53 protein-coding genes and 1 pseudogene (2 of these 54 running past the window's edge) are annotated in these 55,514 nt (G+C 70.2%); 29 read left to right on the plus strand and 25 right to left on the minus strand.

The features are described 5' to 3' along the window. Both AB5J55_RS26680 and AB5J55_RS26685 read left to right on the plus strand, forming a co-directional pair. A protein-coding gene (locus tag AB5J55_RS26680) for an NAD(P)H-quinone dehydrogenase (RefSeq protein ID WP_328879679.1) crosses the window boundary here: on the plus strand, positions 1-1,076 show its 3' portion. 373 nt of this gene lie to the left of the window's left edge; the window shows 1,076 of its 1,449 coding nt (coding positions 374-1,449); its start codon lies off the left edge, out of view; its stop codon occupies positions 1,074-1,076. Between the two features lie 175 nt (positions 1,077-1,251). Then, entirely contained in the window at positions 1,252-2,208 is a 957-nt protein-coding gene (locus AB5J55_RS26685; protein ID WP_369273057.1) for a DeoR/GlpR family DNA-binding transcription regulator, read from the plus strand. Positions 2,209-2,304: 96 nt separating this feature from the next. On the opposite strand, the gene AB5J55_RS26690 is transcribed toward AB5J55_RS26685, so the two are convergent. Both AB5J55_RS26690 and AB5J55_RS26695 read right to left on the minus strand, forming a co-directional pair. Then, on the minus strand, positions 2,305-2,853 hold the full coding sequence (locus tag AB5J55_RS26690) for a TetR/AcrR family transcriptional regulator (protein ID WP_369276308.1): 549 nt from the start codon (positions 2,851-2,853) through the stop codon (positions 2,305-2,307). A 212-nt stretch (positions 2,854-3,065) separates the two neighbouring features. Next, complete coding sequence (locus AB5J55_RS26695) at positions 3,066-4,838, minus strand: biotin carboxylase N-terminal domain-containing protein (protein WP_369273058.1); 1,773 nt, start codon at positions 4,836-4,838, stop codon at positions 3,066-3,068. Positions 4,839-5,202: 364 nt separating this feature from the next. Here AB5J55_RS26695 and AB5J55_RS26700 point away from each other — a divergent pair, with 364 nt between their 5' ends. Then, positions 5,203-5,718, plus strand: a complete 516-nt coding sequence (locus AB5J55_RS26700; RefSeq protein ID WP_369273059.1) for a hypothetical protein — start codon at positions 5,203-5,205, stop codon at positions 5,716-5,718. On the opposite strand, the gene AB5J55_RS26705 is transcribed toward AB5J55_RS26700, so the two are convergent. Then, complete coding sequence (locus AB5J55_RS26705; RefSeq protein ID WP_369273060.1) at positions 5,687-6,307, minus strand: nucleoside triphosphate pyrophosphatase; 621 nt, start codon at positions 6,305-6,307, stop codon at positions 5,687-5,689. The two genes, AB5J55_RS26700 and AB5J55_RS26705, sit on opposite strands and share 32 nt — an antisense overlap. Positions 6,308-6,338: 31 nt before the next feature. Continuing rightward, complete coding sequence (gene mmpB / locus AB5J55_RS26710; protein ID WP_328424162.1) at positions 6,339-6,467, minus strand: morphogenic membrane protein MmpB; 129 nt, start codon at positions 6,465-6,467, stop codon at positions 6,339-6,341. 121 nt (positions 6,468-6,588) lie between these two features. On the opposite strand from mmpB, the gene AB5J55_RS26715 reads away from it, so the two are divergent. After that, positions 6,589-7,719 (plus strand): SGNH/GDSL hydrolase family protein, encoded by a 1,131-nt coding sequence (locus AB5J55_RS26715; protein ID WP_369273061.1) that lies wholly within the window; start codon positions 6,589-6,591, stop codon positions 7,717-7,719. Here AB5J55_RS26715 and AB5J55_RS26720 read toward each other — a convergent pair. Together AB5J55_RS26720 and AB5J55_RS26725 are read right to left on the minus strand one after the other, a co-directional pair. Beyond that, entirely contained in the window at positions 7,716-7,925 is a 210-nt protein-coding gene (locus tag AB5J55_RS26720) for an acyl-CoA carboxylase epsilon subunit (RefSeq protein WP_369273062.1), read from the minus strand. The genes AB5J55_RS26715 and AB5J55_RS26720 overlap by 4 nt on opposite strands. A gap of 17 nt (positions 7,926-7,942) precedes the next feature. Beyond that, on the minus strand, positions 7,943-9,565 hold the full coding sequence (locus AB5J55_RS26725; RefSeq protein WP_369273063.1) for an acyl-CoA carboxylase subunit beta: 1,623 nt from the start codon (positions 9,563-9,565) through the stop codon (positions 7,943-7,945). Positions 9,566-9,675: 110 nt separating this feature from the next. On the opposite strand from AB5J55_RS26725, the gene AB5J55_RS26730 reads away from it, so the two are divergent. Together AB5J55_RS26730 and AB5J55_RS26735 are read left to right on the plus strand one after the other, a co-directional pair. After that, positions 9,676-10,536: a biotin--[acetyl-CoA-carboxylase] ligase gene (locus AB5J55_RS26730; RefSeq protein ID WP_369273064.1), complete on the plus strand. Its 861-nt coding sequence runs from the start codon at positions 9,676-9,678 to the stop codon at positions 10,534-10,536. A 97-nt stretch (positions 10,537-10,633) separates the two neighbouring features. Next, positions 10,634-11,761 (plus strand): adenylate/guanylate cyclase domain-containing protein, encoded by a 1,128-nt coding sequence (locus AB5J55_RS26735; protein WP_369273065.1) that lies wholly within the window; start codon positions 10,634-10,636, stop codon positions 11,759-11,761. A 7-nt stretch (positions 11,762-11,768) separates the two neighbouring features. Here the strand turns inward: AB5J55_RS26735 and AB5J55_RS26740 are convergent, their stop codons facing one another. Next, positions 11,769-12,419 (minus strand): hypothetical protein, encoded by a 651-nt coding sequence (locus AB5J55_RS26740; protein ID WP_369276309.1) that lies wholly within the window; start codon positions 12,417-12,419, stop codon positions 11,769-11,771. Positions 12,420-12,633: 214 nt separating this feature from the next. On the opposite strand from AB5J55_RS26740, the gene AB5J55_RS26745 reads away from it, so the two are divergent. From AB5J55_RS26745 to hutH, 3 genes are all read left to right on the plus strand, one after another. Beyond that, positions 12,634-13,428, plus strand: a complete 795-nt coding sequence (locus AB5J55_RS26745) for an enoyl-CoA hydratase/isomerase family protein (protein ID WP_369273066.1) — start codon at positions 12,634-12,636, stop codon at positions 13,426-13,428. An 87-nt stretch (positions 13,429-13,515) separates the two neighbouring features. Continuing rightward, positions 13,516-14,664 (plus strand): diguanylate cyclase, encoded by a 1,149-nt coding sequence (locus tag AB5J55_RS26750; protein WP_369273067.1) that lies wholly within the window; start codon positions 13,516-13,518, stop codon positions 14,662-14,664. Positions 14,665-14,753: 89 nt separating this feature from the next. Next, positions 14,754-16,292 (plus strand): histidine ammonia-lyase, encoded by a 1,539-nt coding sequence (hutH, locus tag AB5J55_RS26755; RefSeq protein ID WP_369276310.1) that lies wholly within the window; start codon positions 14,754-14,756, stop codon positions 16,290-16,292. 70 nt (positions 16,293-16,362) lie between these two features. On the opposite strand, the gene AB5J55_RS26760 is transcribed toward hutH, so the two are convergent. Together AB5J55_RS26760 and AB5J55_RS26765 are read right to left on the minus strand one after the other, a co-directional pair. After that, the gene (locus AB5J55_RS26760) at positions 16,363-17,142 is read right to left on the minus strand and encodes a hypothetical protein (RefSeq protein ID WP_369273068.1); all 780 of its coding nucleotides are present in this window, start codon (positions 17,140-17,142) and stop codon (positions 16,363-16,365) included. 42 nt (positions 17,143-17,184) lie between these two features. After that, on the minus strand, positions 17,185-17,523 hold the full coding sequence (locus AB5J55_RS26765) for an LAETG motif-containing sortase-dependent surface protein (protein WP_369273069.1): 339 nt from the start codon (positions 17,521-17,523) through the stop codon (positions 17,185-17,187). A gap of 109 nt (positions 17,524-17,632) precedes the next feature. Here AB5J55_RS26765 and AB5J55_RS26770 point away from each other — a divergent pair, with 109 nt between their 5' ends. The 6 genes from AB5J55_RS26770 (at position 17,633) to AB5J55_RS26795 (ending at position 26,553) form a co-directional block, all read left to right on the plus strand. Beyond that, the gene (locus tag AB5J55_RS26770) at positions 17,633-17,986 is read left to right on the plus strand and encodes a hypothetical protein (RefSeq protein ID WP_369273070.1); all 354 of its coding nucleotides are present in this window, start codon (positions 17,633-17,635) and stop codon (positions 17,984-17,986) included. 219 nt (positions 17,987-18,205) lie between these two features. Further along, positions 18,206-19,453, plus strand: a complete 1,248-nt coding sequence (locus AB5J55_RS26775) for an Ig-like domain-containing protein (protein ID WP_369273071.1) — start codon at positions 18,206-18,208, stop codon at positions 19,451-19,453. A 158-nt stretch (positions 19,454-19,611) separates the two neighbouring features. Then, positions 19,612-21,099, plus strand: a complete 1,488-nt coding sequence (locus AB5J55_RS26780) for an ABC transporter permease (protein ID WP_369273072.1) — start codon at positions 19,612-19,614, stop codon at positions 21,097-21,099. 408 nt (positions 21,100-21,507) lie between these two features. Next, the gene (locus tag AB5J55_RS26785; RefSeq protein ID WP_369273073.1) at positions 21,508-22,191 is read left to right on the plus strand and encodes an ABC transporter ATP-binding protein; all 684 of its coding nucleotides are present in this window, start codon (positions 21,508-21,510) and stop codon (positions 22,189-22,191) included. Between the two features lie 268 nt (positions 22,192-22,459). Then, on the plus strand, positions 22,460-25,699 hold the full coding sequence (locus tag AB5J55_RS26790) for a S8 family serine peptidase (protein WP_369273074.1): 3,240 nt from the start codon (positions 22,460-22,462) through the stop codon (positions 25,697-25,699). An 83-nt stretch (positions 25,700-25,782) separates the two neighbouring features. After that, positions 25,783-26,553 (plus strand): group II truncated hemoglobin, encoded by a 771-nt coding sequence (locus AB5J55_RS26795; RefSeq protein WP_369273075.1) that lies wholly within the window; start codon positions 25,783-25,785, stop codon positions 26,551-26,553. A gap of 16 nt (positions 26,554-26,569) precedes the next feature. Here the strand turns inward: AB5J55_RS26795 and AB5J55_RS26800 are convergent, their stop codons facing one another. Both AB5J55_RS26800 and AB5J55_RS26805 read right to left on the minus strand, forming a co-directional pair. Next, complete coding sequence (locus tag AB5J55_RS26800; protein WP_369273076.1) at positions 26,570-26,953, minus strand: VOC family protein; 384 nt, start codon at positions 26,951-26,953, stop codon at positions 26,570-26,572. A 235-nt stretch (positions 26,954-27,188) separates the two neighbouring features. Continuing rightward, positions 27,189-28,229 carry an NAD(P)-dependent alcohol dehydrogenase gene (locus AB5J55_RS26805; RefSeq protein WP_369273077.1) on the minus strand — a complete coding sequence of 347 codons (1,041 nt, stop codon included), beginning with the start codon at positions 28,227-28,229 and terminating at the stop codon, positions 27,189-27,191. A 186-nt stretch (positions 28,230-28,415) separates the two neighbouring features. Between AB5J55_RS26805 and AB5J55_RS26810 the strand changes: the two genes are divergently transcribed. Beyond that, positions 28,416-29,354 carry a helix-turn-helix domain-containing protein gene (locus AB5J55_RS26810; RefSeq protein ID WP_369273078.1) on the plus strand — a complete coding sequence of 313 codons (939 nt, stop codon included), beginning with the start codon at positions 28,416-28,418 and terminating at the stop codon, positions 29,352-29,354. Positions 29,355-29,418: 64 nt separating this feature from the next. On the opposite strand, the gene AB5J55_RS26815 is transcribed toward AB5J55_RS26810, so the two are convergent. After that, complete coding sequence (locus AB5J55_RS26815; RefSeq protein ID WP_369273079.1) at positions 29,419-29,892, minus strand: SRPBCC family protein; 474 nt, start codon at positions 29,890-29,892, stop codon at positions 29,419-29,421. A gap of 93 nt (positions 29,893-29,985) precedes the next feature. Here AB5J55_RS26815 and AB5J55_RS26820 point away from each other — a divergent pair. Beyond that, positions 29,986-30,781, plus strand: a pseudogene (locus AB5J55_RS26820) (nitrilase-related carbon-nitrogen hydrolase). A gap of 62 nt (positions 30,782-30,843) precedes the next feature. Here AB5J55_RS26820 and AB5J55_RS26825 read toward each other — a convergent pair. The 3 genes from AB5J55_RS26825 to AB5J55_RS26835 are packed head-to-tail and all read right to left on the minus strand — an operon-like array spanning position 30,844 to position 33,310. Then, entirely contained in the window at positions 30,844-31,635 is a 792-nt protein-coding gene (locus AB5J55_RS26825; protein WP_369273080.1) for an ABC transporter permease, read from the minus strand. After that, positions 31,632-32,606 carry an ATP-binding cassette domain-containing protein gene (locus tag AB5J55_RS26830; RefSeq protein WP_369273081.1) on the minus strand — a complete coding sequence of 325 codons (975 nt, stop codon included), beginning with the start codon at positions 32,604-32,606 and terminating at the stop codon, positions 31,632-31,634. The genes AB5J55_RS26825 and AB5J55_RS26830 overlap by 4 nt, the downstream gene beginning before the upstream one ends. A 32-nt stretch (positions 32,607-32,638) precedes the next feature. After that, complete coding sequence (locus AB5J55_RS26835; protein ID WP_369273082.1) at positions 32,639-33,310, minus strand: DUF4097 family beta strand repeat-containing protein; 672 nt, start codon at positions 33,308-33,310, stop codon at positions 32,639-32,641. A gap of 222 nt (positions 33,311-33,532) precedes the next feature. Here AB5J55_RS26835 and AB5J55_RS26840 point away from each other — a divergent pair, with 222 nt between their 5' ends. Both AB5J55_RS26840 and msrA read left to right on the plus strand, forming a co-directional pair. Next, complete coding sequence (locus AB5J55_RS26840; protein WP_369273083.1) at positions 33,533-34,273, plus strand: helix-turn-helix domain-containing protein; 741 nt, start codon at positions 33,533-33,535, stop codon at positions 34,271-34,273. A gap of 78 nt (positions 34,274-34,351) precedes the next feature. Next, the gene (gene msrA / locus AB5J55_RS26845; protein ID WP_369273084.1) at positions 34,352-34,864 is read left to right on the plus strand and encodes a peptide-methionine (S)-S-oxide reductase MsrA; all 513 of its coding nucleotides are present in this window, start codon (positions 34,352-34,354) and stop codon (positions 34,862-34,864) included. Positions 34,865-34,946: 82 nt separating this feature from the next. Here msrA and AB5J55_RS26850 read toward each other — a convergent pair whose 3' ends face one another. The 4 genes from AB5J55_RS26850 to AB5J55_RS26865 all read right to left on the minus strand — a co-directional run bounded on the left by AB5J55_RS26850 (position 34,947) and on the right by AB5J55_RS26865 (position 38,468). Next, entirely contained in the window at positions 34,947-36,041 is a 1,095-nt protein-coding gene (locus tag AB5J55_RS26850; RefSeq protein WP_369273085.1) for a MerR family transcriptional regulator, read from the minus strand. A 3-nt stretch (positions 36,042-36,044) separates the two neighbouring features. Continuing rightward, positions 36,045-36,716, minus strand: coding sequence for a HEAT repeat domain-containing protein (locus AB5J55_RS26855; RefSeq protein ID WP_369273086.1), 672 nt, complete (start codon positions 36,714-36,716; stop codon positions 36,045-36,047). Between the two features lie 49 nt (positions 36,717-36,765). Then, positions 36,766-37,050 carry a hypothetical protein gene (locus AB5J55_RS26860; protein WP_369273087.1) on the minus strand — a complete coding sequence of 95 codons (285 nt, stop codon included), beginning with the start codon at positions 37,048-37,050 and terminating at the stop codon, positions 36,766-36,768. A 299-nt stretch (positions 37,051-37,349) separates the two neighbouring features. After that, positions 37,350-38,468, minus strand: coding sequence for a hypothetical protein (locus AB5J55_RS26865; RefSeq protein WP_369273088.1), 1,119 nt, complete (start codon positions 38,466-38,468; stop codon positions 37,350-37,352). A gap of 184 nt (positions 38,469-38,652) precedes the next feature. Between AB5J55_RS26865 and AB5J55_RS26870 the strand changes: the two genes are divergently transcribed. Next, the gene (locus AB5J55_RS26870; protein WP_369273089.1) at positions 38,653-39,807 is read left to right on the plus strand and encodes a cystathionine gamma-synthase; all 1,155 of its coding nucleotides are present in this window, start codon (positions 38,653-38,655) and stop codon (positions 39,805-39,807) included. Between the two features lie 39 nt (positions 39,808-39,846). On the opposite strand, the gene AB5J55_RS26875 is transcribed toward AB5J55_RS26870, so the two are convergent. From AB5J55_RS26875 to AB5J55_RS26885, 3 genes are all read right to left on the minus strand, one after another. Beyond that, on the minus strand, positions 39,847-40,095 hold the full coding sequence (locus tag AB5J55_RS26875) for a hypothetical protein (RefSeq protein ID WP_369273090.1): 249 nt from the start codon (positions 40,093-40,095) through the stop codon (positions 39,847-39,849). Further along, positions 40,092-40,604, minus strand: coding sequence for a sigma factor-like helix-turn-helix DNA-binding protein (locus tag AB5J55_RS26880; RefSeq protein ID WP_369273091.1), 513 nt, complete (start codon positions 40,602-40,604; stop codon positions 40,092-40,094). The genes AB5J55_RS26875 and AB5J55_RS26880 overlap by 4 nt, the downstream gene beginning before the upstream one ends. A 206-nt stretch (positions 40,605-40,810) precedes the next feature. Continuing rightward, complete coding sequence (locus tag AB5J55_RS26885) at positions 40,811-41,317, minus strand: MarR family winged helix-turn-helix transcriptional regulator (RefSeq protein WP_369276311.1); 507 nt, start codon at positions 41,315-41,317, stop codon at positions 40,811-40,813. 163 nt (positions 41,318-41,480) lie between these two features. On the opposite strand from AB5J55_RS26885, the gene ilvA reads away from it, so the two are divergent. The 3 genes from ilvA to AB5J55_RS26900 all read left to right on the plus strand — a co-directional run bounded on the left by ilvA (position 41,481) and on the right by AB5J55_RS26900 (position 44,747). Next, entirely contained in the window at positions 41,481-42,710 is a 1,230-nt protein-coding gene (ilvA, locus tag AB5J55_RS26890) for a threonine ammonia-lyase (RefSeq protein WP_369273092.1), read from the plus strand. A 208-nt stretch (positions 42,711-42,918) separates the two neighbouring features. Beyond that, complete coding sequence (locus AB5J55_RS26895; RefSeq protein ID WP_369273093.1) at positions 42,919-43,896, plus strand: ATP-binding cassette domain-containing protein; 978 nt, start codon at positions 42,919-42,921, stop codon at positions 43,894-43,896. Next, positions 43,893-44,747 (plus strand): ABC transporter permease, encoded by an 855-nt coding sequence (locus AB5J55_RS26900; RefSeq protein ID WP_369273094.1) that lies wholly within the window; start codon positions 43,893-43,895, stop codon positions 44,745-44,747. The genes AB5J55_RS26895 and AB5J55_RS26900 overlap by 4 nt, the downstream gene beginning before the upstream one ends. A 77-nt stretch (positions 44,748-44,824) precedes the next feature. On the opposite strand, the gene greA is transcribed toward AB5J55_RS26900, so the two are convergent. Together greA and AB5J55_RS26910 are read right to left on the minus strand one after the other, a co-directional pair. Continuing rightward, the gene (gene greA / locus AB5J55_RS26905; protein WP_369273095.1) at positions 44,825-45,325 is read right to left on the minus strand and encodes a transcription elongation factor GreA; all 501 of its coding nucleotides are present in this window, start codon (positions 45,323-45,325) and stop codon (positions 44,825-44,827) included. Between the two features lie 211 nt (positions 45,326-45,536). Continuing rightward, complete coding sequence (locus AB5J55_RS26910; protein WP_369273096.1) at positions 45,537-45,935, minus strand: DUF4307 domain-containing protein; 399 nt, start codon at positions 45,933-45,935, stop codon at positions 45,537-45,539. Between the two features lie 168 nt (positions 45,936-46,103). On the opposite strand from AB5J55_RS26910, the gene mca reads away from it, so the two are divergent. Continuing rightward, positions 46,104-46,964, plus strand: a complete 861-nt coding sequence (gene mca, locus AB5J55_RS26915) for a mycothiol conjugate amidase Mca (protein WP_328884334.1) — start codon at positions 46,104-46,106, stop codon at positions 46,962-46,964. Continuing rightward, positions 46,957-47,217 (plus strand): hypothetical protein, encoded by a 261-nt coding sequence (locus AB5J55_RS26920; protein WP_369273097.1) that lies wholly within the window; start codon positions 46,957-46,959, stop codon positions 47,215-47,217. Before mca ends, AB5J55_RS26920 begins: the two co-directional genes overlap by 8 nt. A gap of 71 nt (positions 47,218-47,288) precedes the next feature. Here AB5J55_RS26920 and AB5J55_RS26925 read toward each other — a convergent pair whose 3' ends face one another. Further along, positions 47,289-50,489: a tetratricopeptide repeat protein gene (locus AB5J55_RS26925; protein WP_369273098.1), complete on the minus strand. Its 3,201-nt coding sequence runs from the start codon at positions 50,487-50,489 to the stop codon at positions 47,289-47,291. A gap of 202 nt (positions 50,490-50,691) precedes the next feature. On the opposite strand from AB5J55_RS26925, the gene AB5J55_RS26930 reads away from it, so the two are divergent. From AB5J55_RS26930 to AB5J55_RS26945, 4 genes are all read left to right on the plus strand, one after another. Next, on the plus strand, positions 50,692-51,249 hold the full coding sequence (locus AB5J55_RS26930; protein ID WP_369276312.1) for a recombinase family protein: 558 nt from the start codon (positions 50,692-50,694) through the stop codon (positions 51,247-51,249). A gap of 72 nt (positions 51,250-51,321) precedes the next feature. After that, positions 51,322-53,355, plus strand: coding sequence for a thioredoxin domain-containing protein (locus AB5J55_RS26935; protein ID WP_369273099.1), 2,034 nt, complete (start codon positions 51,322-51,324; stop codon positions 53,353-53,355). A 191-nt stretch (positions 53,356-53,546) separates the two neighbouring features. Continuing rightward, positions 53,547-54,809: a glycosyltransferase gene (locus tag AB5J55_RS26940; protein ID WP_369273100.1), complete on the plus strand. Its 1,263-nt coding sequence runs from the start codon at positions 53,547-53,549 to the stop codon at positions 54,807-54,809. Continuing rightward, positions 54,806-55,514, plus strand: partial view of an ArnT family glycosyltransferase gene (locus AB5J55_RS26945; RefSeq protein WP_369273101.1) — the beginning only. It continues 941 nt past the right edge of the window; 709 of the gene's 1,650 nt are visible here — the first part of the coding sequence; its start codon is at positions 54,806-54,808; its stop codon lies off the right edge, out of view. The genes AB5J55_RS26940 and AB5J55_RS26945 overlap by 4 nt, the downstream gene beginning before the upstream one ends.

The raw sequence follows: 55,514 nt of genomic DNA on the forward strand, positions 1-55,514 counted from the left end.
GCGGCCGGCTGGAGGGCATGCAGGGCCTCGACGGCTCGCGCAAGGTCGTCGTCCGTGCCGCCGACGGCACCGAGGAGACCCTCACCGCGGACGCCGTCCTCATCGCCACCGGCGGTCACCCGCGCGAGCTGCCCGACGCCCAGCCCGACGGCGAGCGCATCCTCAACTGGACCCAGGTCTACGACCTCACCGAGCTGCCCGAGGAACTCATCGTGGTCGGCTCCGGTGTCACCGGCGCCGAGTTCGCCGGCGCCTACCAGGCGCTCGGATCGCGGGTCACCCTCGTGTCGTCCCGGGACCGCGTGCTGCCGGGTGAGGACCCGGACGCCGCCGCCGTCCTGGAGGACGTCTTCCGGCGCCGCGGCATGAACGTCATGGCGCGCTCACGCGCGGCCGCCGCCAAGCGGGTCGGCGACCGCGTCGAGGTCACCCTCGCCGACGGCCGCGTCATCAGCGGCAGCCACTGCCTCATGGCCGTCGGTGCCATCCCGAACTCCGAGGGCATGGGCCTGGAGGAGGCCGGCGTCAAGCTGCGCGAGTCCGGGCACATCTGGACCGACAAGGTGTCCAGGACGACGGCCCCCGGCGTGTACGCGGCCGGTGACGTCACCGGAGTCTTCGCTCTCGCGTCGGTCGCGGCGATGCAGGGACGTATCGCCATGTACCACTTCCTCGGCGACGCGGTGGCCCCGCTGAACCTGAAGACGGTCTCGTCCAACGTCTTCACCGACCCCGAGATCGCCACCGTCGGCTACACACAGGCGGACGTCGACGGGGGCAAGATCGACGCCCGGGTCGTCAAGCTCCCCCTCCTGCGCAACCCGCGCGCGAAGATGCAGGGCATCCGGGACGGCTTCGTCAAGATCTTCTGCCGCCCGGGCACCGGCATCGTGGTCGGCGGCGTGGTCGTCTCCCCGCGCGCCTCGGAACTGATCCACCCGATCTCGATCGCGGTCGACAACAATCTGACGGTCGAACAGATCGCGAACGCCTTCACCGTGTACCCCTCCCTTTCGGGGTCGATCGCCGAGGTTGCACGGCAGCTGCACACGCGGAAGTCCGGCGGCGAACTCTAGGCACCCCGGCGGCCGGAAGTGACTCCCCGCTGGTCACGGGGAGTTGTCGAGCATGCGTACGGCATAGGCGGCGGGACTAGGCCCTATACCACTCCTTGCCCTGGCGTGCGAACAACTTCTGTTATTCGGCGCAAACTGCTGAAACCAGACGGTCGTTGGGGTTACTGTCAGTTTCGTGTTCGCTGCAGAACGTCGCCAATTGATCCTCGAAATGGTGCGAGCGAACGGGGCCGTGTCGCTCCGTGAGCTCGCCCGCGTCGTCCAGACCTCCGAAGTGACCGTACGGCGGGACGTGCGCGCACTGGAGGCAGAAGGACTCCTCGACCGCCGGCACGGCGGTGCGGTATTGCCGGGCGGGTTCACGCGGGAGTCCGGCTTTCCGCAGAAGTCACATCTCGCGACCGCCGAGAAGACGGCCATCGCCGACCTCGCCGCGAATTTCGTGGAAGAGGGCGAGGCAATCGTCGTCGGGGCGGGGACCACCACCCAGGAGCTGGCCCGCCGGCTCGCCCGGGTGCCCGGACTGACCGTCGTCACCAACTCCCTGCTGGTGGCGCAGGCGTTGGCCCACGCCAACCGGGTCGAGGTCGTGATGACCGGCGGGACGCTCCGCGGGTCGAACTACGCGCTGGTGGGCAGTGGCGCCGAGCAGTCCCTGCAGGGGCTGCGGGTGTCGCGGGCCTTCCTCTCCGGGAGCGGCCTGACCGCCGAGCGCGGTCTGTCCACGTCCAACATGCTCTCGGCCTCCGTCGACCGGGCCCTCGTCCAGGCGGCCGCGGAGGTCGTCGTCCTCGCCGACCACACCAAGCTCGGTACGGACACGATGTTCCAGACGGTGCCCACGGATGTCATCACCCGGCTGGTCACCGACGAGCCGCCGGCCCATGACGACCGCGCCCACACCGAACTCCAGGCCCTGGCCGATCAGGGGGTGCAGATCGCCGTGGCCGGGGCGACCGGGAACCCGGGGGGTGACGAGGTCCCGGCGCGGCGGCGCGCCTTGCCGGGGCCGCGGCGGGGTCAGGTGCCGGGCGGTGCGCCGGGGTTGCGGTCGGCCGCGGCGGTGCTGGGGGAACAGGGCGCGGAGCGGGAACGTGAGAGGGCGCGCGTCGCGGATCTGCGCAGGCGTTAGTTTCGCCTGTTCGCCGTAGGGGTTCGTGTAGTTGCGCGAGTGCCGGTTGTGTGTGGCTGGTCGCGCAGTTCCCCGCGCCCCTTGGGTTGGCTGCCCTCAGGCGGCTTTCAAGCCGCGCAGCGTCAGACGTAGCAATCTGTCCGCCAACTCCGGGTCTCCCGGTGCCTCCTCCGCCGCAAGTGCGATTGCGTGCGTGAGCTGGAGCAGGTCGTCGATCGCCACGTCCGGGCGAACGGAGCCGGCCTGCTGGGCCCGCACCAGCAGCGCGCCCCCCGCCTCCCTGATCGGGCCGCTGCATCGGGCCAGGGCCGAGGTGTTGTCGTACGAGACGGACATCAGGGACCTGGCCAGGCCGCGGTACTCGCCCGCATGGGTGACCATCTCGCGCAGCCAGGTCACCAGGGCCGCGCAGGGCTCCGGGGCGTGCAGGAGTTCGCGGGAGCGGGTCAGCAGGTCGCCGACGGCGTCCTCGAAGACCGCGCTCAACAGGGCGTCGCGGTTGGGGAAGTGGCGGTACAGCGTGCCGATCCCGACGCCCGCGCGGCGGGCCACGTCCTCCAAGGACGCGTCCGTGCCGTGGGCGGCGAAGGCGGACCGGGCCTCGGCCAGCAGGCGCTCATGGTTGCGGCGGGCATCAGCGCGCATGGCACGCGGCTGGGCCGTCGGCGTCGCCGCCGCGCCTGAGTTCCCCGCACTCTCGCGCGAGGTCGCGCCCACCATGACTCTCACCTGCCCTCTCACGCGCCCTCGGCGTGCCTCCAGGATGCCATCGCGTCCGGTTGCAACGAGGCGCCCGGCGGACTGTCCGTTCCAGTCCGCCGGGCGCCTCGGATGCCGTAAGGCGTGTGCCGTGCGCGTCAGTCCTTGATCTCGCAGATGGCCGCGCCGGACGTGAGCGACGCGCCGACCTCGGCGGACAGGCCCTTGATGGTGCCCGACCTGTGGGCGTTGAGGGGCTGTTCCATCTTCATCGCTTCGAGTACGACGATGAGGTCGCCTTCCTTGACCTCCTGGCCCTCCTCGACGGCGACCTTGACGATCGTGCCCTGCATCGGGGAGGCGAGGGTGTCGCCGGAGGCAGCGGGGCCGGACTTCTTGGCCGCGCGGCGCTTCGGCTTGGCGCCGGCGGCCAGGCCGGTGCGGGCCAGGCTCATGCCGAGCGAGGACGGGAGGGAGACCTCCAGGCGCTTGCCGCCGACCTCCACCACGACCGTCTCGCGGCCGGCTTCCTCGTCCGCCTCCGTGTCGGCGGGGGCGGCGAAGGGCTTGATCTCGTTGACGAACTCGGTCTCGATCCAGCGGGTGTGGACCGTGAACGGGCCGTCCTGACCATGGACTTCGGGCGCGAAGGCCGGGTCGTTGACGACCGCGCGGTGGAACGGGATGGCGGTGGCCATGCCCTCGACCTGGAACTCGGCGAGGGCGCGGGCGGCGCGTTGGAGGGCCTGCTGGCGGGTGGCGCCGGTGACGATCAGCTTGGCCAGCAGGGAGTCCCACGCCGGGCCGATCACGCTGCCGGACTCCACGCCCGCGTCCAGGCGGACGCCCGGGCCGGTCGGCGGGGCGAACGTGGTGACCGTGCCGGGGGCGGGCAGGAAGTTGCGGCCCGGGTCCTCGCCGTTGATGCGGAACTCGAAGGAGTGGCCGCGCAGCTGCGGGTCGTCGTAGCCGAGTTCCTCGCCGTCGGCGATGCGGAACATCTCGCGCACGAGGTCGATGCCGGCGACCTCCTCGGTGACCGGGTGCTCGACCTGGAGGCGGGTGTTGACCTCCAGGAAGGAGATCGTGCCGTCCATGCCGACGAGGAACTCCACCGTGCCGGCGCCGACGTAGCCGGCTTCCTTGAGGATGGCCTTGGAAGAGGAGTACAGCTCAGCGACCTGGGCGTCGGACAGGAACGGGGCCGGCGCCTCCTCGACGAGCTTCTGGTGGCGGCGCTGCAGCGAGCAGTCACGGGTGGACACGACCACGACGTTGCCGTGCTGGTCGGCCAGGCACTGCGTCTCGACGTGGCGGGGCTTGTCGAGGTAGCGCTCGACGAAGCACTCGCCGCGCCCGAACGCGGCGACGGCCTCACGGACCGCCGACTCGTACAGCTCGGGCACCTCTTCGAGGGTCCGCGCGACCTTCAGACCGCGTCCGCCGCCACCGAAGGCGGCCTTGATCGCGATCGGCAGGCCGTGCTCCTCGGCGAAGGCGACGACCTCGTCGGCGCCGGAGACCGGGTCGGGCGTGCCCGCGACGAGCGGGGCACCCGCCCGCTGGGCGATGTGGCGGGCGGCGACCTTGTCGCCGAGGTCGCGGATGGCCTGCGGGGGCGGGCCGATCCAGATCAGACCGGCGTCCAGGACGGCCTGGGCGAAGTCGGCGTTCTCCGACAGGAATCCGTAGCCGGGGTGGATGGCGTCCGCGCCGGACTCGCGTGCCGCGTTCAGGACCTTGTCGATGTCCAGATAGCTGCTTGCCGGGGTGTCACCGCCCAGGGCGAACGCCTCATCCGCGGCGCGGACATGCAGAGCGTCACGGTCCGGATCCGCGTAGACGGCCACGCTCGCGATCCCGGCGTCCCGGCAGGCCCGGGCCACGCGGACAGCGATTTCGCCACGGTTGGCGATGAGCACCTTGCGCACGATTGAGGCTCCCTCCTTGAAACAAGCCGAGTTTAGGGACTGCCGACACGCCACATCGACCCGTCCCCAGTGGTGAGCTTGCCCACACGGAGCGTGATTCCAGGCTCGCTCGACCTGCGAAATCCCATGTCGCGCCTCGGCACGCAGGTCTCTCCCGGAAAACCCTAGCCCTCCTCTGTGGTCAAGGTCTCTGTCATCACGTGCTGCGGGCCACTCGGTTTCTTTGTGGAATCCCTACGAATGGCCCAATGATTCTTTGCCCTCGACCGAACCCTTGTCCCGGGGTTTACCCGTTAGTAGCGTTCGCGATGTAGTTGAACGTACTTGGGGTAACAGCGCGGAGCTCGGAAGTGGGTGGGGGCCGGTGGTGCGCAGGCCGGTGGCGTGGGTGGTGGCGGTCGTGCTCTTCGCGGAGGCGCTCGGCATCGCCGCGGTGAACTGGTTCCTCGGGGTCGTCGTCGACCGTCAGGACATGTCCTTGGCGGGGCTCGACCCGAACGTGATGTCGGTGTCCTCGAAGGTCGGCGGCCTGGTCTTCGGCGCGTACTTCGCGCTGTGCGGCCTCGTCGCCCTGCTCGTGGCCGTGCGCGACCGCGCCCCGGCCGGCTTGGGCCGCATCCTGCTGATCAGCGCGGCCGTGGTGCACGCACTGCTGGGCGCGCTTGCCTGGGGTCTGGTGGGCTGGACGGCGTTCCTGTTCATGGTCGTCGTGCTCGGTCTGATAGTGCTGCTGCTCATGACGTACGACGCCCAGGCCACGCCCGCGGAGCCCGCCGACGCCGCTCCCGACGGGGGCAAGGGCGCCGACGGCTCCCCGGCAGGAGGCTCCGCGGCCGGAGGCTCTCCTGTCACGCCTCCGCCGGCGCCCACAACTCCGTGATGCCGATGCCCAGTTGCGCCAGCAGCCGGCGCACCAGCGGCAGGCTGATGCCGATCACATTGCCGTGGTCGCCGTCGATGCCGTCGATGAACGGGGCCGAGCGGCCGTCGAGGGTGAACGCCCCGGCGACGTAGAGGGGTTCGCCGGAGGCGACGTACGCGGCGATCTCCTCGTCGGTCGGCTCGCCGAAGCGGACGACGGTGGAGGCGGTGGCCGAGGTGTACCGGCCGGTCGCGGTGTCGTAGACGCAGTGGCCGGTCTGCAGCGTGCCCGCCCGGCCGCGCATCGACTTCCAGCGCGCCGTGGCCTCCTCGGCGTCGGCCGGCTTGCCCAGGGCCTGGCCGTCCAGGTCCAGGACCGAGTCGCAGCCGATCACGATCGCGCCCATGACCTCGGGTTTCGCCGCCACGACGGAGGCCTTCGCCTCGGCCAGGGCCAGGGCCAGCTCGGCGGGGGTGGGCGCGGTGACGGCGTCCTCGTCGACGCCGCTGACGATGACCTCCGGGGCCAGGCCTGCCTGGCGGAGGAGATTCAGCCGGGCGGGGGACTGGGAGGCCAGGACGAGCCGGCGGCGGGGCTGATCAGTCATGCGGTCAGCGTATCGGCGCGCCCGGCCGGACTCACCTCAGACCGAGCACGATCATCGTGAGCACCATGGCCAGCGCCATGAGAACGCCCAGCCGCCGCAACATCTCCTGCGTCTCGCGCAGTTCCTCGGGCGGCTCGTTCTCGGGGTCGGACCACAGCATGCCTTCCATCGTCGGGCGGCGGTTCGCGGCGGCGCCTGAGTACGCATACTCAAATTTCCCCTAAACGGTGCTACTGTTCCATTAGCTAAAGGGATTCCAGTCCCGTTTGGAGGGTCGTGCCATGTTCACCACTTCCTGGACCGCATCACCTCAGCTGCCCAGCGAGGGCTTCACACCCAACTGGTCCCGCGAGGGCTTCTGGCGCCAGTCACTGCGGCAGGTCGTACGGCTCTCGGCGGGAGGTGGGAGGGTGCGGGTACGGCTCTCCCACGCATACGGCACCTCGCCCGTCCGAGTCGCGGGGGCGAGCGTGGGCCGTACGGCCGCGGGGGCAGCCGTGGAGCCGGGGTCGCTCACGCGGCTCACCTTCGGGGGTGCCGCACAGGGGGCGATACCGGCGCGCGGGGAGCTGGTCAGCGACGACGTCCCCCTCGCCGTCGCCGCCGGTGAGTCGGTGACCGTCACGCTCCACTTCGACACCACGACCGGTCCCGCGACCTTCCACGCCCAGGCCTTCACGACCGGTTACCGGGGCGAGGGCGACCGGTCGGCGGACCCCGGCGCCGAGGGCTTCGACGCGGCGACCGAGTCCTGGTACTTCCTGTCCGCCGTGGAGGTCGACGCCGGCCGCACGGACGCCGTCGCCCTGTTCGGCGACTCGATCACGGACGGATTCGGGTCGACGCCGGGTGCGAACCGGCGTTGGTCGGACGTGCTCGCCGAGCGCACGGGGCGGCCGGTCCTGAACGCGGGGATCGGCGGGAACCTGCTGCTCAACGACTCGGCGTGGTACGGCGAAAAGGGCGTCCACCGATTGCGCCGGGACGTCCTCGACCGGTCCGGCGTGGACACGCTCGTCGTCCTGCTCGGTCTGAACGACATCGGCTTCAGCGAGACGGACGAGCAGCCGACCTACAAGCCGGCGCCGGTGGTGGATGCGGGGGAACTCATCGCCGGGCACCGGGAGTTGATACGGCAGGGCAGGGAGGCGGGACTGCGGGTGATCGGAGCGACGCTGCTGCCGTTCGGGGGCTCGGACCACTGGGGCGAGCGGGCGGCGAAGGTGAGTCACGAGCTGAACGAGTGGATCCGCAGCTCGGGGGAGTACGACGCGGTGGTGGATCTGAACCGGGCGCTGGCCGATCCGGCGGACCCGGACCGGCTGCGTCCGCCGTACGACTTCGGCGATCACCTGCACCCGAACGACGCCGGGTACGAGGTGATGGCCGAAGCCGTACGGGCGGCCCTCTAACCGGGCCAGTACGTGCGCGCCCACGTCGACGGACCCGGCTGCGGCAGCCGGTGCGCGGCGATGCGGGACGGGTCCGACCACCCGTCCCGCGGCTTGGGTGCGCCGGACGGCGTGGCTGCTGCCGCCGCGGCGCGGGCGCGGACCACCGCCAGTGCGGCGGCCAGCTCCTCGGGTGTCGGGTTGCCCCGGAGGACCTTGATGTTCATGACGGCTCCCAGCAGGCCTAGAGGGGGATGTTGCCGTGCTTCTTCGGGGGCAGGGATGCCCGCTTGGTGCGCAGCTGACGCAGGCCCCGCACCACATGGCGGCGGGTTTCGGACGGCATGATCACCGCGTCGATGTAGCCGCGCTCGGCCGCGACGTAGGGGTTGAGGAGCGCGTCCTCGTACTCCTGGATCAGCCGGGCGCGCACCGCCTCGACGTCCTCACCGCTCGACTCCGCCTCGGCGATGGTGCGCCGGTGCAGGATGTTGACCGCGCCCTGCGCGCCCATGACGGCGATCTGGGCGGTGGGCCAGGCCAGGTTGATGTCGGCGCCGAGGTGCTTGGAGCCCATGACGTCGTAGGCGCCGCCGAAGGCCTTGCGGGTGATGATCGTGATCAGCGGGACCGTCGCCTCGGCGTAGGCGTAGATCAGCTTGGCGCCGCGGCGGATGATGCCGTCGTGCTCCTGGTCGACGCCCGGGAGGAAGCCGGGCACGTCGACGAAGGTGATCACCGGGACGTTGAAGGCGTCGCAGGTGCGCACGAAGCGCGCGGCCTTCTCGGAGGCGGCGATGTCGAGACAGCCGGCGAACTGCATCGGCTGGTTGGCGACGATGCCGACCGGGCGGCCCTCGACCCGTCCGTACCCGGTGACGATGTTCGGCGCGAACAGCGGCTGCGTCTCGAAGAACTCGGCGTCGTCCAGGATGTGTTCGATCACCGTGTGCATGTCGTACGGCTGGTTCGCGCTGTCCGGGACCAGCGTGTCCAGCTCCAGGTCCTCGGCCGTGACCGTGAGGTCGGCCTCCTCCGGGAAGGCCGGGGGCTCGGAGAGGTTGTTGGACGGCAGGTACGACAGCAGCTGCTTGACGTACTCGATGGCGTCCTTCTCGTCGCCGGCCATGTGATGCGCCACGCCCGAGGCGGAGTTGTGGGTGCGCGCGCCGCCCAGCTCCTCGAAGCCGACGTCCTCGCCGGTGACCGTCTTGATGACGTCCGGGCCGGTGATGAACATGTGCGAGGTCTGGTCGACCATGATCGTGAAGTCGGTGATGGCGGGGGAGTAGACCGCACCGCCCGCGCAGGGCCCGACGACGAGGGAGATCTGCGGGATCACACCGCTGGCGTGGGTGTTGCGGCGGAAGATCTCGCCGTACGCGCCCAGCGAGGCCACGCCCTCCTGGATGCGGGCGCCGCCGGAGTCGTTGATGCCGATGACCGGGCAGCCGGTCTTCAGCGCGAAGTCCATGACCTTGACGATCTTCTGGCCGTAGACCTCGCCCAGCGCGCCGCCGAAGACGGTGAAGTCCTGCGAGAACACGGCGACGGGGCGGCCGTCGACGGTCCCGTACCCGGTGACGACACCGTCGCCGTACGGGCGGTTGGCCTCCAGGCCGAAGTTGGTCGAGCGGTGCCGGGCGAACTCGTCGAGCTCGACGAAGGACCCCTCGTCGAGGAGGAGGTCGATGCGCTCACGGGCCGTCAACTTGCCCTTGGCGTGCTGCTTTTCGACGGCGCGTGCGGAGCCGGCGTGCGTCGCTTCCTCGATACGGCGCTGGAGATCCGCGAGCTTGCCCGCGGTGGTGTGGATGTCGATCCCTTGGGTCTCTTGGATCTCGTGACGCTCTTCCGGCTCGGACATCGGGATGGCGCTCCCTGCCTGCTCAAAAGGGGGGACGGTTACTCATCCGTAGAGTAGTGGGGGGCCTACGAATCAGCAGTGCGGCGTTTCACACACCTAGGGTGGCTTGCATGACGCCGCGAGATGCATCAGACGACAGCCGTTGGTCCGACCTGGACCGCCCGCCGCTGAACGCCGCCGCCCTGCGGCGCGGGCTCGTCCGCGAGGGTGGGCTGTGGCGCGAGGTGGAGGTGGTGCAGCGCACCGGTTCCACCAACACCGACCTGGTGGGCCTGGCGACCTCCGGCAAGGCGGTCGAGGGCTCCGTGCTGGTCGCCGAGGAGCAGACGGCCGGCAAAGGCCGCCTGGACCGCACCTGGACGGCACCGCCCCGCTCAGGGCTGTTCTTCTCCGTGCTGCTGAACCCGGCCGAGGTGCCGGCGGCCCGCTGGGGCTGGCTGCCGCTGCTCACGGGCGTCGCCGTGGCGACGGGCCTGTCGCGCGCGGCAGGCGTCGACACGGCACTCAAGTGGCCGAACGACCTGCTGGTGACCGTCGGCGGCGAGGAACGCAAGGCCGGCGGCATCCTGGCGGAGCGGGCCGGGGACGAAGGCGTGGTCATCGGCGTCGGCATCAACGTCACGCTGCGTGCGGACGAGCTGCCGGTGCCGCAGGCGGGCTCCCTGGCCCTCGCCGGAGCCGTGAGCACGGACCGGGACCCGCTGCTGCGGGGCATCCTGCGCTCGCTGGAGGAGTGGTACGGGCGGTGGCGGGCCGCGACGGGCGACCCGGTGGTGAGCGAGCTCCAGGAGACGTATGCGGCGGGGTGCGCGACGCTGGGGAGAGTGGTGCGGGCCGAGCTCCCGGGGCATCGGTCGATCATGGGGGAGGCGGTCGCGATCGACGGGGACGGGCGGCTGGTGCTGGCCACGGCGGAGGGCGTGCAGGAGCCGGTGGGAGCAGGCGACATCGTGCACTTGAGGTTGGCGTGACTTCGCCTACCGGGCTTCCGGAGTGAGGTGGCCCACACCTGCCGTAAAGTGAAGGCCGGTCGATTACTGACCGCGGCAGATCGGAAGGGCAGCAGGCGTGACCGTCGACGACACGGGCTCCGGCGCGGGCGAGGACGGCCGGGTGGATCCCCCCGACGCCGACCCCGGCGAGGATCCGCTCGCGCTGCGCCTCGAACAGCTCATTCTCGGTGCCGAGCGGCGCTACACCCCGTTTCAGGCGGCCCGTAGCGCCGGTGTCTCCATGGAGCTGGCGTCCCGGTTCTGGCGGGCCATGGGCTTCGCCGACATCGGGCAGGCCAAGGCGCTGACCGAGGCCGACGTACTGGCGCTCAGGCGCCTCGCCGGTCTCGTCGAGGCGGGGCTGCTCAGCGAGGCCATGGCCGTGCAGGTGGCCAGATCCACCGGGCAGACCACCGCGCGTCTGGCCGACTGGCAGATCGACTCGTTCCTGGAGGGACTCACCGAGCCGCCGGAGCCGGGGATGACGCGGACCGAGGTGACGTACCCCCTGGTCGAGCTGCTCCTGCCCGAACTGGAGGAGTTCCTCGTCTACGTCTGGCGCCGCCAGCTCGCCGCCGCGACCGGCCGGGTCGTGCAGGCCGCCGACGACGAGGAGATGGTCGACCGGCGGCTGTGCGTCGGCTTCGCGGACCTCGTCGGGTTCACGCGGTTGACCCGCCGGATGGAGGAGGAGGAACTCGGCGAACTCGTCGAGGCCTTCGAGACCACCGCGGCCGACCTGGTGGCCGCGCGCGGCGGGCGCCTGGTCAAGACGCTCGGCGACGAGGTGCTCTTCTCGGCCGACGACGCGGCGGTCGCCGCGGAGATCGCCCTGCGGCTCATCGAGACGATGGCCAACGACGAGACGATGCCCGAGCTGCGCGTCGGCATCGCCTTCGGCACCGTGACCACCCGAATGGGCGATGTCTTCGGTACGACCGTGAACCTCGCCTCCCGGCTGACTTCGATAGCTCCGCGTGACGCGGTCCTCGTCGACAGTGCGTTCGCCGAGGAGCTCATCCGATCGGGTGAGGCGCCGGCCTCCGAGGCGGAGGCGGCGGAGGCCGCGGTCGCGGCGGAGAAGGAAGGCGAGGAGCCGCCGGTGTACCGGTTCGCGCTGCAGCCGATGTGGCAGCGGCCGGTGCGAGGGCTTGGGGTCGTCGAGCCGTGGCTGTTGACGCGCAGGGCGTTGCCGGCGGACTGAGCGCCGTTCAGCTGCGGCCGGTCAGGCGGTCCACGCAGAGGCCGATGATCGGGATGCACACGCTCCCGTCGTCGGAGTGGTCCGGCGGCGGGGCCGGGGGGTTCGAGGTGGTCCGGCTCGGTGTCGCGGTCTTGGTAGGCGCCGGGGCCGGTTGCTGTGCGTGACCGGTCGTCGCCGGTGGGCGCGGTGCGCGGGTGAGCGCCGCGGCGGCGTCCGCCGGGCGGCCCCGGTCACCGGGTGGCGTGGTGGCGGCGCTGTTCGTGGTCGGTACGACGATCGTGCCCGTCGTCGGTGTTGTGCCCAGGCCGCCCATGGCGGAGGTCGCTGACGGGCTCGGCTTCGGGGTGGACGTCGGGATCGTGGCGGCGGCGTTGGTCGCGCTGTCCGTGTCCGTGCCGGGGACCGGCGTGGGGTCGGCTTCCGCCGTGCCGAGGCCGGTGACGTTCGAGTCCGGGGTCAGGCGTACGAGGCTGAGCGCGCCGGCGGCCAGGGCGAGGCCTCCCGCCGCGAGGAGGACCTTGCGGGGGCGGGGCCGGCGATGGCGGCCGCGGGGGCCGAAGAGGCGGCCGGCCGCCTCGGTGTCCGCCGGTGCCTCGCTCGCTTCGGTACTCCGCGCAGCCGCCCCTCTCGCCTGCGGTCCTTCCGCCGTCACACCCATCACGACCCCTCCCAACGAGCTCCCGCCCCCACTGCGCGTGGCTCGCGCACGTTATGCGCTGTCGTTGGCGGTAGGGCGGGAGTTGGGCGGGATGTCACTCGAACGGGGTGTCGGGACTCGACTCGGGAACCGCTCGCGGCGGGCCTTTCCCCGGAGGGGTCCGGCTGCGATGATCGGGGCGAGTGTTGTTAACCCGCGTTAACCGGAGGGTGTCATGAGTGAGGAGCGGTACGGGGAGTTCGTGCTGGTGCGCAGGCACGGGCATGTCGCGGAGCTCGTACTCGACCGGCCCAAGGCCATGAACGCCGTGTCGACCGAGATGGCCCGTTCGATCGCGGGGGCGTGCGCGGCGCTGGGCGCGGACAACGGCGTACGGGCGGTCGTCCTGACCTCGACGCATGAGCGGGCCTTCTGTGTCGGTGCGGATCTGAAGGAGCGGAACTCCTTCAGCGACGCGGACCTGGTGCGGCAGCGGCCGGTGGCGCGGGGGGCGTACACGGGGGTGCTGGAGTTGCCGGTCCCGACGATCGCGGCCGTGCACGGCTTCGCGCTCGGGGGCGGCTTCGAACTGGCGCTGTCGTGCGACGTGATCGTGGCAGACCATACGGCCGTGGTGGGGCTGCCCGAGGTGTCGGTCGGGGTGATTCCGGGAGGTGGAGGCACGCAGTTGCTGCCGCGGCGGGTGGGCGCGGCCAGGGCTGCGGAGCTGATCTTCACCGCGCGCCGGGTCGAGGCCGCCGAGGCCAGGGAGCTCGGGTTGGTGGATGTGCTGGTGGAGGAGGGGCAGGACCGGGAGGAGGCGCTGGCCCTCGGGGCGCGGATCGCCGTGAACTCGCCGGTCGGGCTGCGGTCCGCCAAGCGGGCGCTGCGGGTGGGGCACGGGATGGACCTGCGGGCCGGGCTGGAGGTCGAGGACGCGGCCTGGCGGGCCACGGCGTTCTCGGGAGACCGGGCGGAGGGCGTGGCCGCGTTCAATGAGAAGCGGAAGCCTGAGTGGCCGGGGGAGTGACGGTGCCTTCGGCTCGTAGGCCGCGCTGAGCTCCCCGTTCGCCACACCAAAGTCTCAAATCATGGCAAACCTCCCTAACCTGGAGTGATGGGCGAGGACACACGGCTCGCGGCCGTAGTGGCGTTGGCGCAGGGGATGGCGGCGGTGCACACCCCGCGTGAGTCCTGGCGAGCGGCGGCGTCCGGGGCGTGTCGGGCGCTGGCCGGGAGTTTTGCCGCGCTGTCGGTGTGGGAGCGGGAGCTCGGGCGGTTGCGGGTGCTGGTGAACGTCGGGGACCGCACCCAGGGGGAGGAGGAGTTCCCCACTGATGAGGCCTATCCCGTGCATCAGTTCCCGGAGATCGCCGAGTTCCTGCACGAGCGGTGGGCCTCCGGTGGGGAGCCCAACGCCTGGGTGGAGACGGCCGACGGTCCGGCCGCCGGGCAGCCCGGGTACTGCCATCAGCGCGTCGCCGCCCTGCGACGTCGGGGGCGGGGGTGCTGTGTCGTCGCGCCGATCGTGCTGAACGGGCGGGCGTGGGGGGAGCTCTACGTCGCCCGGTCCGCCGGGGCTCCCGTCTTCGACCGTGGGGATGCCGACTTCGCCACCGTGCTCGCCTCCGTCGTGGCCGCCGGTCTCGCGCAGAGCGAGCGGCTGGAGGAGGCGCGGCGCCTGGCGTTCACCGACGCGCTCACGGGGCTCGCCAACCGGCGTGCCGTCGATGTGCGGTTGGAGGAGGCCATCGAGCGGCATCGCAGGGACGGCATCGTGGTCAGCCTCGTCGTCTGTGACCTCAATGGGCTCAAGCGGGTCAATGACACCCAGGGGCATGCGGTGGGCGACCGTCTGCTGGAGCGGTTCGGGTCGGTCCTTTCGTTGTGCGGCGCCATGCTGCCCGGAGCTCTCGCGGCGCGGCTCGGCGGTGACGAGTTCTGCCTGCTGGCCGTCGGGCCGGCCGCCGACGACGTGGTGAAGGCCGCGGACGAACTGTGCCGTCGGGCCGCCGAGTTGGAGCTCGGGGAGGGAGTGGCGTGCGGGGTCGCGTCCACGGAGGATCCGATCGGGGCCGTGCGTTCCGCGCGGCGCTTGTTCCGGCTGGCCGATGCCGCGCAGTACCAGGCCAAGGCCGTGCTGGCCGACAAGCCGGTCGTCGCCGGGCGGGAGGGGCCGGACGACCCGGTCGTACGCCTCGCAGACGCCGAGCCCTCCGGGGAGGGAGCGGTGGAGCGGCGGCGGTTCCGGGGGCGGCTGCCGTGAGCGGCCGGCGCCGACCGGCGTGTAAGGGGTGTACCCCGCACCCACTAGTGACATCTCCGTCTTCACTGCGTACGCTCCTGAATATGGATATGCACACTGTGGTGGTGGGGACGTCCGGGGTCACCGCGTCCGACGTTCTTGCCGTGGCGCGGGGCGGGGCCCGCGTCGAGCTGTCGGAGGAGGCGGTTGCGGCGCTGGCCGCGGCTCGCGGGATCGTGGACGCGCTGGCGGCCAAGCCCGAGCCCGTCTACGGCGTCTCCACCGGCTTCGGCGCCCTGGCGACCCGGCACATCAGCCAGGAGCTGCGGGCGCAGCTGCAGCGCAACATCGTTCGTTCGCACGCCGCGGGGATGGGACCGCGGGTGGAGCGGGAGGTCGTACGGGCCCTGATGTTCCTGCGGCTCAAGACCGTCTGCTCGGGGCGCACGGGAGTGCGGCCGGAGGTCGCCCAGACCATGGCCGACGTGCTCAACGCCGGGATCACGCCCGTCGTCCACGAGTACGGCTCCCTCGGCTGCTCCGGTGACCTCGCTCCCCTTTCGCACTGCGCCCTCACGCTGATGGGGGAGGGCGAGGCGGAAGGTCCTGACGGGAGCGTGCGGCCCGCCGGTGAGCTGCTTGCCGCGCACGGCATCGCACCCGTCGAGCTGCGTGAGAAGGAGGGCCTCGCCCTCCTCAACGGCACCGACGGCATGCTCGGGATGCTCGTCATGGCCCTCGCCGACCTGGACGCGCTCTACAAGTCCGCCGACGTCACCGCCGCGCTCAGCCTCGAGGCGCTGCTCGGGACCGACAAGGTGCTCGCGCCCGAGCTGCACGCCATCCGGCCGCACCCGGGGCAGGGCGCCTCCGCCGCCAACATGCTCGCCGTGCTGAAGGGTTCGGAGCTGACCGGGCATCACCAGGACGACGCGCCCCGCGTCCAGGACGCGTACTCGGTGCGCTGCGCCCCGCAGGTCGCCGGCGCCGGGCGGGACACCCTGGCGCACGCACGGCTCGTCGCCGAGCGGGAACTCGCGTCCGCCGTCGACAACCCGGTCGTGCTGCCCGACGGACGTGTCGAGTCCAACGGCAACTTCCACGGCGCGCCCGTCGCCTACGTGCTCGACTTCCTGGCCATCGCCGTCGCCGACCTCGCCTCCATCGCCGAGCGCCGTACCGACCGGCTGCTGGACAAGAACCGCAGCCACGGGCTGCCGCCGTTCCTGGCCGACGACGCGGGTGTCGACTCGGGGCTGATGATCGCCCAGTACACACAGGCGGCGCTGGTGAGCGAGCTGAAGAGGCTGGCCGTTCCGGCGTCCGCCGACTCGATTCCCTCCTCCGCCATGCAGGAGGACCACGTCTCCATGGGCTGGTCGGCCGCACGCAAGCTCCGTACCGCCGTCGACAACCTCACGCGCGTCCTGGCCATCGAGCTCTACGCCGCCACCCGCGCCATAGAACTGAGGGAGGGGCTCGCCCCGGCGCCGGCCTCGCAGGCGGTCATCGACGCCGTACGGGACGCCGGGGTCCAGGGCGCCGGGCCCGACCGGTTCCTGGCACCCGACCTCGCCGCGGCCGACGCGTTCGTGCGGGCCGGAGAGCTCGTCGCCGCAGTGGAGAAGGTCGCCGGGCCGCTCCAGTGACATGCAAGGGGCCCTGTCGTACGACCGACAGGGCCCCGATGCGTCCTGAGCGGGCTGGTTGTTGAGCGGGTTACTTCAGCTTGGCGCTCTGCGCGTCGATCAGGGCGGCCGGGACGTCGTACGGCTTGTCCGAGAACATCAGGCCGATGTTGATCGTGTAGTACGTGGCGATGGTGCTGCCGTGCCGCACCACCTCGATGTGCGTGGTGCCCTCGTCGCCGTCCTCCTCGTTCACCGCGGTGAACGCCACCGACTCGTCACCGGCGCCGGACGCCTTCTCCGCGGTGATCTTGGTGACCTTCTGGTCCGTGCCCTGCATGGTGAGGGGGAAGCCTCCGGAGCAGCTCTTCACCGCGTCCGACACGGACTTGAAGGTGTCGGCGGCACCGTCACCGTCGTACGAGGACAGGCCGACGACCGTCATGTTGAGGCTCATCGCGTCGGTGAGCGAGTCCTCGATCTCGCCCTCGCTCAGGTCCTCCAGGGACTTGGAGGCGTTGTCGGTGGGCTTCTTCTTCTTTTCGCGGGTCATGACGGCCGCGTCCGACGCCGAGTCGCCCGGCGGCAGACCGCCCATGGCGTAGGCGAGCGGCTGGCACTGCGCCTCGCTGCTCTTGATCTGGTCCTTGGACTTCGGCAGCTGCTTGCCGGAGTCGTCCACCTCGTAACCCTCGACATCGCCCTGCGCGATGATCGCCTTCTTCAACTCCGCGGCGCTGAGCGCCTTCGCGGCCTGCCGGTCCGACCCGTTCGAGTCGTCCGACCCCCCACCGCAACCCGTGACAAGGGCGAGCGACAGTGCGCTCACGGCAACCGTGGCGGCTGCGCGCACGCCCGATGATCTCTTCATGAGCGGACTATGAAGCCGATGTGAAGGAATCGTCAAGCGAGTTCAGAAGCCGAGCTGTTCCCGGCGCACCGAGTAGGCGACGAAACCCGCGCCCACGGCGAGGAAGACGGTCCCGCCGACGATGTACGGCGTGGTGTCGAAGCTTCCGGTGTCGGCCAGCCGGGTGCCGTCCCCGGTGCTGTCGTCGGCGCTCTCGGACGCGGCCCGCGCCTGCTGGGTGACCTGGGTCGTGGGTGTCGCCGAAGGCTCGGTTCTCGCCGGCCCGTCGCCCGTCGCGTTGGCGGAGGGTACGAACCACAGGGCGCCCAGCAGGGCTCCCGCGGCGGTGGCGGTCAGCAGCGATCGGCGTGCGGTGGACGTCGATCGATGAGCGGCGGACACGGAATATCGATCCCCTTGTGGCGCTGGCGAATTGGCCGTGTGGGCAGATGTTAGTGAAAGTCGCGGGTCACGGGAAAGTCACGGGGGAAAAGGGCCGTACGCTCCGGGCATGAGTACTCCAGAAACATCACGGTTTGTACGGCTTCGGGTCGAGCTAGTTCTCGAAGTGGACGACCGCGACGCCGTGACCGAGGCCGCCCTGCGGCGGATCGCCGACGACGTCACCATGCCGGTCGACGAACGGGCCCACGCCGAGAGCGCTGTGACGGAAGACACTGCCGAGGCCCTCGCCTATCTCGTTGATCCATTCGACCTGGTCAGCGAGGTGCCGGGAGTCGAGCTCGCGCAGGCCTCCTGGTCCAGCGAGCGCATCGACTACGACCCGGATTCGCCGGAGTGGGATCTCGGCGAGGATGATGGTGAGGAGGACTTCGACCGCGAAGTGGCCGAGCGGGCCGGCTGAGGCGTCTTGGGGAAATCGTGACCCCGGACGGCAACCGCCGCCCGGGGTTTCGTCGTCTCATGGGGCGCACTGACCGAAACCCGCACCACCTGCCCCGGCAGACGTGGTGTGCCCCACACATGCGTGGGATGTGGAACGGGACGAACCGGTCGTAGCGTTGAAGATTCTTGACGGGGACTCTCGGGGTTCTGGGGATTCGGGAAGATGGAGAAGCGTGTGATGACGAACAGTAGGCGGCGCAAGGGCCTGACGGTCGCGTCCGCTCTGCTCGGCGGTGTCCTGGTGCTCTCGGCCTGCTCCGGCGGCGACGACGACGCCGGCAGCGACGGCGGCGACTCCTCGCAGGCCAAGGTCGACGAGGCGGCCGCCAAGAAGACCTCCGAGGCCCAGATCAAGATCAAGCCCGAGGACGGCACCGACAACGCCTCCATCAACAACTCCGCCGCCGTCACCGTGAGCAAAGGCACGCTCACCGAGGTGACGATGAAGACCGCCGAGGGCGCCGCGGTCGAGGGCGAGATATCCGCCGACAAGACCAGCTGGAAGCCCAGCGCCCAGCTGGAGCGCTCGACCACCTACAAGATCGCGGTGACCGCGAAGGACGCGAAGGGCCTGGACGCCCACGAGAACGCCTCCTTCACGACGGTCTCCCCGGACAACAGCTTCCTCGGCTACTTCACGCCGGAGGACGGCTCGACCGTCGGCGTCGGCATGCCCGTGTCGATCAACTTCGACAAGTCGATCAGCAACAAGGCGGCCGTCCAGAAGGGCGTCACCGTCTCCACCACCAGCGGCCAGGAAGTCGTCTGCCACTGGTTCAACGACACCCGCATGGACTGCCGGCCCGACGAGTACTGGCAGGAGGGCTCGACCGTCACCCTGAAGATGGCCCTGGACGGGGTCGAGGGCGCCGACGGTGTCTACGGCGTCCAGGAGAAGACGGTCACCTTCAAGATCGGCCGCAACCAGGTCTCCTACGTCGACGCGAAGACCAAGCAGATGAAGGTCACGCAGGACGGCAAGACCATCAAGACCATCCCGATCTCGGCCGGTTCGCCGGAGAACAAGACCTATCAGGGCGTCATGGTGATGTCGGAGAAGTTCAAGGAGACGCGCATGAACGGCGCGACCGTGGGCTTCACGGACGACGACGGCAAGGGCGAGTACGACATCAAGGACGTGCCGCACGCCATTCGCCTCAGCAGCTCCGGCACCTTCATCCACGGCAACTACTGGGGTGCCAAGTCCATCTTCGGCAGCGTGAACACCAGCCACGGCTGCGTGGGCCTGTCCGACACCAAGGGCGCCAACGACAAGGGCACCGCGGGCTACTGGTTCTACAACAACTCGATCGTCGGTGACGTCGTGGTCGTCCAGAACACCGGCGACAAGACGATCGCGCCGGACAACGGCCTCAACGGCTGGAACATGGACTGGGCGCAGTGGAAGGCCGGTTCGGCCGTCTGATCCGTCCCGCGCGCGTAGCCGCCGCACAGTCCCCTCACAAGTAACCGATGCCGCCCCCAGGGGCGGCATCGGTGTTTCCGGGGACGCTCCCAGCGTTCTCATCCATCTCTTATTTCGGCCTTATCCCTTCATCACGCGCCGTACCTACTTTGCGGCCCATGTTCTTCACCTACCTGAGGCGCGAGCTGCGCCGCCGCAGAAAGGCGGCCCTCGTCGTCGCCTCCGGACTCGCGCTGGGCATCGCGCTGGTCATCGTGGTCAACTCCGTGTCCTCCGGCATGAGCCAGGCCCAGGACAAGGTCCTGCAGTCCCTGTACGGCCTGGGCACGGACATGACCGTCACCAAGGCCGCCGAGCCGGCCGCGAACAGCTCCGAGCGGCCGCGCTTCCAGTTCGACGCCCAGGAAGACGGCTCCGACGAGGAGCAGTCCACCGACCGCGTCATGGTCCAGGGCTTCCAGACGCTCGCGAGCTCGACCGTGACCAAGGTCGGTACGCAGAGCGGTGTCTCGGACGCCGTCGGCGGGCTGAGCCTCCAGGTCATCAAGGTCAGCGGGCAGTTCACGCGGGGGCAGTTCCAGCAGGACCAGAGCGGCAGCGGGGGCCAGCAGGGCGGCGGGCCCGGGCAGGGCGGGGGCGGCAGCAGCCAGCCGCAGGGCGAAGTGCGCGGCGGCGGCGCCGACTTCGACGTCAACAACTACTCCGTCTACGGCGCCGACGTCACCAAGCCGGCGCTCGGCCCGCTGACCTCCTCGAAGATCACCAGCGGCCGTACGTTCAAGTCGACGGAGACGAACTCCAAGGTCGTCGTCGCCGACACGTCCTACGCCAAGGAGAAGAAGCTCAAGGTCGGCTCGACCGTCACCGTCAAGGGCACCAAGTTCAAGGTGATCGGCATCGCCACGCCCGACAGCGGGGACGCGGCCGCCAACCTCTACATCCCGCTGAAGCAGGCGCAGACGCTCGCCGACGCCAAGGACAAGGTCACCACCATCTACGTCAAGGCGTCCGACTCCCAGCAGATCGACACCGTCAAGTCGGCCATCCAGAAGAACATCTCCGGTACGACGGTGACGACCTCCGCGGACCTCGCGGACACGGTGTCCGGCTCCCTGTCCACGGCGTCCTCCCTGGCGACCAGCGTCGGCAAGTGGCTGTCCATCGCGGTGCTGATCGCCGCGTTCCTGGTGGCCGGACTGCTGACCTCCTCGGCGGTGTCGCGCAGGGTCCGGGAGTTCGGCACGCTGAAAGCACTGGGCTGGAAGTCGGGCCGGGTGACCCGGCAGGTGGTCGGCGAGGCGATCGTGAACGGGCTGCTTGGCGGGGCGCTGGGCATCGCGATCGGCCTTGCGGGGGCGTACGTCGTGACGGCCATCAGCCCGACACTGCAGGCCCAGTTGGGCGGCGGTGGCGGGGGCGGTGGCGGCATGGGCGGCGGCCCGGGTGGCGGCGGCTTCGGGGGCGGCGGCCCTGGACGGCAGACGGTCGGCACGACACTCGACGTCGCCCTGACGGCACCGGTGAGCCTTACGACGGTTGCCCTGGCGGTCGGCCTCGCGGTGACGGGTGGGCTGATCGCGGGCGCGTTCGGCGGCTGGCGGGCGTCTCGGCTCCGTCCGGCGGACGCGCTGCGGCGCGTCGAGTAGCTGACGTCGGCGGGGCTGGGCAGGGGCGGTCGCTCAACCCGGCGCTCGCCGGGTGCCGCTTCTGTGGGACAGGCGCCGCCCCGGGCGGCACGAATGCCCGCGGTTTGAGCGAGGCATGTGCCCCGCGGGTGCGTGGGCTGCGGCGGCCTCGCCGGCGGCCTGGCCTGACCGCCGCCCGGAGCTGCGCAGGCTAGAGGGCCGACGGGCCCGCAACCCCCCAAGGGGCGCGGGGAACCGCGCGACCAGCCCCCACTCACCCGCAGACGAAACCCGCAGCTGCACAGGCCACCAAGCCGACGGGACTGCAACCCCCCAAGGGGGGCGGGGAACCGCGCGACCAGCCCCCACCCACCCGCAGACGAAACGACGTGAACCACCCCCGAACCTCACCCCACCCAGGAGCACCCCATGTACGAACTCAGAAGCGTCACCAAGCGCTACACCCGAGGCAAGGACACCGTCCACGCCCTCGACGGAGTCGACCTCACCATCGCCGACGGTGACCGGCTCGTCATCCAGGGCCCCACCGGCGGCGGCAAGTCCACCCTCCTTCAGATGATCGGCGCCCTGGACCGGCCGACCTCCGGCGAGGTCGTGCTCGACGGCACCGACCTGGCCAAGCTCTCCGAGACCCGGCTGACCAGGGTCCGCAGCGAGAACATCGGCTTCGTCTTCCAGTCCTTCAACCTCATCCCCACCCTCACCGCACAGGAGAACGTGGAGACCGCTCTCGTCCCCCTCGGGGTCAGGACGAAGGCGCGGCGCGAACGGGCCGCCGAGGCCCTGAACTCCGTAGGCCTGGGCGAGCGGCTCGGACACCTCCCGTCCGAGATGTCCGGCGGCCAGCAGCAGCGCGTCGCGATAGCCAGAGCACTCGTCAAGCAGCCCAAGGTGCTGCTCGCCGACGAACCCACCGGAAATCTCGACGAGTCGATGCGCGACGAGATCATGGACGTACTCGAACGCATGTGGAAGGAGCTCGGGTTGACCTTCATCATGGTCACCCACGACTCGGCGATCGCGAGAAAGGCCCCGCGGCTGGCGACCATCCGCAAGGGACGGATCACTGTCAAGGAGAACGCGGGGGCGTAACCCGGCGACTGCGTAACGGAGTTCGCGCCGTCGCGTAACAGTCGGCCGGCGTGCTTCTTACCTTCTTCTCATCTCTTGAGGTGTCTGATCGCCCCTCGGCATACTCCGTATTCCGGGGGGCGGCGCGCATGCGTACGGGACCTCCCCCGGCCGGGTGAACGGGCACATTCGCCCGGACCTTCTGCAAGGGGGAAACTTGCGCAGACAATTCAAGAGAGTTTGCACGGCCTCTGTCGCCACGGCCGCCGCCGTCGCCCTCGCCGCGGGAATGACCAGCCCGGCGTCGGCCGAACCGGAGCAGCGCCCGTCCGGCGCCGCTGCCTCGCTCACGTCCCCCCACCGCATCACCCTGATCACGGGTGACCGGGTCTCCGTCGACTCCAAGGGCCGCGTGGTCGGCCTGGAGCGGGCGAAGGGACGCGAGCACATACCCGTACAGATCCGCAAGGTCGACGGACGCACGCTGGTGATACCGGCCGACGCGGCCCGGCTGGTCGCCACCGGCCGGCTCGACCAGCGGCTGTTCGACATCTCCGAGCTCAACAAGTCCGCGAGCCGCGCCTCCCAGGCCAAGGGCCTGAAGGTCATCGTCGGCTACCAGGGCGCCGCAGCCGGCGCCAAGGCGGACGTCCGGGACGCGGGCAAGGTCCGCCGGACCCTGAAGTCCCTCAACGCCGACGCGGTGCAGACCCCGCACCAGGACACGCCCGAACTGTGGGACGCGCTCACCAACGGCGACAAGGCGGCCTCCGGCATCGCGCACGTCTGGCTCGACGGCGTCCGCAAGGCCAGCCTCGACAAGTCCGTGGCGCAGATCGGCGCCCCCAAGGCATGGGCGGCCGGCTACGACGGCAAGGGCGTCAAGATCGCCGTCCTGGACACCGGCGTCGACGCGACCCACCCGGACCTCAAGGACCAGGTCGTCGCGGCCAAGAACTTCACCCCCGCCGCCACCGCCGAGGACAAGGTCGGCCACGGCACGCACGTCGCGTCCATCGCGGCGGGCACCGGCGCCAAGTCCGGCGGCAAGTACAAGGGCGTTGCGCCCGGCGCCGACATCCTCAACGGCAAGGTCCTCGACGACAACGGCTTCGGCGACGACTCCGGCATCCTCGCCGGCATGGAGTGGGCGGCCGAACAGGGCGCCCAGGTCGTCAACATGAGCCTCGGCGGCGGCGACACCCCGGAGATCGACCCGCTGGAGGCGACGGTCAACAAGCTGTCCGCCGAGAAGGGCATCCTCTTCGCGATCGCGGCGGGCAACTCCGGGCCGGAGACGGTCGGTTCGCCCGGCAGCGCGGACGCCGCGCTCACCGTCGGCGCAGTCGACGACAAGGACGTCCTGGCGCCCTGGTCCAGCACCGGCCCCCGGCTCGGCGACGGCGCGATCAAGCCGGACGTGACCGCGCCGGGCGTGGCCATCACGGCGGCGTCCGCCAAGGGCAGCCTCATCGAGCAGGAGGTCGGCGAGAACCCGCCCGGCTACCTGACCATCGAGGGCACCTCCATGGCGACCCCGCATGTCGCGGGCGCGGCGGCGATCCTCAAGCAGCAGCACCCGGACTGGACGTACACCGAGCTCAAGGGTGCGCTCACCGGTTCCACCAAGGGCGGCAAGTACACGCCGTTCCAGCAGGGTTCGGGCCGTATCCAGGTCGACAAGGCCATCCAGCAGACCCTGATCGCCGACCCGGTGTCGGTGAGTTTCGGGACGCAGCAGTGGCCGCACACCGACGACAAGCCCGTCACCAAGGAGCTGACGTACCGCAACCTCGGTACCAAGGACGTCACGCTCCAGCTCGCCGCGACGGCCACCAACCCCAAGGGCCAGGCGGCTCCGGCCGGCTTCTTCAAGCTCGGCGCGACGAAGGTGACGGTCCCGGCGGGCGGCAAGGCCTCCGTCGGCTTCACCGTCGACACCAAGCTGGGCGGCACGGTCGACGGCGCCTACTCCGCGTACGTGACGGCGACGGGCGGCGGGCAGAGTGTCCGTACGGCCGCCGCGGTGCAGCGTGAGATCGAGTCGTACGACGTCACCGTCAAGCACATCGGCAAGGACGGCAAGCCGGCCCCGGAGTACAACACCGCCTTCCTCGGCTACTCGGGCCTGGCCACGGACCGCGGATTCCAGGTGCCCGTCACCGAGTCCGGCGTCACCAAGATGCGGCTGCCCAAGGGCACGTATCTGATGGACGCCTGGATCGCCAAGGACTGGGTGAACCTGGAGGGCGGCCTCGACTGGGTGGTCCAGCCGAAGCTGAACGTCACCAAGAACACCTCCGTGACGATCGACGCCCGCACCACCAAGTCGGCCGACATCACCGTGCCGGACGCGCAGGCCAAGCAGGTGCTCGCAAGCACCAACTACTTCTACGCCGCGGCGGGCATCGGGATCGGCGTCGGTCTCGACTCCTTCGCCAACCTGCGCCTGGCGCACCTCGGCCCGGAGATCCCGAGCGGCCTGACCCAGACCTGGAACGGGCAGTGGACCAAGGGGGACACCGCCGAGTACGACGTCGCCACCACCGCCAAGGTCAAGAAGATCCAGGGTGACAAGGTCCGCCACTTCAAGGCGGGCGAGCTCGCCAAGGTGAAGAACGACCTGGGTGCCTCGGCTCCGGGCAAGAGCGGCTCGCTGATGCCTCTGGGGGTCTTCCCCGAGGACGTCGTGTTCGGCACGCCGGTCGAGCAGAAGCTGCCGAGCTCGCGCACGCTGTACCTGTCGACGTCGGACAAGGTCCAGTGGACGTGGGACTTCCAGCAGTACGCCGGCAAGGACGCGGACGGCTTCCCGGTCATCGACGCGTTCTACACGCTGGGCACGCCGCAGACCTTCAAGGCGGGCCAGAGCTACACGAAGACCTTCAACACGGCCGTCTTCGGCCCGCACATCAACAAGGACTTCGGCCTGTTCCGCGAGGGCAACGACCTGTACGGCTTCCTGCCGCTGTTCGCGGACGCGAGCAAGCACGCCGGCTCGTCGGACTTCACGGCGGTGACCACGAACCTGTACCGCAACGGCACCAAGCTCGCCTCCAACGACGACCCGCTGTTCGGTGAGCAGGCCTTCAAGGTTCCGGCCGCCGACGCCGAGTACAAGCTGACCACCTCGGTCAAGCGGAGCGTCAAGGTCGCGGCCGCCTCCACGCGGATCGACGCGAGCTGGACCTTCCGCTCCAAGAAGTCGACCGCCGACCGGGTCACGCTCCCCGCCTCCACGGTCCGCTTCGGCGCCAAGACGGGCCTGGACAGCCGGGTCGAGGCCGACAAGAAGGTGACGTTCCCGGTCACCGTCGTGGGCGCGGCCTCGGGCAGCAACCTCAAGTCGCTGCACGTGTACGTGTCGTACGACTACGGCCAGACCTGGAAGAAGCTCGACGTCAAGAACGGCAAGATCACCGTGAAGAACCCGGCGAAGGGCAAGGCCGTCTCCTTCCACGCCAAGGTCGCCGACAAGAAGGGCAACAAGTCGACGATCTCGATCTACAACGCGTACTACGCCAAGTGAGCATCGAATAGTCGGCTGAGCCGATAGCGAACCGCCCGCCGGAAGTGCAGCTTCCGGCGGGCGGTTCGTGTTTCCGTGAGGCCATGACGGCTCACACGGTGGAATACATCCGGTACCGCATCCCCGAGCAGAAGTCGGCCGAGTTCCTGGCCGCCTACACCCGCGCCGCGACCCGGCTCGCCGCGTCCCCGCACTGCGTCGACTACGAACTCGCCCGCTGCGAGGACGACTTCGAGCACTTCATCCTGCGCATCACCTGGACGTCGAGCCAGGACCACATGGAGGGCTTCCGCGAGTCGGAGCTGTTCCGCGACTTCCTCGCCGAGATCCGCCCTTACATCCCGCACATTCAGGAGATGCGCCACTACAAGCCGACGACGGTACGGGGCGCGGGCTCCTCGGTGCCGACGCTGTACGCCTGGGCGGGCGGTGCCGAGGCATTCGCCCGGCTGACCTCGGCGTTCTACGACAAGGTCCTCAAGGACGACCTCCTGGCCCCGCTGTTCGCCGACCTCGACCCGGCCCACGCGGAGCACGTGGCCCTGTGGCTCGGCGAGGTCTTCGGCGGCCCGCCCGCCTACTCCGAGACCCAGGGCGGCCACGGCCACATGGTCGCCAAACACATGGGCCGTGGCATCACCGAGCCCCAGCGCCGCCGCTGGGTCAACCTCATCCAGGACGCCGCCGACGAGGCCGGCCTGCCGACGGACGCGGAGTTCCGCTCGGCGTTCCTGGCGTACGTGGAGTGGGGGACCCGACTGGCGGTGTACTTCTCGGGCCCGGACGCGGTGCCGCCGGCGGAACAGCCGGTGCCGAGGTGGCACTGGGGGGTCATGCCGCCGTATCAGGGGTGATGCTCCGCGCGGAGCATCAGCCGCCGCTGCCGTACGGCCTCGTCAGGATCTCCAGGTTGTGGCCGTTCGGGTCCTCGAAGTACGTGCCCCGGCCGCCGTCGTTGTGGTTGATCTCGCCGGGGCGGCGGTGGTGGGGGTCCGCCCAGAACGGCAGGCCGGCCTCCCGTATCCGGCCGAAGATGGTGTCGAAGTCGTCCTCCGACACCAGGAACGCGTAGTGCTGCGTCGTGATGGCGCCGGGCGAGTCCAGGTAGTCCAGGGTCACACCGTTGGGGATCTCGACCGGGATGAAGGGGCCGTACTGAGGGCTCACCTCCAGGCCCAGGATGTCGGCGAGAAACCGGGCCGAGGCCTTCTTGTCATGCGCGGCGACGATGGTGTGGTTGAGCTGGACGGTCATCGGGGGCTGCCTCCTCGTGTGCACGGTTCGGACGGGCTCCTGGTTTCACGCTAGGCAGGGCTGCCGCACGGCACATCGGTCCTGAGGAGGGGGCCGTTCTACTCCTTCGGTACTCGGCCTCCCGTTCTCCAATGGTCGGGTTGCGGGAGGGGCCCTCGGCCGCCGCACGGCGACGCGCTGAGGGCCCCGGAGCAGTGCGGCTCCGGGGCCCTCGGTCTGCGTCGGCGCGGCCGTGTCAGATCGTCGCCGTGTCGATCACGAAGCGGTACCGCACGTCGCTGTTCAGCACCCGCTCGTACGCCTCGTTGATCTCGGAGGCGGCGATCAGCTCGATCTCGGCGCCCAGGCCGTGCTCGGCGCAGAAGTCCAGCATCTCCTGGGTCTCCTGGATGCCGCCGATGCCGGAGCCGGCGAGGGTCTTGCGGCCGCCGATCACCGAGAAGAGGTTGAGGGCGACGGGCTCCTCGGGCGCGCCGACGTTCACGAACGCGCCGTCCGTCCTGAGGAGGGACAGGAACTGGTCCAGGTTCAGCGGAGCCGAGACCGTGGACAGGATCAGGTCGAAGGAGCCGCGCAGCTCCTCGAAGGTCTTCGGGTCGCTGGTGGCGTAGTAGTGGTCCGCGCCCAGCTTCAGCCCGTCGTCCTTCTTGCGCAGGGACTGCGAGAGGACCGTCACCTCGGCGCCGAGCGCGTGCGCGATCTTCACGCCCATGTGGCCGAGGCCGCCCATGCCGAGGATCGCGACCTTCTTGCCGGGGCCGGCGTTCCAGTGCCTGAGCGGGGAGTACGTGGTGATGCCGGCGCACAGGAGCGGCGCGGCGACGTCGAGGGAGAGGCCGTCGGGGATGCGGACGACGAAGTTCTCGTCGACGACGACCTTCTGCGAGTAGCCGCCGTAGGTGGGCTCGCCGTCCTTGCCGACCGCGTTGTACGTGCCGACGTTGCCGCCGGTGCAGTACTGCTCCAGGCCGGCCTTGCAGTTCTCGCACTCACGGCAGGAGTCGACCAGGCAGCCGACGCCCACACGGTCGCCGACCTGGTACTTGGTGACCCCGGAGCCGACCTCGGAGACGATGCCCGCGATCTCGTGACCGGGCACCATCGGGAAGATCGCCTCGCCCCAGCCCTCACGGGCCTGGTGGATGTCGGAGTGGCAGATACCGGCGAACTTGATGTCGATCAGGACGTCGAACTCGCCGACCTCACGGCGCTCGATGGTGGTGCGCTCCAGCGGAGCCTTGGCGGCGGGTGCTGCGTATGCGGCAACGGTGGTCATGCCGGGGTTCTCCTAGCGGGGTTCTGCGCCCGGCTGCCTTCTGGTCTGGTTCTGCTTCCGTCCGGGCACGTCATTCAGCCTGGTGGAGGGCGCAGAAAGTACCCAGCCCCCGGTTGTTCGTACGTCCGCCGGTCCTACCACTGACGGGGACAGGCTGGTGTGCGTACGACCGGGAATACTTGAGGCATGGACGAACAGCCCGAATCGATGAAGGGAGCCGCCGACACCGGCGCAGGCCTGGACCGGCGCGCCGAGCTCAGCGAGTTTCTGCGCACCCGGCGCGCCCGGCTGAAGCCGGAGGACGTCGGGCTTCCGGACTTCGGGCGGCACCGCAGGGTGCCGGGGCTGCGGCGCGAGGAGCTGGCCCAGCTGGCCGGGGTGTCAGTGGCGTACTACACGCGCCTGGAGCAGGGCAACGGGCGCAACGTCTCTGCGGAGGTCCTGGACGCGATCGCCCGCGCGCTGCGCCTGAGCGACGCCGAGCACTCCCACCTCACGCATCTCGCGAAGCCGAAGCAGCACAAGAAGAAGCCGGCCGCGCGGACGGAGCAGGTGCGGCCGGCGCTGCGGCAACTGCTGGACTCGATCGACGGCGTCCCCGCGTACATCTCGGGCCGGCGCTCGGACATCCTCGCCTGGAACCGGATGGCGGCGGCGGTCTTCGGCGACTGGTCGGAGCTGCCGGCGCAGGAGCGGAACTGGGCGCGGCTGGTGTTCCTGAAGCCGGAGTACCGCGACCTGTTCGTGGAGTGGGACCAGAAGGCGTCCGACATGGTCGCCTTCCTGCGCATGGACGCCGGCTGCCACTCCGACGACCCGCGGCTGTCCGCCCTGGTCGGCGAGCTCTCCCTCAAGAGCGAGGAGTTCCGGCGGCTGTGGGCCAACCACGACGTCAAGGAGAAGAGCTACGGCGTCAAGCGCCTGCGGCACCCCCTGGTGGGCGAACTGACCCTGAACTTCGAGTCGTTCCGCCTGGCCGACGGCTCGGAACAGGTCCTGATCACGTACCACGCGGAGCCGGGGTCACCGTCGGCGGAGGCGCTGCGGTTGCTGGCGAGCTGGGGCGCGGATGCGACGAAGGCGGGGGCCGCGGGGGCTGCGGGTACGGGTCCGTCGGCGCCGTAGGGGAGGGAGGACGGGAGGGGCGGACCGGCCGGACGACGCCCAGCCCCGACGTCTACGACCACGTCTACGGCTTTCGGCCCTCGACTGCCGACGCGACGTCGTCCAGGTCCTTCGCGATGGCCTTGCGTACCGCCCGCGCACCCACGCCGCCGAGAATCTTCGCGAGCAGCCCCGCGAAGCCACCGGAGCCCGCGACGGGCTCGCCCGAGAACGTCATGCGGACGGTCGTCGCCGACGGCCCGTCCGCGAGGAGCATCCACTCCGAGACGTAGTGGGTCCCGTGCGACTCGGCCTCCACGACATACCGCTCGGGCGGCTCACAGGCGGTCACCCACATCTCCTCGGTGGCCTCCTTCCCGAACATCTTCCGGGTCTCGCGCCACCGCGTCCCGACGCCGAAGGCGCCGTCCGTGAGCACCTCGACCTTCGACACCCCACTGAGCATGCGCTCCATACCCCGAAGGTCGGTCACGGCCTCCCACACAGGACCCTGACCTGCGGCGATATGCCGCTCCACGACGACGCTTCTGTTGGCCATGCCCCCATGAAAGCAGCAGGGTCCGACAATCGCGCGGAAGACCGGTTGCCGCCCTACGCTCGTGGACGGGGGACGGTCACGGAGGTGACGGCCATGCGTGCCTCGCTGATACGGCTCTCCGTGGACGCGTCGGATTCCGCCGACGAGCGCCGCCGGAGGGCAGCTGCGCTGGTCCGCGAGCGCAGGGGCGACGATCTGGTGGTTCTGCCTGGACTGTGGACGGCCGGCGCGTGGTCGTACGACGGTTGGGGGCGGGATGCCGAAGCGGCCGACGGCCCCACCGCCGAGGCCATGTCCGCCGCCGCACGCCAGGCCGGCACGTGGCTCCATGCCGGATCGATCGTCGAGCGGGACGGGGACGGGACGCTGTACAACTCCGCTCTTCTCTTCGACCGGTCCGGCGACCTGCGCGGCCGCTGTCGCAAGATCCATCGGTACGGCTTCGACACCGGCGAGGCCACCCTCACGGGCGGTGGCGACGACATCGGCACCGTCCCCACCGACTTCGGCGCGATCGGCCTCGCCTCTGCTTCGGCCTGCTCTTGCCCGGACTCTTCCGAGGTCTGCTCGACGCGGGCGCGGAGTTGATCGTGGTGCCCGCCGCCTGGCCCGCGGCTCGTCTCAGCCATGGGCATCTCCTCACTCGCACGAGAGCCCTGGAGGAGCAGGTCTTCCTCCTGGCCTGCTGCGCGACCGGTGAGCACGGCGGCAGGCGGCAGGGCGGACACAGCATGGCCGTCGACCCGTGGGGAACCGTGCTGGGCGAGCCGGCACCGCACAGGAGACGCTGACGGTGGACTGCGACATGACCCAGGTCGCCCGAATCCGCTCCGAACTGCCCGTACTGAGTGACCGCGTCCTGGCCATTGCAGCCCCTGGAGGGCGGTGACCTCAGCGGTCGCCGCCCTCTGGTGAAGCGAGTTGCGGGGGTGGCCCGCGTTGTCATGGCAGTTACTTCGGGTCGTCGTTGAACTTCGAGGTCGACCAGAGGCACCCGAGCACCGCGAGGCCCAGGCACCAGGCCACGGCCAGCCACCCGTTGTGGCCGATCTCGCTGCCGAGGAGCAGTCCGCGCAAGGTCTCGATGGCCGGAGTGAAGGGCTGGTACTCGGCGATCGGCTGGAACCAGCCCGGCATGGCGTTGATCGGCACGAAGGCGCTGGACAGGAGGGGCAGCAGGATCAGGGGCATCGCCTGGTTGCTGGCGGCCTCGGCGTTCGGGCTGGACAGGCCCATGCCGACCGCGATCCAGGTGAGTGCCGTGGCGAAGAGCACGAGCAGTCCGAACGCGGCGAGCCATTCCAGGAGGGTGGCGTCGGTGGAGCGGAAGCCGATGGCCACGCCGACGGCGCCGACGAGGACCACGCTGGTGATCGACTGCAGCACGCTGCCGATGACGTGTCCGATGAGGACCGATCCGCGGTGGATGGCCATGGTGCGGAAGCGGGCGATGATGCCCTCGGTCATGTCGGTGGCGACGGACACGGCGGTGCCGATGGTGGTGCTGCCGATGGTCATCAGCAGCAGGCCGGGGACGATGTAGGCGATGTACTTCGAGCGGTCCGCGCCGCCGCCGCCGATGCCTGCGCTCATGGTGTCGCCGAAGATGTAGACGAAGAGCAGCAGGAGCATGATCGGCGTGAGCAGCAGGTTCAGGGTGAGGGAGGGGTAGCGCCGGGCGTGCAGGAGGTTGCGGCGCAGCATCGTCGACGAGTCGCGTACGGCGAGGGAGAGGGAGCTCATCGGACGTTCTCCTTGGACTGGTTCGGCTGGTTCGGCTGGTTGGGGATGGCGGTGCCGCTGGTCAGGGCGAAGAAGACGTCGTCGAGGTCGGGGGTGTGGACGGTGAGTTCGTCGGCTTCGATGCCGGCGGCGTCGAGCCAGTCGAGGATGGAGCGCAGCTCGCGCTGGCTGCCGTCGCTGGGGATCTGCAGGGCGAGGGCCTCGTCGTTTCGGGTGGCTTCCCGCAGTGCGGTGGCGGCGTTCCGGTAGGTGGCCGGGTCGGTGAAGCGGAGCCGGATGTGTCCGCCGGGGATGAGCCGCTTGAGCTCTTCGGCGGTGCCCTCGGCGGCGATCTTCCCGTCGTTGAGCACGGCGATCCGGTCGGCGAGTTCGTCGGCCTCCTCCAGGTACTGCGTGGTGAGGAAGACGGTGACGCCGCCGGAGACGAGCTCGCGGATGATCTGCCACATGTTGTGCCGGGAGCGCGGGTCGAGGCCGGTGGTCGGCTCGTCGAGGAAGATGATCTGCGGGTTGCCGACCAGGGTCATGGCGATGTCCAGGCGCCGCTTCATGCCGCCGGAGTAGGTGGAGGCGGGCTTCTTCGCGGCCTCGGTGAGGTCGAAGCGCTCCAGCAACTCGGCGGCGGCGCGCCGCCCCTCGCGCTTGGACAGGTGGTGCAGGTCCGCCATGAGGAGCATGTTCTCCTCGCCGGTGATCAGCCCGTCGACGGCGGAGAACTGCCCGGTGACCCCGATCGCGGCACGCACGGCCTGCGGGTCGGCGGCGAGGTCGTGACCCGCGACCTGGGCCTGCCCGCCGTCCGCGGTGATGAGGGTGGACAGGATCTTCACGGCCGTGGTCTTGCCGGCACCGTTCGGACCGAGCAGGGAGAAGACCGTTCCTTCCGGCACGGCCACGTCGATGCCGTCGAGGACCAGCTTGTCGCCGTACGACTTGCGCAGACCGTTCGCCGCGATGGCCACGTTGGTCATGAGGTGTGCTCCTTCTACAGGCTGCGGACGGTTCAGAGGCTTCGGGCGGTGATGTCGCCGTAGGCGGTGGTCGCGTGGATGCTCAGGCCGGCGGCGGCGCCGTCGGCGTTCCTGAGCGTGTTGTGGATCCGGCCGTACGCGGTGCCGGCGTCCAGGGAGGCGGAGACCCCGCGGGCGGCGCCGACCGAGATCTCGCCGTGCTCGGTGCGCAGCGCGACGGTGCCGCGCACGGCTTCGGTGATGTGGAGGTCGCCCTTCAGGGTGCTGATCTCCGCCGGTCCGGTGAGGCGGCCGACCGTGATGTCACCGGCCTGCAGGGTGAGGCGGCCGCCGGCGGTCTCGTCGAGCTTGACCGTGCCCTGCGCGCCTTCGAAGGCGACGTCGCCGAGCCGTCCGACGCCGCGGAGTTCGGCGGCTGCCGCCGTCGCCTCGACGCGGGAGCCGACGGGCAGTTGGACCGTCACCTCGATCGACCCGGAGGCGCCGAGGACCCGGTTCTTCGCCGCCGGGACCTCGATGCGCAGGACGCCGTCGCCGTAGGCGACCTCGGTCTGCTCCGCCGCCTGCACGTCGCGGCTCTTGGAGGGGTCCGCGGGCAGGACCTCGACGGTGGTGTCGGCCCGGTCGGCGGCGATGAAGCGGATGCGTCCGGCGGGGATGTCGAGGACGGCGGAGACGGGGGCGGGGGTGTCGAACTTCTGCATCGTGCTCTCCTTGACTCGCTGTTTCCGATGAAGGAAAAGCTACGTTGCATTCAAGGATCGCGCAATGAAGTCGTTGCGTATTGGTGGCATCAGTGCAGCTCAAGCATTGGATATCGTTGCAACGGCCCTGAGCTTAATGCAACAAAATCAGCCTGCTCGTTGCAATGGAATGAAAGTGAACGCTATGCTGGGCGACACCAGGAAAGTGCGAAGGAGATCGTGGTGCCCGGAGGCAGACTCACCCAGCAGGAACGCCAGCAGATCGCGCTGGGACTGGCCGACGGCCTCGCCTACGCGGAGATCGCCAGACGCCTCGACCGTCCGACCTCGACGGTCACGCGCGAGGTGATGCGCAACGGCGGCCCGACGGCCTACCGCTCCGACCTCGCCCACCGCGCCACCGAACGCCGCGCCCACCGGCGCAGGCAGGCCGCCCCCCGGGGATCGGAGGCACCCCCGCAGGCTCACGGACGTGACGCCGAGGCCGTACGCGAGTACGAGGAGCTGCTCACGACCGTCTTCATGCAGTCGGGCATGCCCAAGATGATGTCCAGGGTGATGGCCTGCCTCACCATCACCGACGCGGGCAGCCTCACCGCGTCCGAACTCGTCCAGCGCCTTCAGGTCAGCCCGGCGTCCATCTCCAAGGCGATCACGTTCCTCGACAGCCAGGGCTTCGTCCGCCGGGAACGCGACGAGCGCCGCCGCGAGCGCTACGTCGTCGACGACGACGTCTGGTACGAGTCGCTGATGGCCAGCGCACGCGCCATCGCGCAGGTCGTCGTGACCGCACGACAGGGCGTCGGCGTCCTCGGCCCCGGCACGCCGGCCGCAACCCGCCTCGACAACATCGCCCGCTTCCTCGACTTCGTCTCCGAAAGCACGGCCCGCGCCGCGGAGCAGGCGCGGGAGGTGCTCTATACGAAGCCCGACTCGGAATCGCCCGGCCCCCTCATGCGTTGAGGAAGGTGGGCATGGGATGCCGGTGTGTGCGAGCAGAGCAGCCCGAGTGACCGAGCTGACAGATATTGGAGGGCCACGATGGCTGCGCAGACGCAGAGGGCCGTGCTGGCGGGCGGATGCTTCTGGGGGATGGAGGAGCTGATCCGCCGACTTCCCGGCGTGACGGCGACCCGGGTGGGCTACACCGGGGGTGACGTGCCGAACGCGACGTACCGCAACCACGGCACGCACGCGGAGGCGATCGAGATCCTTTACGACCCTTCGCAGACGGATTACCGCGCGCTCCTGGAGTTCTTCTTCCAGATCCACGACCCGAGCACGAAGAACCGCCAGGGCAACGACATAGGCCTCAGCTACCGCTCGGCGATCTACTACGTGGACGACGAGCAGAAGCGGATCGCCGAGGACACGATCGCGGACGTGGACGCCTCCGGCCTGTGGCCGGGCAAGGTGGTCACCGAGGTCGAGCCGGTGGGCCCCTTCTGGGAGGCCGAGCCCGAGCATCAGGACTACCTGCAGCGTTACCCGGACGGCTACACCTGCCACTTCCCGCGCCCGGGATGGCGGCTGCCCGCCCGCGCCGAGGGCTGACCGGGAGGCGGCCCGGCGGACGGCGGAGGCTGACTGACACAGGCTCCGCCGTTTCCGCGGCACCCCAGGATGAATCCGTCCGTCACCGTGCGTCGCGCAGCCGGAGAAGGTACGTCGCGGTCAGCGCAACGGCACGGTCCCCGTCCTGCGCCAGCTCCACGAGGGCATCGGAGGCCGTGCTCCCCGGGATGTCCGCCAGCGCCTGGGTCAGTCGTACGCGTGCGGGCGCTTCGGTGCTGTCGTGGGCGAGGCGGTCGACGAGCCCGGTGGCGATCTGATTCGCGGCGATTCGATCCACGGGGATCTGATTCGCGGTGATTCGATCTACGGCGATTCGATCCACGGCGATCTGATCCACGGCGATCTGATCCACCGTCGCTGTGTCGCTCGCCAGCATGCTCAGTGCATCGGCGGCATCGGTGTCGTTCCTTCCCGCCACGATCATGTCGATGAGCACCGGGATCGCCTCGGCCACTCCACGCGTCCCGAGCGCCAGAGCCGCATGGCCGCGGACCACGGCGTCGGGGTTCGCAAGGGCGTCCCGCAGCCGGGCGGTGGCCTCATCACCGGGCATCTCGGCGAGGGACTGAACAGCTCGTTCCCGCACGGCGGCCACCGGTGACGCGAGGCCATCAGCCAGCAGTGCCGTGCCGTCGTCGCCCGAACGCGCCAGCGCCCATCGAAGAGCTCCGGCGACGTTCGGCTCCGACTCCCGCAGTACCGCCTCCACCAGGGCTTCCACCGGCACCGGAACCTCGCCGGCCGAGGAGAGGGCCGCGCGCTGGCGGGCGGCAGCGCTCTTCGACCCCAGCGCCTGGAGGAACGCGACGACCTGGAGGACGTCCTCCCAGCCGGCGGGTTCCGCGGCATCGATCCGGCGGAGCCGTGTGAGCAGCTCGGTCTCGGCCGCGATGCGTTCGTGTGTCTGACGGATGAGATCGTCGACGAGCGCCGAGGGCGTGAAGCCGGGATCGTCGAGCGCGCGTCCGATCTCACGCAGCGACAGCCCCAGCGACCTCAGGCTCTCGATGTGGAAGATCCGCCGGATGTCGTCACCGGAGTACTCCCGATAGCCGGAGCCCGTACGACCCGAGGGCCGCAACAGGCCGAGCGACTCGTAGTGCCTGAGCATGCGGGCACTGACCCCGGACCGTCGCGCCACCTCACCGATCAACACTTCCTATCGTCCCTCCTGGCCGGATCCGCCGAGGGCCACGATGCGCTTCGCCTCCTCGATCGCGAACTCGAACCCGGCATCGGGGTCGTTCAGCAGCCGTTCCGTGGCGAGGGCGTGCGTGCGCACATGCCGGTCACCAGCTGTCGTCGCGGCGCGCAGTGCCGGCACAGCGGCGTCACCCAGGGCGACCAGCGCTCGGCTGAGGCTCAGCTGCGTCTCCCGCTCACCGCGCCCGAGCTGTGTCGCCAGTACGGCGGCCAGCCCGGACTCCTCGCCGTCCGGCACGAGCACGACAGCGGCCCGCCAGGCGCTCCGCGCCACCTCCTCGTCGGAGTCGGACAGGAGCGCCCGCGTGATCGCCGGCCACGCCTGCCGGTCCCCGATCTTGGACAGCGTGTGCAGCGCCTGGCTCCGTGCCTGCGCCCGCTCCGAGCGGACTTCGCCAAGCAGCCGGGGGAGCGTCAGGGACACCGGGTGGCGGGTGAGCGCCCAGGTCAGCGTGTCGCGGACGAAGAACTCGGGCTCGATCGCGCATCGCTCGACGAGCTTGTCGACGAATCGCGGATCCGGCGTCGTGCCGACCGCCAGAGCCGCCCGCAGCCGCACGGACGAACGGCCGTCGTCCAGCGCTTGGAGCGCTCGTGTCGCCTCCGTGTCCTGCCCCGTCATGGTCATGGGGACCACCTCCTCGGCACACAGTCAAGGCCTTGTCACCGTGTCAAGGTCAAAGCCTCACGGGCGACTTCGCACCTGTGCCGGTCCTGAGGGCAGGTCCTGGAAGTCCGGCGGTCGTACTGTCTCCTTCGTCAGCGACTGGATCCGGGAGGCCGAACGTCGCGTCCTCGGCGACGGCCGCGTTCACGTCCGAGGTCAGGACGATCTCGTCCGGCACGCGGGTCCCGGTCTCCTCGGCCAGGGTGCGTACGGCCGCCCAGAGCGCCGGCTCCTGCTGCTCGGTCACGGGCAGGCCGGGCAGCGGCTCGTCCTTGGGCGTGCGCAGCGCGAACATGCCCTGCACGATGGGGATCGCCAGCAGGCGCGCTGACGATCCACACCTTGGTGGTGACGCTCCCGACCCCGCCCGCCGCGACGGCCCAGTCGACGGCGACGAGCGCGCCGAGCATGGCGAAGCCGAGCAGATGGAAGCCGGCGAGCAGGATGAGCGCGCGCACCGCACGCAGAGTTGCCCCCGAGCTGGGCGATTCCCCCCACAAGAAATGGACATGACGAAGTGTTGTGGGGGGAAGCGGAGTATGCCCTACCGCAGGTCAGTGCGGCAATGCGGATTCTTGGGGGTGGGTGCGCGGCTCAGTGCGGCAGGGTCGCCGGGCTGCCGCCGTTGGCCTCGTAACCCGCCACGGCCAGTGCCCGGTAGACCGCGAACTCGGCGGCCGGGTCGGGCGACAGGGTCCAGGGGAGGGCGCCGATGTGGCCGTCGACGTGTATCAACTGGTCCATGGCCTCGGCCCAGCGCTCGCCGCGGACCAGGAAGAACACCAGCAGATGGCGTACGTGCGCCAGCATCGGGTCGTCGGGGCGGGCCGCGTGCACCGCGTACAGCGCGCCGTGGATCGCCTTCGTCACGACCTCGCTCTGGTAGAAACCGCTGACCAGGTTCACCTCGGGCAGGTGCTCGAAGACCGCGAACAGCGGCATGGCGGCGAGGAGGGAGCCCTGGGGTGCGCGAGCCGCCGCCGCTTCGGCGAACTCGTACGCCAGCTGGCGCGAGCCGTGCCACTTCTCGCACCAGTAGTGCAGGGCCGCCAGGTGCGCGCCCATGTGGGACGGGGCACGGTCCAGGATCTTCAGCCAGAGCTGCTCGAACTCCGGCCGCGAGTAGGCGAGTCCTCGCGCGACCGACAGCTCGACGATGTACGGAATCGGGTCACCGGGGGCGAGCAGCGCCGCCTCGCCGCACGCCGACTTCGCCTCCTCCATGATGATCCGGAACTCGTCCGTGCCCGGCGTCGCCGTGCGCCACGCCTGCTGCACCAGGAACTCCGCGTGCACCGCCGCCCCGCCGGCGTCCTTGGGCTGCTCGGTGCGCCACACCCGCAGCCACTGCCCGCCCGGCGACTCACTCACGCCGCCGGGCCGCTGCTGCAGCTCCAGCGACGCGGCGCCCGCGAAGGCCTGCACGCGCTGCCAGCGCTGCTCGCCCTCCGCCTCGGTGCCAGCGAGGAGCTGGGACGCCGCCTTGTAGTCCTGCGTGCGCTGCACCAGGTCCAGGACGTCCAGCAGGTCCTGGTCGGGGCCGGGCATGCGGACGTCCAGCTCCTCCTGCCGTACGAAGCCGTAATTCGCCGGGTCCGCGGCGTCCGGGTGGCCGGGGTGGACCTGCTCGATCATGCCCCGCCTGCGCCTCATGAACGGCACGACCACAAAGCCGATCATGACCAGCGCGATCAGGACCCAGAGAATTTCCATGCCTCCAGCGTTCCAGACGCCGCCGACAATTGGCGAACGAGGTCGGGCAGCCTGTGGAAAACGAGTTCCGTGGAGTGCGTGCCTGTGGAAAACGGGTCCGTGGTGAGCGGGCCGAGCGGGCCGAGCCGGGCCGGAATCCCCGTCGTACGGCATCCGCCCCGTTCGCGCATTACGCTCGGTGCCCATGAGCGACAGGCACATCAGTCAGCACTTCGAGACCCTCGCGATCCATGCGGGGAACACCGCCGATCCCCTCACCGGCGCGGTCGTCCCGCCGATCTACCAGGTCTCGACCTACAAGCAGGACGGCGTCGGCGGCCTGCGCGGCGGCTACGAGTACAGCCGTAGCGCCAATCCGACGAGGACCGCCCTGGAGGAGAACCTCGCGGCCCTGGAGGGCGGCCGCCGCGGCCTCGCGTTCGCGTCCGGACTGGCGGCCGAGGACTGCCTGTTGCGTACGCTGCTCAGCCCCGGCGACCACGTGGTCATCCCCAATGACGCGTACGGCGGCACGTTCCGGCTGTTCGCGAAGGTCGTCGCGCGGTGGGGCGTGGAGTGGTCGGTCGCCGACACCAGCGATCCGTCCGCCGTCCGGGCCGCCATCACCCCGAAGACCAAGATCGTGTGGGTGGAGACCCCCTCCAACCCGCTGCTCGGCATCACCGACATCGCGGCCGTCGCCCAGATCGCCCGGGACGCCGGCGCGAAGCTCGTCGTCGACAACACCTTTGCCACGCCGTATCTGCAGCAGCCGCTGTCCCTCGGCGCGGACGTCGTGGTGCACTCCCTCACCAAGTACATGGGCGGCCACTCCGACGTCGTCGGCGGTGCGCTGATCGTCAGCGACGCGGGCCTGGGCGACGAACTGGCCTTCCACCAGAACGCGATGGGTGCGGTCGCCGGGCCCTTCGACTCCTGGCTGGTGCTGCGCGGCACCAAGACGCTGTCGGTGCGCATGGACCGGCACAGCGAGAACGCCACGAAGATCACCGACATGCTGACCCGGCACGCGCGCGTGACGAGCGTGCTGTACCCGGGCCTGCCCGAGCACCCCGGACACGAGGTCGCCGCCAAGCAGATGAAGGCGTTCGGCGGCATGGTCTCCTTCCGGGTCACCGGCGGTGAGGAGGCGGCCGTCGAGGTCTGCAACCGCGCCAAGGTGTTCACGCTCGGCGAGTCCCTGGGCGGCGTCGAGTCCCTCATCGAGCACCCCGGCCGCATGACCCACGCGTCCGTGGCAGGCTCCGCCCTCGAGGTCCCCGCCGACCTCGTCCGCCTCTCCGTGGGCATCGAGAACGTCGAGGACCTGCTGGAGGACCTCCAGCAGGCGCTCGGCTAGGCCAGGGCCGAAGGAAGGGCAGGGGACCGGAGGTAGGGGTCACCAGCCCGTCAGCGGTGGAGTCGTCTCCGACGGCGGCTCCACCCAGGGGCGGGCCGTCAGCGCCCACACCACGAACGCCATCGTCGCGGCGAACAGCACCAGCCACATCAGCAGCACGGCGGCCTTCCTACGGCGCAGCATGCGGCCGCCGCGCCGCACGGCCTCCGCGTGCAGCTCCGGCGGCACCGGCGGCGGCGTGCGCTCCATGATCCGCCGTGCGGCCGCTTCCCGTTCGGCGCGATTCACGGCGACACCACCTTCGGACCCAGCACCGTGGGCGCGGGCTCTCGCGGAGGATGCAGCAGGGTCGCCGTCGCCCGGTCGCAGATCGCGTGGACGCGCTCCCTGGGCAGCCCGAGCAGGGCCGCCGCCTGCTCCTCGGCGACCCCCTCGTACAGCCGCAGGACCAGGATCAGGCGTTCTCGCGGGGAGAGCCGGGCGAGCGGGCTGTCGGGATCCGGGCGGGACCGGCCGAGGGCGCCGAGAGGGCCGTACTGGTGCCATACGGCCCGGGAGAAGCGGGTGGCCAGGTACTGGCGGGTGCGGTCGTACGGGTCCTCGCCACGCAGTCGGTCCCAGCACGCGTACGTGTGCGCGAGGGCCAGCGTCAGCAGGCGCCGCGCGCGCGGGTTGTCGCCCGGCGGCTCAGCGGTGAGCAGCGTGGCGGCATGCAGCAGCCGCCCTGCCGCGCCCGCGACGAACGCCGCGAACTCGCGGTCCCGGCGGGCGTCCTGGACCACGCGCCGTCGTCCCACCGCCCCTCCCGCCTGACCGACCCTGACCAACCGGACCCCGGCCCCCGCGCGTGACGCGTTTCGGCCGCGCACGAGGAGGACCCGGTTTCATATGAGGCCAGTGACGGCCCGGGGTCAAGGGCCGGGAGCGGATCACACGAGTACGCGCGTGTGCGGGCGGCGGATTCCGCACGGCGACGGGCCTTCCCGCCGCGCCGAATCGGCGCTCAGGAGGCCGTGGGCGTGTCCGTGCCCGAGATGCCCTGCGCCGCCATCCGCGAGGAGAGCGCGGTGTTGAAGCGAGTGAGGAGCGTGCAGAACGCCTCACGCTCCTCCGGGGCCCAGTCCTGTGTCAGTTCGGCCATCAACTGACGCCGGGACGAACGCACTTCCTCCAGCCGCGACTGCCCGCGCGGGGAGAGCTGCAGCACGACGGCCCGCCCGTCCTCGGGGTGCGAGGTGCGCTTGACGAGCCCGGTGTCGACGAGCGGCGCCACCTGCCGGGTCACCGTCGACGAGTCGATCCCCATGCTCGCGGCGAGCGCCTTGACGCCCATAGGGCCTTCCTTGTCGAGGCGGTTGAGCAGCAGGTATGCGGCGCGGTCCATGGAGTTGCGCACCTGTCCGACCCCACCGAGCCGGGTCTGTTCGGCACGACGGGCGAACACCGCCACCTCGTGCTGCAGCGTGTCGAGGAGACCGCTGTCAGCGACGGTCGTCATGTCCATCGACATTTCAGGTGTTGTGGGCATGGCCGGAGGCTCACTTCATGAAGGGGGTGCTGGGTTGGGGGACAGGGTACGCGGCCGGGACGCGGGGTGTACCGGCGCTGCGTAAACCCATCTCGGTGCTTGGTCACACCGGGGCCTCGCGCCTGTGAACTGCGAGACTTGGGTCATGAGCTACAGCACGGCTGACTCCTTGCCTCCCGTCACCCTCGACGACGTGCGCGGGGCCCAGAAGATGCTGTCCGGCGTGGCGCGCGTGACGGCGATGGAGGGCAGCAGGCACCTGTCCCAGCTGGTGGGCGCGCCGGTGCACCTCAAATGCGAGAACCTCCAGCGGACGGGATCGTTCAAGCTGCGCGGCGGCTACGTCCGGATCGCCGGGCTGCTCCCGGAGGAGCGGGCGGCGGGGGTCGTGGCCGCGAGCGCCGGCAACCACGCGCAGGGCGTCGCCCTCGCGTCGTCGCTGCTCGGCGTGCGCTCGACGGTGTTCATGCCGAAGGGCGCCCCGCTGCCCAAGATCAGCGCCACCCAGGACTACGGGGCCGAGGTGCGCCTGCACGGCCAGGTGGTCGACGAGACGCTCGCCGCGGCGCAGGAGTACGCCGCCGAGACGGGCGCGGTGTTCATCCATCCCTTCGACCACCCCGACATCATCGCGGGCCAGGGCACGGTCGGCCTGGAGATCCTCGAGCAGTGCCCGGAGGTGCGGACGATCGTCGTCGGCATCGGCGGGGGCGGGCTCGCGGCGGGTATCGCGATGGCGGTGAAGTCGCTGCGGCCCGATGTGCGGATCGTGGGCGTCCAGGCGGCCGGCGCGGCGGCGTACCCGCCCTCGCTGGCGGCCGGGCACCCCGTCGCCGTCGACAACCCTGTGACCATGGCGGACGGGATCAAGGTCGGCAGGCCCGGTGACGTGCCGTTCCGGATCATCGGCGACCTGGTGGACGAGGTCCGCACGGTCAGCGAGGACGAGCTGGCCGCTGCCCTGTTGCTGTGCCTGGAGCGGGCCAAGCTGGTCGTCGAGCCGGCCGGCGCGAGCCCCGTCGCGGCGCTGCTGAGCGACCCCGGCGCCTTCGAGGGCCCGGTCGTCGCGGTGCTGTCCGGCGGCAATGTCGACCCGGTGCTGTTGCAGCGCGTCCTGCGGCACGGCATGGCCGCACAGGGCCGCTACCTCGCCGTACGGCTGCGGCTGACGGACCGGCCGGGCGCGCTCGCCACGCTTTTGGGTGTGTTGTCAGTGGTGGACGCTAACGTCCTCGATGTGAGTCACGTACGGACCGACCCGCGGCTCGGGCTCACGGAGGCGGAGGTCGAGCTGCACCTGGAGACGAAGGGCCGCACGCACTGCGTCGAGGTCGGCCAAGCCCTGCGCGAGGCGGGCTACACGGTCATCGGCTGAGACGCGAGCAGTCGTCGGTCGAGGCCCCGGCGGGCGAAAGCGCAGGTCGGAGTCACTTTGTCACTCGTTCGGGAAATCCCGTTGAGAGACGCGATACATCGCGTTATGGTGTGTCTCGTAATTACGCCACAGCGCCGAGTCATGGCGCGGAACGAACAGTGCCAAAACCTAGGCTTTCCGAAGTTTCCCCGAAGACGTGGAGATTCATATGCCAGGCGCCATCTATGCCGAAGGCCTGGTGAAGACCTTCGGTGACGTAAGGGCTCTGGACGGCGTCGACCTCGATGTTCCCGAGGGCACGGTCCTGGGCCTGCTGGGGCCGAACGGCGCGGGCAAGACGACGGCCGTCCGCTGTCTGACGACTCTGCTGCGCCCCGACAGCGGCTCGGCGGTCGTCGCGGGCATCGACGTCCTCAAGAACCCCGACGCCGTGCGCCGTTCCATCGGTCTGTCCGGACAGTTCGCGGCGGTGGACGAGTACCTCACCGGCCGCGAGAACCTGCAGATGGTCGGCCAGCTCTACCAGATGAGGGCCAAGGCGGCGAAAGCCCGCGCGGGCGAGCTGCTGGAGCAGTTCGACCTCGCCGACGCCGCCGACCGTCCCACGAAGACCTACTCCGGCGGCATGCGGCGCCGCCTCGACCTGGCGGCCGCCCTGGTGGTCTCGCCGCCCGTGATGTTCATGGACGAGCCGACGACCGGCCTCGACCCACGCAACCGCCAGATGCTGTGGGAGGTCATAAAGCGCCTGGTCTCGGGCGGTACGACACTGCTGCTGACCACCCAGTACCTCGAAGAGGCCGACCACCTCGCGCACGAGATCGCGGTCGTCGACCACGGCCATGTCATCGCCACCGGCACCTCCGACCAGCTCAAGGCCCGCACCGGCGGCGAGCGCGTCGAGCTCGTGGTGCACGAGCGCGACGAGATCCAGGCAGCCTCCGAGGTGCTGCGCGGCTTCGGCAAGGGCGACACGACGGTCGAGGAGCACATGCGCAAGCTCACCGTCCCCGTGACCGGAGGCGCCAAGCTCCTCGCCGAGGTCATCCGCGAACTCGACACCCGGGGCATCGAGATCGACGACATCGGACTGCGTCGCCCGACCCTCGACGACGTCTTCCTGTCCCTGACAGGACACGTGGCCGAGGTGAAGGACGTGGAGAACGGCAAGGAGGCCGCCAAATGAGTGCTCTCGACGCCGTGCGGGTCGCGCCGGCCACGAACCCGGTCAGCCAGTCCGTGCGGGACTCGGTCGTCGTTGCGAAACGCAATCTGATCCGGATGTCCCGGATCCCCGAGATGATCATCTACGGCCTGATCCAGCCGATCATGTTCGTGGTGCTGTTCACCTACGTCTTCGGCGGATCCATGCAGATCGGCAGCAGCACCAGCGCCGTCGACTACAAGAACTTCCTGATGGCGGGCATCTTCGCGCAGACCGTCACCTTCGCCACCGCCAGCTCCGGCGCGGGCATCGCCGACGACATGCACAAGGGGCTCATCGACCGCTTCCGCTCCCTGCCCATGGCGAGAGGCGCGGTGCTCACCGGGCGTACCTTCGCCGACCTCGTCCAGACCGCCCTGACCCTGGTCGTCCTGGCGGTGGTCGCCCTGCTGGTCGGCTGGCGTGTCGGGTCGGACGGCAGCACCAACGCCGGCCGGGTGCTGGGGGCCTTCGGACTGCTGCTCCTGCTCGGGTACGCGTTCACCTGGATCGGCGCCCTGATCGGCATGTCCGTCCGTACGCCCGAGGCGGCCACGTCCAGCGGACTGATCTGGCTCTTCCCGGTCACGTTCATCTCGAACGCGTTCGTGGACACCAGCCACATGACCCCGTGGCTGCGGCACGTCGCCGACTGGAACCCCTTCAGTGCCACGGTGCAGGCCTGCCGCGAGCTCTTCGCCAACCCGGGCGTCTCACCGTCGGACGCCTGGCCCATGCAACACCCGGTGTGGGCCTCGCTGATCTACTCGGTCCTGATCATCGTCGTCTTCCGCACCCTGGCGGTTCGGAAGTACCGCTCGGCGACGGCATGACGAAGCCCCCGGCGCTGGTGGGCGCCGGGGGCTCGTAAATAGGGATGCCGGCCGCGGCAAGCGCCGCACGGCCCGGGTCAGCCGCTGTAGGGCTCGGCCTTAAGGATCTTCACCGAGGCGGTCTTGCCGTTCGGCAGTTCGTACTCCGCGTCCTCGCCGACCTTGTGGCCGATCACGCCGGAACCCAGCGGGGACTGCGGGGAGTACGTCTCGATGTCCGAGCTTGCGTACTCGCGCGAGGCGAGCAGGAAGGTCATCGTGTCGTCCTCGTCACCGTCGAAGGCGATCGTCACGACCATGCCGGGCGCCACCGCACCGTCCGCCGACGCCGGCGCCTCGCCGACCTTGGCGTTCTCCAGGAGCTGGGTCAGCTGGCGCACACGGAGCTCCTGCTTGCCCTGCTCCTCCTTGGCAGCGTGGTACCCGCCGTTCTCGCGCAGGTCGCCCTCCTCGCGCGCGGCCGCGATCTTGGCGGCGATCTCCGTGCGCGCAGGACCAGACAGGTGCTCCAGCTCGGCCTTGAGCTGGTTGTACGCCTCCTGGGTCAGCCAGGTGACGTTCTCGCTGGTCTGGGTCACAGGTGCTCCTCGTAGGTACTGGGAATACAAAGCATCGCCCTACCCAGAAGGATGTTCCTTCATGGATGGGCGAAACCACGAGCCTAACAATTCAACGGCCGAAGGGGGAGGACATAAGCCATCAGAATCACGTCAACGCAGGTCAGTGCACACGTATTCCGGACAAAGGCTGTCGGTGTCGGCCAAGGTCGGCCAGTTCCGGACTGTCCGGTCAGTCGGCGTGGCAGCCGAGCAGCTCGGCCGTCGTTCCCGGGGACGTCGTACGGAGCGTGACGACCTTGTCGATCCGGGTCGCGTCGCCGTCGAAGCGGAAGTCGGCCCGCCCCACCTCGGCGCCGCTCTCCGCCTGGGAGCGCAGCGTGCAGTAGCCGGAGGCGCCGGCGTCCTTGCGGACCTCCAGATGCACCTTCACCGCGTTCTTCCCGGCGTCGAACTCGATCACCTCGGCGCTGATCTTGTTCTGGCCGACGTAGTGATAGCCGAAGTAGCCGATCACCGCCAGCAGTACCGCCCCGAGGGCGGCGCCGACGACCTTGAGCGTGCGGTCGGCGCGCTCGTCCGAGGAGCGGCCGTAGCGGCTCTCGGGCCGCCGCGTGCTCGCCGTACTCATGATCGTCCTCTCGGCCGGGGCGGGACGGATGTCCCGAAAGGGGTTCTCAGGGCCGTACCCCGGAATTATCCGCCCCCCGATTCGGTCACTATAGAAGCCGCCGATCGCACCGGTTCACACCGGGCGCCGACTTATGAGGATTGAGTCTTGACTGACCAGCTGCGACTGATGGCCGTCCACGCCCACCCCGACGACGAGTCGAGCAAGGGCGCGGCCACCATGGCGAAGTACGTGTCCGAGGGGGTGGACGTGCTGGTCGTGACCTGCACGGGCGGGGAGCGCGGCTCCATCCTCAATCCGAAGCTCCAGGGCGACAAGTACATCGAGGAGCACATCCACGAGGTACGCAAGAAGGAGATGGACGAGGCCCGCGAGATCCTCGGGATCAAGCAGGAATGGCTCGGCTTCGTCGACTCCGGCCTGCCCGAGGGCGACCCGCTGCCCCCGCTCCCCGAGGGTTGCTTCGCCCTGGAGGACGTCGACAAGGCGGCCGGGGAGCTGGTGAAGCAGATCCGCTCCTTCCGTCCCCAGGTGATCACCACCTACGACGAGAACGGCGGCTACCCGCACCCCGACCACATCATGACCCACAAGATCTCGATGGTGGCCTTCGAGGGCGCGGCGGACACCGAGAAGTACCCGGAGGGCGAGTACGGCCCGGCGTACCAGCCGCAGAAGCTCTACTACAACCAGGGCTTCAACCGTCCCCGCACCGAGGCGCTGCACCAGGCCATGCTCGACCGCGGCCTGGAGTCCCCCTACGGCGACTGGCTCAAGCGCTGGGACGAGTTCGGCATGAAGCAGCGCACGCTGACCACCCACGTCCCGTGCGGCGACTTCTATGAGATCCGCGACAAGGCCCTGATCGCTCACGCCACCCAGATCGACCCCGACGGCGGCTGGTTCCGGATCCCGCTGGAGCTCCAGAGGGAGGTCTGGCCGACCGAGGAGTACGAGCTGGCGAAGTCCCTCGTCGATACCTCCCTCCCCGAGGACGACCTCTTTGCGGGCATCCGCGACAATGCCTGACATGAGCGCAAGCGCAAGCCTGGCAATGACACAGCTCGCCACCCTCGCCAAGGAGGTGGACGAGGACAAGGTGACCCCCGGCGTCCTCGGCTTCATCGTCTTCGCGGTGATGGCACTGGCGGTGTGGGCCCTGATGAAGTCGATGAACCGCCACATGAGCAAGGTCGACTTCGCGGAGTCCCCGGCCCCGAAGACCGAGGGCTCCGCCGCGGACGCCGAGGCCACCGGCCCGGCCAAGCCACGGCAGGGCTGACGCCTCTCCGGGCCGGCGGACCGGGCTCCTGAGGGTCGTACCGCCGGGCCGGCGGACCCGCGGCACCCGACTCACTGCCGGGCTGCGACCGCCACCCCCATGACCTCCCGGGCATGGCGGTTCGGCACCATGCCGAGCCGCCATGCCTGCCATCCCGCCTCCAGGTCCACGCCGCGCTCCAGCAGGAGCCGGTACGCCTCCAGGTAGCCGCCCAGCTTCGCGTCCCGGAGGGGATGGCCGGTGCGGGTCAGCTGGGCCAGCTCCTCCTGCGCCACCGCGGCGCCGACCTCCACGCCGCCGGGAGCCGCATACGGCAGGAGCGTGCAGCGCAGGAAGCGGGCCCAGTCCTCGCCCCGCCGGTCGCCGTACGAGGCGAACAAGCCCACCGCGTCGTCGCACAGGGACAGCGCCTGCTGCGTACGGGTGTTCCCGGCATCCACCACCGCCAGCTCCAGGCATGTCCACGCTTCCCCGTGGGCGACCCCGATGCGCTGGAAGTTGGCGCGGGCGTCCACCAGGAGCTGGCGGGCGAAGCCGGAGTTCTTCAGCGAGCCGGTCTGGGCGGCCCGCTGGTCCCGGGTCACCCGGGCCGAATGGTGCCGGGCGCAGGCGAGACCGTAGACGTCCTGCATGCGCGAGAACATCGTGCGGGAGCGTTCCAGCTCGCGTACCGCGACGTCCAGGTTGCCCGTCTCCTCCAGGGCCTGGCCCAGGTAGTAGACGGACCACGCCTCACCGCGCGCGTCCTCGTTGTCGCGATGCCGGGACGCCGCCTGGCGCAGTCCGTCCACAGCCTGGGAGGGATCACCGGCGACCAGGCGGGCGCGGGCCAGCTGGGTCAGCGCCCAGGCCTCCCCGCGGGCGTCGCGGGTACGGCCGTACAGGTCGAGGGCCTGGCGCAGCTCGGACTCCGCGCGCGGTACGTCGCCCATGCGCAGGCCCAGCTGGCCGAGCTGGAAGTGGGCCCACGCCTCGCCGTGCACCGACTCGCCGGCGCGGTGCAGGACCAGGGAATCGGTGAGCAGGTCCAGGGCCTCCGACACGCGCCCCCGGTCCCGTTCGACCGCCGCCAGCGCGTGCATCGTCCAGGCGCGGTCGGTTGCCAGCTGGGGCGCCGACTGCAGGTCCAGGGCCTCGCGGAGTTTGGCCGCCGCCTCGGTGAGGTGGCCCTGGTGGTGCAGGGTGATGCCGAGGGAGCACAGGGCGCGGGCCGCGCCCGCGTCGTGGTGGGCCTGCATATAGAGGTCGACCACCGAGGTCAGCGTCGTGCGGGCCTTGTCCAGCTCACCGAGCTGACGGGCCGCGATACCCGTACGCCACTGCACCGAGCGGACCAGCAGGCCCTGGTCCACCGCCTGGGCCAGCTCGCTGATCTCGCCGAGGCGGTAGAGGTCGCCCCGCAGCAGGCAGTAGTCGCACAGGGCGCCCAGCAGATTGAGCACGGCCGCCTGGTTCGCGTCCTCCGCGTGCCTGAGAGCCGCCGTGATGAAGCTCGACTCGTCGTCCAGCCAGCGCAGCGCGTCGTCCAGAGATGTGAAGCCGTGCGGGCTGAAGCGGTCCGAGCGGGTCGACATGTTGCCGTCGACCAGGCGCAGAACGGATTCGGCGAGGTCGGCGTAGTTCACGATCAGCCGCTCCTGCGCCGCCGTACGCTCCGACGGCTCCTCCTCGTCGAGAAGGCGGGCGTGGGCGAAGTCGCGGACCAGGTCGTGCAGGCGGTAGCGGTTGCCGCGGACGTGGTCGATCAGGCCCGACCCGGACAGGGCAACCAAGTGGCGTGTCGCCTCCGCCTCGTCCGTGGCCAGGAGCGATGCCGCCGCTGCCGCGCCCAGCGATGCCCGGCCCGCCAGCGCCAGCCTGCGCAGCAGCCGCCTCGCCGGCTCCGACTGGTCGGTGTAGCGCAGCCACAGCACCCGCTCGACCGGCTCCACCGGGCCGTACGCGCCCAGGTCGGTCGCCAGCGTGCGCGGTGAGCGCGGCCCCAGCGACGAGCCGGCGATGCGCAGCGCGAGCGGCAGCCCGCCGCACAACTGCCGGATCAGGTCGGCGGATTCGGCGTCGTAGGGGCCCGAGGAATCCTGCGCCGCCGCGGACAGCAGCTCCTCCGCGCCCGCCGCGTCCAGCGACTCCACCGGCAGCTGGTGCACCCACGCCGCGAGATCCGCGGGCAGGTCGAGAGCCTCCCGCGTGGTGACCAGGACCAGGCTGTCGGAGCGCTCGGGGACGAGGGTGCGGACCTGCTCCGGGTCCGAGGCGTCGTCCAGGACGACGGTGACCGGGAGGCCGGTCAGATGCTGGTGGTAGAGCTCGCTCAGCCGCTTGACCTGCTGGTCCGCCGAGGATCGCTCCCGGAAGAGAAGCTGCTCGCGCGGGGCGCCCAAACGGTTCAGCAGATGCAGCAGCGCGTCTCGCGTCGACAGCGGCGGTTCCTCCGTCGTGTCACCGCGCAGATCCACCACGCACGCCCCGCGGAACTGGTCCTTCAGATCGTGGGCCGCGCGGATCGCCAGTGCCGTACGGCCGCTGCCGGGCGTCCCGTGCAGGACGACCACCGTCGGCTTCGTCTCCGTACTCGCCCGCGCCGCCTGCACCCACTGCCGGACACGGGCCATCTCCTGCCGGCGGCCCGCGAACGGACCCATCGGCTCGGGGAGTTGACCGAACGACTGCTCCAGTACGTTCCGGCCGCGGGCCGCCGCGCTCTTGTCCGTGCCCTTCAGACGCGGCACCGACTTCTTCGGGCCGGTGGACGCGCTCAGCACCCGCTGCTGGTCGAGGAACGGGCGGATGCCCCGTACCTCCAGCGCCGTCAGCCACTGCAGCCGCAGCTGTTCCGGGCCGCCGGGCTGGCCGACGGCGCCCGCGCGCTGGTGTGCGGCGGGCAGATGCGTGCCGGCCACCTTCACGACCGTCGCCGCGGCGCCGACGACGCCCACGGTCACGCCCGCGCCGACGGCCGTCACCGTGCCGGTGCCCAGGGCCAGGTCGGACACCACGGCCGCGACCGCGGCGACGCCGGCCACCATCAGCGGCGTGCTGCCGCCCTCCCGCGCGAACCGCTGCCCGAACGTCAGCCGACCGGCCTCCGCCTCGTCCAGCGCGCGCGTATACGCCTCGTACTCCTCGGCCGCCACCTGCGCCATGGCGTCCAGCGACCCGCGCGCCCGCGACAGCAGCACCTGCCCCTCGACGCGCCCGCCCGAGCGCCGCACCTCCTCCTCCACGGCCCGAGCCAACAGCCGCTCGGCCTCGGTGCGATGGGCGTCCCGCATGTCACGTCCCCCTCCGGCGGCAACTCCTATGCCTACGAGTGTCCTTCGGGGGAGGCCTGAGCGCGAGAGGGGCGGCGATCATCGAACTGCCTTCCGTGACCTCGAGATGGATCGCTCGTTCGTTTGCCTGGGGAGCTGACCATCGAATCGGGGGCTTGTGGACCACCATGCCGTGCCAGGCCCGAGTGGACTGATTCCGGTTGTGTCTTATGCGCGTACGTCGCAGGACGTAAGGGAGCGTGACGGGCACGGTGTGCGCAATCAGCTGCGGATCAACGAGCGGACGGCGCGTGAACACGGCTGCATCCTCGTTGCCACATACAGCGACAACGGTCGCAGCGCGTCCAAGGAGCGAGTGGTACGGCCTGGATTCGACCGGTTGGTCGCGGACCTGGCGCGTGGTCACATCGACAGCGGACAGCAGGTGGAAGGGGGTCGTCTGCGTCGCGGACGACCGGCTGTATCGCCGCGCGGAGGATCTTTCGTGGTTTGCACGATCTGCCGAGGAGCGCTTGCGCTCGGAAAGGGAGGAGCAAGAAGAGCCCGTACGTCCACTCCCGCCGAAGCTGTGGTCGATGCCGCATCAGCGGGCCGCTGGCGGACGAGGCGCTGGAACGGCTGGTCTTCTCCGATGATCGAGGAGCGGCGAAGCCGCCGCGGCTTCTGCGGGACCACTGGCGGTCCGGGGAGATGGGGCTCGAGGAGAAGAGGAAGATCGTCGCGTCCGTCGTCACGCGCTGCATCGTCCGCCCCGGGGTGAAGGGAGCCGCTTCCTGGGACCACTCGCGGGTGGAACCCCTGCTGGAGCGCCCCCGTCAGGCAGGATGGAGGTATGCCGAACCGACTGGCCCATGAGACATCCCCGTATCTCCTTCAACACGCCGACAATCCCGTCGACTGGTGGCCTTGGTCGGAAGCGGCCTTCGCGGAGGCGCGTCGGCGAGATGTCGCCGTACACCTGAGTGTCGGGTATTCGAGCTGCCACTGGTGCCATGTCCTCGCCAAGGAAAGCTTCGAGGACGAGGCCGTGGCCGCATACATGAACGAGCACTTCGTCAACATCAAGGTCGACCGCGAAGAACGCCCCGACGTGGACGCCGTCTACATGGAGGCCGTCCAGGCCGCCACCGGCCACGGCGGCTGGCCCATGACGGTCTTTCTCACCCCCGACGCCGAGCCCTTCTACTTCGGCACCTACTTCCCGCCGGCCCCCCGGCAGGGGATGCCGTCCTTCCGGCAGGTCCTGGAGGGTGTGCGCAGCGCCTGGGCGGACCGGCGGGACGAGGTCGCCGACGTCGCGGGGAAGATCACCCGGGATCTCGCCGAGCGGGAGATCTCCTACGGCGGGACCGAGGCGCCCGGCGAGCAGGAGCTGGCGCAGGCGCTGCTCGGGCTCACTCGGGAGTACGACCCGCAGCGCGGCGGATTCGGGGGCGCGCCCAAGTTCCCGCCGTCCATGGTGGTCGAGTTCCTGCTGCGGCACCACGCGCGGACGGGGGCCGACGGCGCGCTGCAGATGGCCCAGGACACGTGTGAGCGGATGGCCCGGGGCGGGATCTACGACCAGCTCGGCGGCGGCTTCGCGCGGTACTCCGTCGACCGGGAGTGGGTCGTGCCGCACTTCGAGAAGATGCTGTACGACAACGCGCTGCTGTGCCGCGTCTACGCCCATGTCTGGCGTGCCACCGGCTCCGAGCTCGCCCGCCGGGTCGCCTTGGAGACCGCCGACTTCATGGTGCGTGAACTGCGCACCAACGAGGGCGGGTTCGCCTCCGCGCTCGACGCCGACAGCGACGACGGGACCGGCAAGCACGTCGAGGGTGTCTACTACGTCTGGACCCCGGAGCAACTGCGTGCGGCCCTCGGCGACGAGGACGCCGAACTCGCCGCCCGGTACTTCGGTGTGACGGAGGAGGGCACCTTCGAGCACGGTTCCTCCGTCCTCCAGCTTCCGCAGCAGGACGGGGTGTTCGACGCCGAGAAGGTCGCCTCCGTGAAGGAGCGGCTGCTCGCCGCGCGGGCCGAGCGCCCCGCCCCGGGCCGGGACGACAAGATCGTCGCCGCCTGGAACGGCCTCGCCGTCGCGGCCCTCGCCGAGACCGGCGCCTACTTCGACCGCCCCGACCTCGTGGAGGCCGCCGTCGGGGCCGCCGACCTTCTCGTGCGGCTGCACCTCGACGACCACGCCCGCCTCTCCCGCACCAGCAAGGACGGCAAGGCCGGCGCGAACGCGGGTGTGCTGGAGGACTACGGCGATGTCGCCGAGGGCTTCCTCGCGCTCGCCTCGGTCACCGGCGAGGGCGTCTGGCTGGAGTTCGCCGGGTTCCTGCTCGACCACGTGCTCGCGCGCTTCACCGACGCGGAGTCCGGCGCCCTCTACGACACCGCCGCCGACGCCGAGCAGCTGATCCGCCGCCCCCAGGACCCCACCGACAACGCCGCCCCGTCCGGCTGGAGCGCGGCGGCCGGTGCCCTGCTGAGCTACGCCGCGCAGACCGGCGCGGAGCCCCATCGCGCCGCGGCCGTGAAGGCGCTGGGTGTCGTCAAGGCCCTCGGCCCGCGCGTCCCCCGCTTCATCGGCTGGGGGCTCGCCGTCGCCGAGGCCAACCTCGACGGACCGCGTGAAGTCGCGGTGGTCGGCCCGTCCCTGGCCGACGAGGGCACAAGGACGCTGCACCGTACGGCGCTCCTGGGCACCGCCCCGGGCGCGGTCGTGGCCGTGGGCACTCCGGAGAGTGACGAGTTTCCGCTCCTTGTTGACCGGCCGCTGCAGCAGGGCGAACCCGCCGCGTACGTTTGCCGCAACTTCACGTGCGATGCCCCGACCACCGATCCCGACCGCTTGCGTACCGCGCTGAGCAGTTGAAACGGCAGCCAAACCGGGGCACTTACGTAGCCTGTGTTCGAATTACTCACTCTCGGGGCTCGTTGTGAGGAAACGCGCTCTTCATCAAAACAGCCTGCGGACTTCACAGATCCCCCTTAATGTCTCCACAGTGACGCGACGGCTGTAACTCACCGTTGCGACAGGGGGCATTGGGGATCTGGGGGGATCTGTTGCTGACGTCTGTCTTCATAGCCGTCGTCTCGCTGGCCTTGTTCTGGATGGCGGCTTTCACCTTGTGGTGGCAGATGCACGCGTGGCGTACGCCCGAAGTGCTCGCCTCCACCCGGTTCAGCAGACCGGACGGCGGCGAGCACGTGTCGTTCTCGCTGCTGTTGCCGGCCCGGCACGAACAAGCCGTGCTGGACCACACCATCCAGCGGCTGCTGGAGTCCACACACACCGACTTCGAGATCATCGTCATCGTCGGGCACGACGACCCGGAGACCACCGAGGTGGCCGAGCGGGCCGCGGCACGTGATCCGCGCGTCCGGGTCGTCGTCGACACCCACGAGAAGAAGAACAAACCGAAGGCCATGAACACGGCGCTGCCGCACTGCCGCGGCGATGTCGTCGGGGTCTTCGACGCCGAGGACCAGGTCCATCCGGAGCTCCTCGCGCACGTGGACCACGCGTTCCGCACGACCGGTGCGGATGTCGTCCAGGGCGGGGTCCAGCTCATCAACTTCCACTCCAGCTGGTACAGCCTGCGCAACTGCCTGGAGTACTTCTTCTGGTTCCGCTCGCGGCTGCACCTGCACGCGCAGAAGGGGTTCATCCCGCTCGGCGGCAACACCGTCTTCGTACGGACGGACGTGCTCAGGGAAGCCGACGGCTGGGACTCCAACTGCCTCGCCGAGGACTGCGATCTGGGCGTGCGGCTGTCCAGCGTCGGCAAGAAGGTCGTCGTCGCCTACGACTCCGACATGGTGACCAAGGAGGAGACGCCCGGCAGCCTCATGTCGCTGCTCAAGCAGCGCACCCGCTGGAACCAGGGCTTCCTTCAGGTCTACCGGAAGAAGGACTGGAAGCAACTGCCCACGTTCGGGCAGCGGTTGCTGGCCCGCTACACGCTCACCACGCCGTTCCTGCAGGCCTTCACCGGGCTGATCATCCCGCTCAACGTGGCGATCGCGCTCTTCCTCGACGTGCCGGTGAGCGTCGCGTTCATCACCTTCCTGCCGGCCGTGACCGCGCTCGTCACGTTCGTCTTCGAGGTCGTAGGACTGCACGACTTCGGCAAGCAATACGGGCTTCGGGTCCGCTTCGTCCACTACCTGAAGCTCATCGTGGGCGGCCCCTTCTACCAGGTGCTCCTCGCCGGCGCCGCGATCCGCGCCGTATGGCGTGAGCAACGCGGCCGTAACGACTGGGAGTTGACCAGCCACGTCGGCGCACATCTCGCGCACGTGAACCGAGAGGACGTTCCTGCGTGACCTCCACCCTTCCCGCGGTGACCACTGTCAAGGTCCCCGCGCAGCGGCAGCCTGCGCCCACGACGCGTTCGACCAGCCGAACAACCCCGCCGACGCGACTGCGTTCGTCCCGGCCCGACCTGATCCTGTGCGGCGTGCTCCTCGTCGCGATCCTCGTCGTGCAGGGCTGGAACATCGCCGACTACCCGACCCTCAGCGACGACGAGGGCACCTACCTCGCCCAGGCCTGGGCCGTCCAGGAGGGCCGGGGCCTCGCCCACTACACGTACTGGTACGACCACCCGCCGCTCGGCTGGATCCAGCTGGCCCTGCTGACCTGGATACCGGCGGCGCTCAGCCCCGAGTCGATGACCGTCGGCACCATGCGGGCCGCGATGCTCGTCATCAGCGCGGTCAGCGCGGTCCTCGTCTACGTCCTCGGGCGGCGGCTGTCCCTGCCGCGCTGGGCGGCCGGGCTCGGCATGGTCCTGTTCGGGCTCTCGCCGCTGTCGGTCGTCCTCCAGCGGGAGATCTTCCTCGACAACCTCGCGGTGATGTGGACGCTCCTCGCGTTCGCCCTCGCCGCCTCCCCGAGCCGTCATCTCTGGCACCACTTCGGCGCCGGGATCGCGGCGGCCACGGCCGTGCTGACCAAGGAGACGATGCTCTTCGTCCTCCCCGCGGTCTTCGTCACCATGTGGCGGCACAGCCACCGCGACACCCGCA

This window comes from Streptomyces sp. R11 (assembly GCF_041051905.1).
In the GTDB taxonomy this organism is placed as follows: domain Bacteria; phylum Actinomycetota; class Actinomycetes; order Streptomycetales; family Streptomycetaceae; genus Streptomyces.

Bases quoted from the DNA above. Each gene is read 5' to 3' on its own strand.
- AB5J55_RS26690 (WP_369276308.1), bottom strand. From the start codon at position 2,853: ATGCGCGCTGATGCCCGCCGCAACCATGAGCGCCTGCTGGCCGAGGCC.
- AB5J55_RS26705 (WP_369273060.1), bottom strand. From the start codon at position 6,307: ATGACTGATCAGCCCCGCCGCCGGCTCGTCCTGGCCTCCCAGTCCCCC.
- mmpB (WP_328424162.1), bottom strand. From the start codon at position 6,467: ATGCTGTGGTCCGACCCCGAGAACGAGCCGCCCGAGGAACTGCGCGAG.
- AB5J55_RS26715 (WP_369273061.1), top strand. From the start codon at position 6,589: ATGTTCACCACTTCCTGGACCGCATCACCTCAGCTGCCCAGCGAGGGC.
- AB5J55_RS26720 (WP_369273062.1), bottom strand. From the start codon at position 7,925: ATGAACATCAAGGTCCTCCGGGGCAACCCGACACCCGAGGAGCTGGCC.
- AB5J55_RS26725 (WP_369273063.1), bottom strand. From the start codon at position 9,565: ATGTCCGAGCCGGAAGAGCGTCACGAGATCCAAGAGACCCAAGGGATC.
- AB5J55_RS26730 (WP_369273064.1), top strand. From the start codon at position 9,676: ATGACGCCGCGAGATGCATCAGACGACAGCCGTTGGTCCGACCTGGAC.
- AB5J55_RS26740 (WP_369276309.1), bottom strand. From the start codon at position 12,419: ATGGGTGTGACGGCGGAAGGACCGCAGGCGAGAGGGGCGGCTGCGCGG.
- AB5J55_RS26745 (WP_369273066.1), top strand. From the start codon at position 12,634: ATGAGTGAGGAGCGGTACGGGGAGTTCGTGCTGGTGCGCAGGCACGGG.
- AB5J55_RS26750 (WP_369273067.1), top strand. From the start codon at position 13,516: ATGGGCGAGGACACACGGCTCGCGGCCGTAGTGGCGTTGGCGCAGGGG.
- hutH (WP_369276310.1), top strand. From the start codon at position 14,754: ATGCACACTGTGGTGGTGGGGACGTCCGGGGTCACCGCGTCCGACGTT.
- AB5J55_RS26760 (WP_369273068.1), bottom strand. From the start codon at position 17,142: ATGAAGAGATCATCGGGCGTGCGCGCAGCCGCCACGGTTGCCGTGAGC.
- AB5J55_RS26770 (WP_369273070.1), top strand. From the start codon at position 17,633: ATGAGTACTCCAGAAACATCACGGTTTGTACGGCTTCGGGTCGAGCTA.
- AB5J55_RS26775 (WP_369273071.1), top strand. From the start codon at position 18,206: ATGACGAACAGTAGGCGGCGCAAGGGCCTGACGGTCGCGTCCGCTCTG.
- AB5J55_RS26780 (WP_369273072.1), top strand. From the start codon at position 19,612: ATGTTCTTCACCTACCTGAGGCGCGAGCTGCGCCGCCGCAGAAAGGCG.
- AB5J55_RS26785 (WP_369273073.1), top strand. From the start codon at position 21,508: ATGTACGAACTCAGAAGCGTCACCAAGCGCTACACCCGAGGCAAGGAC.
- AB5J55_RS26790 (WP_369273074.1), top strand. From the start codon at position 22,460: ATGACCAGCCCGGCGTCGGCCGAACCGGAGCAGCGCCCGTCCGGCGCC.
- AB5J55_RS26795 (WP_369273075.1), top strand. From the start codon at position 25,783: ATGACGGCTCACACGGTGGAATACATCCGGTACCGCATCCCCGAGCAG.
- AB5J55_RS26800 (WP_369273076.1), bottom strand. From the start codon at position 26,953: ATGACCGTCCAGCTCAACCACACCATCGTCGCCGCGCATGACAAGAAG.
- AB5J55_RS26805 (WP_369273077.1), bottom strand. From the start codon at position 28,229: ATGACCACCGTTGCCGCATACGCAGCACCCGCCGCCAAGGCTCCGCTG.
- AB5J55_RS26810 (WP_369273078.1), top strand. From the start codon at position 28,416: ATGGACGAACAGCCCGAATCGATGAAGGGAGCCGCCGACACCGGCGCA.
- AB5J55_RS26815 (WP_369273079.1), bottom strand. From the start codon at position 29,892: ATGGCCAACAGAAGCGTCGTCGTGGAGCGGCATATCGCCGCAGGTCAG.
- AB5J55_RS26825 (WP_369273080.1), bottom strand. From the start codon at position 31,635: ATGAGCTCCCTCTCCCTCGCCGTACGCGACTCGTCGACGATGCTGCGC.
- AB5J55_RS26830 (WP_369273081.1), bottom strand. From the start codon at position 32,606: ATGACCAACGTGGCCATCGCGGCGAACGGTCTGCGCAAGTCGTACGGC.
- AB5J55_RS26835 (WP_369273082.1), bottom strand. From the start codon at position 33,310: ATGCAGAAGTTCGACACCCCCGCCCCCGTCTCCGCCGTCCTCGACATC.
- msrA (WP_369273084.1), top strand. From the start codon at position 34,352: ATGGCTGCGCAGACGCAGAGGGCCGTGCTGGCGGGCGGATGCTTCTGG.
- AB5J55_RS26855 (WP_369273086.1), bottom strand. From the start codon at position 36,716: ATGACCATGACGGGGCAGGACACGGAGGCGACACGAGCGCTCCAAGCG.
- AB5J55_RS26860 (WP_369273087.1), bottom strand. From the start codon at position 37,050: ATGTTCGCGCTGCGCACGCCCAAGGACGAGCCGCTGCCCGGCCTGCCC.
- AB5J55_RS26865 (WP_369273088.1), bottom strand. From the start codon at position 38,468: ATGGAAATTCTCTGGGTCCTGATCGCGCTGGTCATGATCGGCTTTGTG.
- AB5J55_RS26870 (WP_369273089.1), top strand. From the start codon at position 38,653: ATGAGCGACAGGCACATCAGTCAGCACTTCGAGACCCTCGCGATCCAT.
- AB5J55_RS26885 (WP_369276311.1), bottom strand. From the start codon at position 41,317: ATGTCGATGGACATGACGACCGTCGCTGACAGCGGTCTCCTCGACACG.
- ilvA (WP_369273092.1), top strand. From the start codon at position 41,481: ATGAGCTACAGCACGGCTGACTCCTTGCCTCCCGTCACCCTCGACGAC.
- AB5J55_RS26895 (WP_369273093.1), top strand. From the start codon at position 42,919: ATGCCAGGCGCCATCTATGCCGAAGGCCTGGTGAAGACCTTCGGTGAC.
- AB5J55_RS26900 (WP_369273094.1), top strand. From the start codon at position 43,893: ATGAGTGCTCTCGACGCCGTGCGGGTCGCGCCGGCCACGAACCCGGTC.
- AB5J55_RS26910 (WP_369273096.1), bottom strand. From the start codon at position 45,935: ATGAGTACGGCGAGCACGCGGCGGCCCGAGAGCCGCTACGGCCGCTCC.
- mca (WP_328884334.1), top strand. From the start codon at position 46,104: ATGGCCGTCCACGCCCACCCCGACGACGAGTCGAGCAAGGGCGCGGCC.
- AB5J55_RS26920 (WP_369273097.1), top strand. From the start codon at position 46,957: ATGCCTGACATGAGCGCAAGCGCAAGCCTGGCAATGACACAGCTCGCC.
- AB5J55_RS26925 (WP_369273098.1), bottom strand. From the start codon at position 50,489: ATGCGGGACGCCCATCGCACCGAGGCCGAGCGGCTGTTGGCTCGGGCC.
- AB5J55_RS26935 (WP_369273099.1), top strand. From the start codon at position 51,322: ATGCCGAACCGACTGGCCCATGAGACATCCCCGTATCTCCTTCAACAC.